General features: G+C 53.1%; 39 protein-coding genes. 26 read left to right on the forward strand and 13 right to left on the reverse strand.

Translation table 11 applies throughout. The features are described 5' to 3' along the window. Positions 1-672: 672 nt before the first annotated feature. The gene (gene gpmI, locus RC85_RS11070; protein ID WP_068262437.1) at positions 673-2,256 is read right to left on the reverse strand and encodes a 2,3-bisphosphoglycerate-independent phosphoglycerate mutase; all 1,584 of its coding nucleotides are present in this window, start codon (positions 2,254-2,256) and stop codon (positions 673-675) included. 275 nt (positions 2,257-2,531) lie between these two features. Here gpmI and RC85_RS11075 point away from each other — a divergent pair, with 275 nt between their 5' ends. The 3 genes from RC85_RS11075 to RC85_RS11085 all read left to right on the forward strand — a co-directional run bounded on the left by RC85_RS11075 (position 2,532) and on the right by RC85_RS11085 (position 5,443). Further along, positions 2,532-3,758 carry a hypothetical protein gene (locus RC85_RS11075; protein ID WP_068262440.1) on the forward strand — a complete coding sequence of 409 codons (1,227 nt, stop codon included), beginning with the start codon at positions 2,532-2,534 and terminating at the stop codon, positions 3,756-3,758. 11 nt (positions 3,759-3,769) lie between these two features. Continuing rightward, on the forward strand, positions 3,770-4,567 hold the full coding sequence (gene trpA, locus RC85_RS11080) for a tryptophan synthase subunit alpha (RefSeq protein WP_068262442.1): 798 nt from the start codon (positions 3,770-3,772) through the stop codon (positions 4,565-4,567). Positions 4,568-4,675: 108 nt separating this feature from the next. After that, entirely contained in the window at positions 4,676-5,443 is a 768-nt protein-coding gene (locus tag RC85_RS11085) for a DUF4058 family protein (RefSeq protein WP_068262445.1), read from the forward strand. 64 nt (positions 5,444-5,507) lie between these two features. Here the strand turns inward: RC85_RS11085 and RC85_RS11090 are convergent, their stop codons facing one another. Then, positions 5,508-6,845 (reverse strand): SAM-dependent methyltransferase, encoded by a 1,338-nt coding sequence (locus RC85_RS11090; RefSeq protein ID WP_068262447.1) that lies wholly within the window; start codon positions 6,843-6,845, stop codon positions 5,508-5,510. Between the two features lie 306 nt (positions 6,846-7,151). On the opposite strand from RC85_RS11090, the gene RC85_RS11095 reads away from it, so the two are divergent. The 9 genes from RC85_RS11095 (at position 7,152) to RC85_RS11135 (ending at position 15,635) form a co-directional block, all read left to right on the forward strand. Then, a complete protein-coding gene (locus RC85_RS11095) occupies positions 7,152-7,571 on the forward strand; it encodes a hypothetical protein (RefSeq protein WP_068262450.1) in 420 nt (139 codons plus the stop codon). Between the two features lie 177 nt (positions 7,572-7,748). Further along, a complete protein-coding gene (locus RC85_RS11100) occupies positions 7,749-8,138 on the forward strand; it encodes a hypothetical protein (protein WP_338060578.1) in 390 nt (129 codons plus the stop codon). A gap of 242 nt (positions 8,139-8,380) precedes the next feature. Next, on the forward strand, positions 8,381-9,772 hold the full coding sequence (locus RC85_RS11105) for an MFS transporter (protein WP_084422565.1): 1,392 nt from the start codon (positions 8,381-8,383) through the stop codon (positions 9,770-9,772). 14 nt (positions 9,773-9,786) lie between these two features. Further along, complete coding sequence (locus tag RC85_RS11110; RefSeq protein ID WP_068262453.1) at positions 9,787-10,854, forward strand: Gfo/Idh/MocA family protein; 1,068 nt, start codon at positions 9,787-9,789, stop codon at positions 10,852-10,854. Beyond that, entirely contained in the window at positions 10,854-11,510 is a 657-nt protein-coding gene (locus tag RC85_RS11115) for a cyclase family protein (RefSeq protein ID WP_068262456.1), read from the forward strand. Before RC85_RS11110 ends, RC85_RS11115 begins: the two co-directional genes overlap by 1 nt. Further along, complete coding sequence (otnK, locus tag RC85_RS11120; protein WP_068262459.1) at positions 11,507-12,817, forward strand: 3-oxo-tetronate kinase; 1,311 nt, start codon at positions 11,507-11,509, stop codon at positions 12,815-12,817. Before RC85_RS11115 ends, otnK begins: the two co-directional genes overlap by 4 nt. Next, the gene (gene otnC, locus RC85_RS11125; protein WP_068262462.1) at positions 12,814-13,446 is read left to right on the forward strand and encodes a 3-oxo-tetronate 4-phosphate decarboxylase; all 633 of its coding nucleotides are present in this window, start codon (positions 12,814-12,816) and stop codon (positions 13,444-13,446) included. The genes otnK and otnC overlap by 4 nt, the downstream gene beginning before the upstream one ends. A gap of 63 nt (positions 13,447-13,509) precedes the next feature. Further along, positions 13,510-14,613 (forward strand): isocitrate/isopropylmalate dehydrogenase family protein, encoded by a 1,104-nt coding sequence (locus RC85_RS11130; RefSeq protein ID WP_068262523.1) that lies wholly within the window; start codon positions 13,510-13,512, stop codon positions 14,611-14,613. After that, positions 14,610-15,635: a Kelch repeat-containing protein gene (locus RC85_RS11135; protein WP_068262465.1), complete on the forward strand. Its 1,026-nt coding sequence runs from the start codon at positions 14,610-14,612 to the stop codon at positions 15,633-15,635. Before RC85_RS11130 ends, RC85_RS11135 begins: the two co-directional genes overlap by 4 nt. 504 nt (positions 15,636-16,139) lie before the next feature. Here RC85_RS11135 and RC85_RS11140 read toward each other — a convergent pair. Both RC85_RS11140 and RC85_RS26805 read right to left on the reverse strand, forming a co-directional pair. Continuing rightward, positions 16,140-17,639: a glycosyltransferase family protein gene (locus RC85_RS11140; RefSeq protein WP_068262468.1), complete on the reverse strand. Its 1,500-nt coding sequence runs from the start codon at positions 17,637-17,639 to the stop codon at positions 16,140-16,142. Between the two features lie 130 nt (positions 17,640-17,769). Continuing rightward, on the reverse strand, positions 17,770-17,961 hold the full coding sequence (locus RC85_RS26805) for a hypothetical protein (protein ID WP_149752780.1): 192 nt from the start codon (positions 17,959-17,961) through the stop codon (positions 17,770-17,772). Positions 17,962-18,007: 46 nt separating this feature from the next. On the opposite strand from RC85_RS26805, the gene RC85_RS11145 reads away from it, so the two are divergent. Beyond that, positions 18,008-19,924 carry a hypothetical protein gene (locus tag RC85_RS11145; protein ID WP_068262471.1) on the forward strand — a complete coding sequence of 639 codons (1,917 nt, stop codon included), beginning with the start codon at positions 18,008-18,010 and terminating at the stop codon, positions 19,922-19,924. A 112-nt stretch (positions 19,925-20,036) separates the two neighbouring features. Here RC85_RS11145 and thpR read toward each other — a convergent pair whose 3' ends face one another. Beyond that, a complete protein-coding gene (gene thpR / locus RC85_RS11150) occupies positions 20,037-20,606 on the reverse strand; it encodes an RNA 2',3'-cyclic phosphodiesterase (RefSeq protein ID WP_068262473.1) in 570 nt (189 codons plus the stop codon). Between the two features lie 169 nt (positions 20,607-20,775). Here thpR and RC85_RS27450 point away from each other — a divergent pair, with 169 nt between their 5' ends. After that, positions 20,776-20,940 carry a hypothetical protein gene (locus tag RC85_RS27450; RefSeq protein ID WP_160148129.1) on the forward strand — a complete coding sequence of 55 codons (165 nt, stop codon included), beginning with the start codon at positions 20,776-20,778 and terminating at the stop codon, positions 20,938-20,940. Further along, on the forward strand, positions 20,931-21,749 hold the full coding sequence (locus RC85_RS11155; protein ID WP_160148128.1) for a YheT family hydrolase: 819 nt from the start codon (positions 20,931-20,933) through the stop codon (positions 21,747-21,749). The genes RC85_RS27450 and RC85_RS11155 overlap by 10 nt, the downstream gene beginning before the upstream one ends. Before the next feature lie 90 nt (positions 21,750-21,839). Here RC85_RS11155 and RC85_RS11160 read toward each other — a convergent pair whose 3' ends face one another. Further along, the gene (locus RC85_RS11160; protein WP_068262476.1) at positions 21,840-22,202 is read right to left on the reverse strand and encodes a 2Fe-2S iron-sulfur cluster-binding protein; all 363 of its coding nucleotides are present in this window, start codon (positions 22,200-22,202) and stop codon (positions 21,840-21,842) included. A 154-nt stretch (positions 22,203-22,356) separates the two neighbouring features. Here RC85_RS11160 and RC85_RS11165 point away from each other — a divergent pair, with 154 nt between their 5' ends. The 7 genes from RC85_RS11165 (at position 22,357) to RC85_RS11195 (ending at position 36,391) form a co-directional block, all read left to right on the forward strand. After that, a complete protein-coding gene (locus tag RC85_RS11165) occupies positions 22,357-25,752 on the forward strand; it encodes a DEAD/DEAH box helicase (RefSeq protein WP_068262479.1) in 3,396 nt (1,131 codons plus the stop codon). Positions 25,753-26,076: 324 nt separating this feature from the next. Continuing rightward, entirely contained in the window at positions 26,077-27,492 is a 1,416-nt protein-coding gene (locus RC85_RS11170) for a Gfo/Idh/MocA family oxidoreductase (RefSeq protein ID WP_068262482.1), read from the forward strand. Between the two features lie 9 nt (positions 27,493-27,501). Beyond that, on the forward strand, positions 27,502-28,944 hold the full coding sequence (locus tag RC85_RS11175; protein WP_068262484.1) for a tetratricopeptide repeat protein: 1,443 nt from the start codon (positions 27,502-27,504) through the stop codon (positions 28,942-28,944). After that, positions 28,941-30,104, forward strand: coding sequence for a HupE/UreJ family protein (locus RC85_RS11180; protein WP_068262487.1), 1,164 nt, complete (start codon positions 28,941-28,943; stop codon positions 30,102-30,104). The genes RC85_RS11175 and RC85_RS11180 overlap by 4 nt, the downstream gene beginning before the upstream one ends. Before the next feature lie 59 nt (positions 30,105-30,163). Then, positions 30,164-31,609, forward strand: coding sequence for a sulfatase (locus RC85_RS11185; protein ID WP_084422566.1), 1,446 nt, complete (start codon positions 30,164-30,166; stop codon positions 31,607-31,609). Positions 31,610-31,660: 51 nt separating this feature from the next. Then, a complete protein-coding gene (locus tag RC85_RS11190) occupies positions 31,661-34,840 on the forward strand; it encodes a family 78 glycoside hydrolase catalytic domain (protein WP_068262490.1) in 3,180 nt (1,059 codons plus the stop codon). 69 nt (positions 34,841-34,909) lie between these two features. Further along, on the forward strand, positions 34,910-36,391 hold the full coding sequence (locus RC85_RS11195) for a sulfatase (protein WP_200836766.1): 1,482 nt from the start codon (positions 34,910-34,912) through the stop codon (positions 36,389-36,391). A 25-nt stretch (positions 36,392-36,416) separates the two neighbouring features. On the opposite strand, the gene RC85_RS11200 is transcribed toward RC85_RS11195, so the two are convergent. Further along, positions 36,417-37,712, reverse strand: a complete 1,296-nt coding sequence (locus RC85_RS11200) for a sulfatase-like hydrolase/transferase (RefSeq protein WP_238383119.1) — start codon at positions 37,710-37,712, stop codon at positions 36,417-36,419. Between the two features lie 230 nt (positions 37,713-37,942). Here RC85_RS11200 and RC85_RS11205 point away from each other — a divergent pair, with 230 nt between their 5' ends. Beyond that, positions 37,943-40,999, forward strand: coding sequence for a glycoside hydrolase family 2 TIM barrel-domain containing protein (locus RC85_RS11205; RefSeq protein WP_068262496.1), 3,057 nt, complete (start codon positions 37,943-37,945; stop codon positions 40,997-40,999). 7 nt (positions 41,000-41,006) lie between these two features. Here the strand turns inward: RC85_RS11205 and RC85_RS11210 are convergent, their stop codons facing one another. Further along, a complete protein-coding gene (locus RC85_RS11210; RefSeq protein ID WP_068262499.1) occupies positions 41,007-42,554 on the reverse strand; it encodes a BNR-4 repeat-containing protein in 1,548 nt (515 codons plus the stop codon). A gap of 474 nt (positions 42,555-43,028) precedes the next feature. On the opposite strand from RC85_RS11210, the gene recA reads away from it, so the two are divergent. Beyond that, on the forward strand, positions 43,029-44,153 hold the full coding sequence (recA, locus tag RC85_RS11215; RefSeq protein ID WP_068262501.1) for a recombinase RecA: 1,125 nt from the start codon (positions 43,029-43,031) through the stop codon (positions 44,151-44,153). A gap of 134 nt (positions 44,154-44,287) precedes the next feature. Continuing rightward, on the forward strand, positions 44,288-44,932 hold the full coding sequence (locus RC85_RS11220) for a Uma2 family endonuclease (RefSeq protein ID WP_068262503.1): 645 nt from the start codon (positions 44,288-44,290) through the stop codon (positions 44,930-44,932). 15 nt (positions 44,933-44,947) lie between these two features. Here RC85_RS11220 and hemP read toward each other — a convergent pair whose 3' ends face one another. From hemP to RC85_RS11245, 5 genes are all read right to left on the reverse strand, one after another. Beyond that, positions 44,948-45,178, reverse strand: coding sequence for a hemin uptake protein HemP (hemP, locus tag RC85_RS11225; RefSeq protein WP_068262506.1), 231 nt, complete (start codon positions 45,176-45,178; stop codon positions 44,948-44,950). Beyond that, positions 45,178-46,917 carry a Kelch repeat-containing protein gene (locus tag RC85_RS11230; RefSeq protein WP_068262532.1) on the reverse strand — a complete coding sequence of 580 codons (1,740 nt, stop codon included), beginning with the start codon at positions 46,915-46,917 and terminating at the stop codon, positions 45,178-45,180. Before RC85_RS11230 ends, hemP begins: the two co-directional genes overlap by 1 nt. A 151-nt stretch (positions 46,918-47,068) precedes the next feature. Then, positions 47,069-47,494 carry a hypothetical protein gene (locus RC85_RS11235; RefSeq protein ID WP_149752777.1) on the reverse strand — a complete coding sequence of 142 codons (426 nt, stop codon included), beginning with the start codon at positions 47,492-47,494 and terminating at the stop codon, positions 47,069-47,071. Further along, on the reverse strand, positions 47,491-48,453 hold the full coding sequence (locus tag RC85_RS11240) for a DUF1559 domain-containing protein (protein ID WP_160148127.1): 963 nt from the start codon (positions 48,451-48,453) through the stop codon (positions 47,491-47,493). The genes RC85_RS11235 and RC85_RS11240 overlap by 4 nt, the downstream gene beginning before the upstream one ends. A gap of 51 nt (positions 48,454-48,504) precedes the next feature. Then, positions 48,505-49,305: a hypothetical protein gene (locus RC85_RS11245; RefSeq protein WP_068262514.1), complete on the reverse strand. Its 801-nt coding sequence runs from the start codon at positions 49,303-49,305 to the stop codon at positions 48,505-48,507. A 314-nt stretch (positions 49,306-49,619) separates the two neighbouring features. On the opposite strand from RC85_RS11245, the gene RC85_RS11250 reads away from it, so the two are divergent. Further along, the gene (locus RC85_RS11250) at positions 49,620-50,885 is read left to right on the forward strand and encodes an outer membrane protein assembly factor BamB family protein (protein WP_235033297.1); all 1,266 of its coding nucleotides are present in this window, start codon (positions 49,620-49,622) and stop codon (positions 50,883-50,885) included. The last annotated feature ends 233 nt before the right edge of the window (positions 50,886-51,118 follow it).

A 51,118-nucleotide genomic window follows, 5' to 3' on the forward strand; every position in this document is an offset into this window, starting at 1 on the left:
GAGGAGTTGCTGCTTGTAGGGTTTTTAAGCTGAAAATCAATCCCGATTCGGATGGAGATTTAGACAAAAAAATTAACGACAAAAAAATTTTAGAACAGCCAATTCGGTTTCAGACACCTTGGTTTCGACGGCGTTTTGCAGCCCTGCCGTAACTCGCTTTACTCGGGGCAGGGGACGCTTCGCGTGGGGTCAGACTCGGGTTTCGGGTTTCAGGGCACAGGTACAGAAAAACACTGCCATGGTCAAACTTGAAAAGGCTTATGAAATTGATGAATTACTCTTTCCCCTTTTCCGAGTCCTAATGAACAAAAGGGCCAAATGGGGACAGGTGTTACCGACTGAATTACGGTCGTAGTTTTTGCCGAATTATCACTGTAGGGATATCGGTGCTTTGAAAGGGCTTTTGCCGAATTGTTGAGGGTTTTGGAGAAGGGTTCGTGTGGGTGGTGCAACCACGCGGACTGAATGCGCCGACTGCGCATAATAAAAGTGTGTTCGCTGCGAATGAGCGATCACACTTTGGGGGTCAATCGTTGACGTGGGTTCGACGGCGCATGCGGATTAGCTTGGCACGCTCGCTCGCCTGAAGTTGCGGCGGTAGTCTTCCAACCATCTTTTGAGGATGTCGACCGTAGGCAAGAAGTCATGGCCCTGCAACAGGATCACGCAAAATTAGATCAACGATTCGCCCGTCATCTCCGACGGTTTTTCTAACCCCATTAGCGATAGCAGTGTGGGCGCGACGTCGGCCAGCCTTCCGCCGCCACGAAGCGTTTTGCCGTCCAGATCGGGTTCGACAACGATCAGTGGAACATCAAAAGTCGTATGGGCGGTGTGAGGACCGCCGCTGACCGGATCAATCATTTGTTCGCAATTGCCGTGGTCGGCGGTGACGACTAATGATCCACCTTTGGCTAGGGTTGCTTCGACGATTTTTCCAACGCACGCATCGACGGTTTCGACGGCGGAAACCGCGGCTGCCAACACGCCGGTGTGGCCGACCATGTCGCCGTTGGCAAAGTTGACGACGATCAAATCGGCTTCGCCCTTTTCAATTTCGGCTAACGTTTTTGCGGTGACATCAGCGGCGGACATTTCAGGCTTTTGATCGTAGGTCGATACGTCTCGCGGTGATTGCGCCATGCCACGTTCTTCTTCGCTGAACGGGTCGTCGCGATAGTCGTTAAAGAAGAAGGTGACGTGCGGGTACTTTTCGGTTTCCGCACAGCGGAATTGATGCAGACCAAGCGAGCTGATGTATTCGCCCAAGATGTTTGGCATCTTGGCTGGCTTTTCAAAGATCACGTGGACGGGCAAGCCGGTTTCGTAGCCCGCCATGGTGGCAAAGTACAAGTTGTCGATCTTGCCACCACGGTCAAAGCCGCCGCCCTGGATCGCTGACCATTCTGCATCGTCATAAACGAAGGCCTTGGTCAGTTCACGAGGCCGGTCGCCGCGGTAATTCATAAAGATGACCGCATCGCCCGCTTTGACCAACGATGGGTGAATCGTCGTCGGTTCCACAAACTCATCGCCAGTAACCGAGGGCGTGGTGGGGTTGTCGTAATAATCTTGGATCGCTGCCGTTGCCGATGCAGCTTTGCGTTCGGATCCTTTGGTCAGCAAGTCATAAGCCTTTTGCACTCGGTCCCAGCGAAAGTCGCGGTCCATGGCAAAGAAGCGGCCGATCACGCTGGCGACATGCCCGGCACCAATTTCTTCGCACTTCTTTTCGACGCGTCCGACAAAATCAACACCGCTGGTCGGCGAGGTATCGCGACCGTCGGTGATCGCGTGGATCGCCAACCCGTCACGACCCAGCCCAGCATCCTTGGCGACTTCGATAAAGGCGTAGGCGTGTTCGATGTCGCTGTGAACGCGACCATCCGACATCAATCCCAGCACGTGCAGCGTTCCACCGGTCTGTTTGACGTGGGCGACGGCTGCGGTGATTGTGGGGTTGGTGAAAAACGAACGATCACGGATTGCTCGGGTGATTCGCATCACCTCTTGATCGACGATACGCCCTGCACCGATATTTTGGTGACCGACTTCGCTGTTCCCCATCACGCCCGCTGGCAAGCCAACATCTTCGCCTGATGTCTTGATCAGCGTGTTGGGATAATCGCTCATTAGCTGATCTGAAACGGGCGTCTTGGCTTGAACGATCGCGTTGGAGGCGTCGGCATCGTGGTTGGGGTTTTCGCCCCAGCCATCACGGACGATCAAAACAACAGGTTTTCGGCGAACAGTCACGGCTTGGAGTCTCTGGATTTGTGGTCATGGGTGAATACCAACGCCGTGAAGAGTTTTGGTCCCGGAAAACACGGAATAGCTCGTTAAGCCGCGTGGGCATCGCCCCGCGCGTCGTGCTGGCCTCGAACGCGCGGGGCGATGCCCACGCGGTTAAACAATTTAGAATCCCTTCACGGCGTTGGGTGAATACGCCTGGAATTTACAGCGCAGGTGGCCGGTAGCGGAAGTCGTCAAGACTTTCGATGATAACGCCCCCTCGAATTCTCCTGAATTTAATGTCCTTGATAACGCTTGATACATCCGGCAGCATCGATCCTGATTTTGGCGTCTGCCAAGACCAGATGTCAGCCATTGCGCCGACGATGGATCGACTGCGCGATGATTTTCTTGCAGAGGTGCAGTCCAGCGAAAATCATTTCTTCGATCTGCCGATGCAGCAGTACGAGGCCTATCAAGCAGAACGAGAAGCATCGCCGCTGGGCCGCGTGTTTGATGTTGGCACGGGCTTGAACGACCACATCGACGCGGTGGTGGTGGTCGGTTCGGCGGAAGCGACGGCGGCGGCACGCGGGATTTTTCGATCTTGCTGCGATCCCTATCACAATGAATTGTCGCGAGCCGATCGTGGCAGTCGGCCTCGAATGTATTTTGCCGGCGACACGTTCGATAACGATGACTTGGCGGCGCTAATGCATCGACTCAGTCAACGCGATTTCCGCGACTCACCCGCCGAATCCCGCTGGGCACTGCTGGTGATGGATTCGGCGGGCGAAACGTCGGGGAAACTTAAGGAGGAATCTCGCTTGGCGTACCAAGTACTGCTAAGCGAGCTATCCGATCCAAAACGTTTTCTTTTCAGCGTTGTGACGCCGGGCGGCTGGTTGGATCAGCAAGCGAGATCGCTTGGTTGTGAAAACGTGTTTGAAATTCCGGCTGGATTTGGCTCAGCCAAGCGAACGCTTTCGGCGCTTTCGTTGTTGCCGTCGGCAATGTTGGGGCTGGACTGCATCAAGTTGCTTGAAGGTGCCGTGATGATGAACGAGCATTTCAAATCATCGTCGCTGGAAGAGAACGTGGTGCTGCAATTTGTGGCGATCCATCATTTACTGGCTAACCATCATTTACTAGCTAACGAGGGCATCGTTGGTCGCCGTTTTCAGGCTTGGCCATCGTCGCTGGATTGGTTGCCGGGTTGGTATCAATCCCTGCGTCCCCGCGTTAACAGTGGTGCGACGATTGATTCTGCGGTCGTCACGAATTGGGTTGCTTGGAATCCGAGATATGATCTGGTCGAATTGGGTGACGAGAGTCTTGTTGATAAGATGACCGCGTCGATCTGTTCGACCAATCAAGCTGACCGTCTCGCAAAGCAGCCGACCCTAACGATCGAGTTGCCAACGATTGATACTCGTGTTCTGGGTCAGATCTTCCAAATGTTGTTGATTGCGACCAAAATAGAAGCCCAACTAAAAGAATCCCCCGCCCTGCCCTCCTCTGTTTAGCCGCCGCCCTTATGTCATCGATTGACCAACTCTTTTCCGACCTGCGATCAAAGAACAAGAAAGCCTTGATGCCTTTCTTGACCGCTGGCGATCCCGACATCGCCACGACCGGTGCGATCATTCGAGCGATCGGTGACGCGGGAGCAGATTTGTGTGAGGTCGGTGTGCCCTACAGCGATCCCATTGCGGATGGGCCAGTGATTCAGGCTTCGTATCAGCGGGCGCTCGACCGCAAGTTCAAGCTGCAAGAGATTTTCGAGATGGGCAGCGAGCTGAAAAGCGAAGTAGCAACGCCGCTGGTCACGATGGTTAGCTACGCGATCATCTACCGAGTTGGCTTGGCCAAGTACATTGCTCAAGCGAAAGCCGCGGGTTACGCCGGCGCGATTGTGCCTGACTTGTTGGTCGAAGAAGCGGCGGAGATGTCCAAAATCTGTGCGGGCGAAGATTTCAGCTTGATCCAATTGGTCACGCCAACAACGACTCGAGATCGCCAAGTCCGTATCGCCGAATTGTCGTCTGGTTTTCTGTACTACGTTTCGGTTACCGGGATCACGGGCGAACGAACGGCGTTGCCAACGGACTTGGTCGATAACGTCGGCTGGCTTCGCGAACAAACCGAATTGCCAATCTGCATCGGCTTCGGAATCAGCAGTGCTGAAACGGCCAAGCAGTTGGCACCGGTCGCCGATGGGTTGATCGTCGGTTCGGCATTGGTCCGACGAATCGCAGCAGCCGAAACGCAGGACGCGAAAGTGCAAGCCGCAGCAACGTTTGTCAAAGAATTGCGAGTGGCGATTGACGAATGACTTAGTTCTGCCACGCACATCTCGATCGATGACGTCGAAGGGATCGATTTGCACTACAATTAGCTGGTGACAGATTCCCGCGTTTTCAGGTCAAGGATTTAGCCAGCGATGCAATGCCCCTTTCCCGGAATGGACCCGTATCTTGAACGACCGGCGATCTGGCCCGATTTCCATGACAGCCTGATCGCTTACATTCGTGAAGCTCTGCAACAACATCTTCGTCCCAGGTATGTCGCATTAACGCAGGATCGTCTGTTCGTTGTCGAGCATGATCGGCCGATACAACCTGATGTATCGATCATCGAAACAGGTTCCCCACAGAGCGGATCGGTCAGAACTGCCGTCGCCGACGCTCCGTTGGTCGTGGAGATGTTTCGCGAAGAGGTTCGCCAACCCTACCTGCAAATCATCGAACCGGCCGCTGGCAATCAAGTTGTCACAGCGATCGAAGTGCTGAGCCCGGATAACAAACGGCCGGGTGCCGGACGCACTTCCTACTTGAACAAGCAAGATGAATTGTGGATGGCGCAAACCAACCTTGTCGAAATTGATCTTTTGCGCGGTGGCGCTCCGGTCCCGAGGATTCCTGAGCATCGACTCGATGATCTGCCCAGCCGACGTTACTTAGTTAGTGTGACGCGGAACTTCCCAACACGCTGCGAGTTGTACGGCTTTGCACTTCAGCAACCGATCCCCAAAATCAGCGTTCCGTTGGCCAGCGATGACAAAGATATCGCACTAGATTTACAACAAGTCTTCCAGCGTTGCTGGTCGACGGGCCCCTACCCAGAACTTCTGCAGTACGACCAGACACCGCCAGGCGAATTGTCCGGCGACGAACTGGACTTTTGTCGTCGCCGTGTCACGTCCTCATAGCAGTCGATTCATCGCTCATCGAAAGGCAAAAACAGATGCGGATCTTATCAGGTGCTTTGGTTGCCTAGGCTGCCCGATACAGGTGTTCGCGTGTGGGTGGCATTCCTGAGAGGCCCTTGCCGGCTCGTTTGGTGGCGACGACTTGGAATAGTTTGATCGAGCCGGCGGTGAATCCGCCGGAGGCTCCGGCCAAGTACGCGGCCCACAAGTTGTATCGTTCGGGACCGACCAGCTCGATTGCCTTCTCTTTGTTGGCGTGCAGGTTTTGACACCAGAAACGTGTGGTATGAGCGTAGTGTTCACGCCATGATTCGACGTCGTGGACTTCGAAGCCGCTGTTTTCCATTTGGTCGGTTGTCGTGCCGACGGGCGTCAGTTCCGAGCCGGGGAAGATGTACTTCAAAATGAATTTGCGTTCAGGACGAATCCGGGCGGCGGCTCGCTTGGTCGCTTTGGATCGGCGAGCGATCGCGTGGTTCAGCATGATGCCGCGGTCACGCAGCATCGAATTGATCTTATTGAAGTAACGCGGGTAATTCGCCGCGCCAATGTGTTCGGACATGCCGATGCTGCTGATCTTGTCGTACGTTCCTTGATGGTCAGCGTAGTCACAAATTTCGACGCTGACTTGATCGGTTAAACCAAGTCGCTCGATCTTGGCTTTGGCAAAGTCATGTTGTTCTTGGGACAGCGTTACGCCGTGAGCCTTGACGCCATAGTTCTTTGCTGCGTGACAAATCAGTCCACCCCAACCGCAACCGATGTCTAGCATCCGTTCGCCAGGTTCGAGTCTAAGTTTGCGGCAGATCATGTCCAGCTTATCTTGCTGGGCCTGGGCCAATGAGTTGTTCCAATTGGTGAAGTAGCCGCAGGTGTATTGCATCTCTTCATCGAGGAACAACTTGTAGAAATCGTTTCCGACGTCGTAATGAAATTGGATGTAGTCGGTGTTGTTGCGATCTTTTTCGCTGCGGCCGATCATGTCGCCGGACTTCTCGGTGTCAAAGCCATGATTGACGTCGGCCATTTTTGTTTTCGCGAACATAAACGGCAGCGTCTTTTTGACCAGCATGCTCTTGCTGATCTTTTTGAGTTCTTGACGGTTGGATCGTTCGGTCCGAAACGCTTCGCTGAATTCGATCAGGTCGCCGCCATCAAAATCGATGTGTCCGGTCGCGTAGAGTCTGACCAAGGTTTCCAGCGACGGTTTTCGCATCAGCGATCCGATGACGCCGGGACCGGATAAACCGATGGTTAGTTTCCCGTCAGCGTTTTCGCCCAGTGGCACGACGCTGCCGTCCCAAAGGCGGACCGAGACGTTCATGTCCAGCGGTCCAGCAACGGTTTGCAGGACTTCGGTGATCGAGGCAAGCTGTGTTTTCGCTGAAAAAGGGATGCCCATTGTTGGGGACTCTCGTTTTTGGGGGGGAACGTCAGTCGATGCGATGTCCTGACATACCAAGATCCGGCCAGTAAATGTCAGGCCAATCCGCACAACCAGACTCACCGGCCGTTTTGCCCCACCCGCACGGGTTCTCTTACCAGGAAACTCGCCGAAATTGCTCAAGTTTGCCTAACCAGGGTGCTAAGTTTTTTTGCCACCCTTCCACACCTGAGTCTGTGACGCGGACTTGTTTTTCGTTAGCTCGGGGGGGCTCACCTCGCGTCACAGTCACTCTCCTACCGATCCACTAGGAACGATATTGCTATGGCAAAATTCACCAAAGAAGATTTCTCGACTGTTGATGCCCTGGTTAATGAAGAGGTTGTAACACTTGATCGCCGCGGAAGTTCTAGCGAACGACGCGACGGCAATCCCGAAGCTTTGGACACTGGCGTGATGAAGAACCCACGCCGCAAAAAGCAACGTCGTCGCCACATCGATCCAACGACCTGCGAACGTGATTACAACGACGCTGAAATTGAATTCATGCGAGCGATGGACGATTACAAGCAAGATTCGGGACGCATGTTCCCAACCTGCAGCGAAGTCTTGGAAGTCATTCGCGGTCTCGGCTACGTTCAACTGAGCGAAGACCAAGCAGATTCACTTGGTTTGGTGTGCGAAGAATTCGATGGTGCTGAAGAAGAAGTTTCAGAAGAATCGCACGAAGAAGAATTGGTCTAAATTGGTTGCGACCTGCTCGTAGCTGATCCCGCCAGGGTTCAGTCGAGCCAATGCCGGTCCAAGCAGGATCAGCTACATTTGACAAAGTCAGTAACAGCCTGGAAAGAAGCGTCGGGTCAACCTACGCTTCCGTCTAGGCTGTTCTCGGTTCGAACGGAGAGACGTGTTTTGATTCGAGTGATTTTACGATCGTTTTTTTACGTTTGGGTTTCGCCATGGACGCTGATGGCGATCGCGATCGGGTTGTTGTTGGGTGGCAAGTTTCGGCTGGTCGATGGCGTCGTTGAAATTCACGGCAAGCGAGTCGCCGGTGTTCTGCAGCGTTTGTATGTTCCCGCGATGGCGATCACTATCGGCCACGTCGTGCTAGGTCAAACTCAGGCCGCATTGGACATCACGCGCAAACACGAACGTGTTCATGTGCGTCAATACGAGCGATGGGGAATCGCGTTCGTTCCTGCGTATCTGCTTGCGTCGGTCTATCTTTATCTACGCGGCCGCGACGGGTACCGAGATAATCCTTTCGAGGTCGAAGCGTACTCGGTCGACGATCCGGGGCGTAGGTAGAACGGTTTGGGAACGCGGTCTTGTAGGCCGGAACAAGCGAAGCGCAGTTCCGGCAATTGCATGATCCTACGTTGGGATTGCCGGAACTGCGCTTCGCTTGTTCCGGCCTACATCAGCTTTTCATGCGGCACAGCTACTTGATTGGTCGTTGATCACCCGCCGGTGCTGGTTTTCGGTTAGTATCTACGCCATTGGATTTCGGCGAATGCCAGCCTAAGTACTCTTCCGCGATTATTCATTCAATGAATCACACCGCCGCCACCCGCCAGCGATTTTTGTTGGTGTTCCTGCTGTTCCTGCACACTGTGAACACCTACATGGATCGCGTTTGCATTTCGGCGGCCAAGGACGCGATGCAGGACGATATCGTTGGTTTGAATGACCAGATGATGGGGTATGTGTTTGGCATCTTTGCGATTGGCTATGCACTGTTTCAGATTCCCGCGGGGCTGTTCAGTGATCGTGCCGGGCCGCGACGGGCACTGACGATCGTGGTGATCATCTGGAGCATCTTTACGGCGATGACGGGCGCTGTTTTCACCGCCGTTGGTTTGCTGGTCGTACGTTTTTTGTTTGGCATGGGGGAAGCCGGCGCCTACCCGGGTGCCACGCGAGCTCTTTACAGTTGGTTGCCAGCGAAGGAACGCGGACTCGGCCAAGGCATCTTTCACTCAGGGGCTCGCGTCGGTGCCGCAGCTTCGTTGGTCGTGATGCCGTGGCTGATCGATTTGATCGGTTGGCGAATGACCTTCGTCGCCAACGCTGGCATCGGTTTGGTCTGGGGAGCGGTCTGGTGGGTTTGGTATCGCGACGATCCGGCGATGCACTCGGCCGTCAATGAATCCGAAGTCCAACTGATCCAACAAGGCATTGCCGAAGAAGCGGCGACCGAGTCTAAATTGCCGTACATTCAAATTGTGACATCAGCGAATGTGTTGTTGGCGATGTTCCAATACGCGGCCAGCAATATCACGTTCTTTATCAGCATCACTTGGTTGCGACCGTACTTGGTCAACACCTGGGGAGAACAGTACGGGTATCTGTCCGCGTTCCCGCTGCTTTGCGGCGCGGTCGCATTGTGGGTGTCGGGATACGCAGTCACGTTTTTGCATCGTCGCGGGATGCCGGTGATGTCGCGCCGTTTGCCGGCGATGATTGGATTTTTGTTGGGGGCGATCGGTCTGTTGCTTTGCACTCAGGTGACGGGCGAGACCTCGGTTTGGGTTTTCATTGCAAGTTTTGCATTGGCGACGTTTGGCGTTGAAATGACGCTGAGTCCCAGTTGGGCGTTTTGCATGGATATCGGCGGATCGCGTTCAGGCTCGGTTTCGGCGGCCATGAACATGGTTGGCAACATGGGTGCGGCCGTCAGTGCGGTCGCCTTCCCATTCTTCGTTGCCAATGTCACGATCCCAGTCATTGCACCAATCAGCGGAACCGCGAATTCATTCTTTTTGTTCGCAGCGATGATTAACATCCTGGCGATGTTGGCGTGGTTGATGATGAATCCTCAGCGGCAGTTAAAGGAAGCTTCACCGGCGGCGATGAAAGTACGCTTGGCGTTGTTTGTGTCGATGATCGTTACCGTCATCATGGTGTTGTTGTATGTCAATTTTGGAATGGACAAGGGATAGAGGAATCGATCGACGTGAGTAAGAAGAAAGGCGTCTTGGTCGGCGCGGGTTATTTCAGCCAATTCCATTTTGATGCCTGGTCGCGTTTAGACAACGTTGACTTGGTTGCCGTGTGTGATGCCAGCGAAGACGTCGCCGGACAGGCTGCCAAGCAATACGCGATCGCAAATCACTACACCGACTTTGCGGAAATGCTCGATCGCGAGCAGCCCGATTTTGTCGACATCGTGACTGGACCCGATTCACACTTGTCCTTGGTCACGCAAGCGGCCCAGCGTGGTATCGCGATCATTTGTCAAAAGGCTTTGGCACCAACGTTTGAAGAAGCAAAAGAAATTGTTGAGGTTGCCGAGGCGTCCGGCAGCCGTTTAATGGTCCACGAAAATTTTCGCTTTCAACGTTGGCACCGCGAGATCCGACGGCAAATCGATTGCGGTGCGATTGGTGATCGTTTGCATGGCATTTCGTTTCGCTGTCGCATGGGCGACGGTTGGCAACCGGATGCTTACTTGGGACGTCAGCCCTACTTTCGTACGATGCCTCGTTTGATGGTGTTTGAAACCGGCGTGCATTTTATTGATACGTTTCGGTATCTGGTGGGCGAGATCAACGGCGTTTACGCATCGCTGAATCGGTGGAATCCCGACATCGTGGGTGAAGATGCGGCGACGATCATGTTTGAATTTGAATCAGGTGCTTCGGGTGTTTGGGATGGCAACCGCTTCAACGAAACCAACGCGGAAAACCCAAGGCTGACGTTTGGGGAAGCTGTTGTCGAAGGCAACGGTGGCAGCATTCGTTTGGACGCAACTGGTCGGCTGACGTTGCAGCGGCTTGGTGAACCCGAACAGGCGATTGACTACGAATTCCAAGATCACGCGTTCGCTGGTGATTGTGTTTATCACACTCAAAAGCACTTCATCGACAGCTTGCAAGAAGAACGCGAATTTGAAACCAGCGGGCGGGAATACTTGAAATCGCTGGCGGTGGTGGAGGCGGTTTATCAATCGGCCCAGTCACGAGTTCCGGTTCGGGGGATCGGGATTGAAATCGCCAACACTGACGGGGAGGTCAACACCTAATGCGAGTGATTGATTTGAGTCTGCCGATCAACGGCGACATGCCCGGCGTGCAGGTGACGACTGCGAAACGATTGGAAGTCGAAGGCTGGAACGCGACGACGTTGTCGTTGTATTCGCACTGCGGCACTCACATGGATGCGCCCTTTCATTTCTTGAGCGACGGGCAAACTTTGGACCAGCAAGATTTAAGTGTTTGCGTGGGGCCAGCGATCGTCATTAATCTTGCTCCCGCATCGCCGCGTCAATTGATCACGGTGGATGACTTGGGCGACCTAGCGGATTCGATCAAGCCGGGATCTCGTTTGCTGTTTCGCACCGATTGGTACAAACGATTTGGCACGCCGGCGTATCGCGATCAGCTACCACGGATTTCGCTTGAACTGGCAGAGTGGTTGGTCGAACACAAGGTCGCCATGATCGGTGTCGAGCCGCCATCGGTTGCCGATGTCAACAACATGCAAGAATTGACGGACGTGCATCAGACTTTGTTCCGCGGCAACGTGCTGATCGTCGAAGGACTCGCAAACCTGGATCAGTTGCGAACGAGCGAAGTGGAATTTATTGCTTTGCCACTGAAGATAATGGGTGGCGATGGATCACCAGTTCGCGCGATTGCAATCGAACGAACATCGCAAGGGAGTGTTCAACACCGATGAGTGATCAACAGACTCAACTGGATAGACGACCTGTGCTTGGCTGCATTGCCGATGATGTGACCGGTGCAACCGACCTGGCGACGAATCTGACGCAAGGCGGCATGCGTGTAGTGCAAGTGATGGGCGTTCCGGCAAAGGAAGACGTTGCTGGATTAGAAGATGTTGACGCGGTCGTCGTCGCACTGAAATCTCGTTCAATCGACAAAGCGGACGCGATTGATCAATCGCTGGCGGCACTTCGTTGGCTTGCTGGACTGGGGGCGTCGCGGTTTTACTTTAAGTATTGTTCGACGTTTGACTCCACCGATCAGGGGAACATTGGTCCGGTGGCGGAAGCGTTGATGGATGAGTTGGGCGTCAAGCAAACGATCTTTTGTCCGGCGTTTCCCGGTGCGGGTCGGACGGTTTACCAGGGGCATTTGTTTGTTGGCGACAAACTGCTTAGTGAATCGGGTTTGCAAGATCATCCGCTGAATCCGATGACCGATTCCAATTTGCTGCGCGTGTTGGGCCGACAGTCAAAGCGTTCGGTTGGTTTGCTTTCGCACGAATCGATCGGTGAATCGTCTCAGGCGTGTCTGGAAAAGATGTCCGAACTGGCGGATGAAGGGGTGTCGTTTGTGGTGACAGATTGTTGCCATGACGATCACCTGGCAACGTTGGCCGAAGCCGTCGCCGCGATGCCATTGATCACCGGCGGTTCGGGGTTGGCACGCTACTTACCATCGGCGTATCGCAGTGCGGGTGTTTTGGCGGTCGGTGAATCGAAGACTTGCTTGCCAACTGCGAAGGGACGGAAATTGATTTTGGCGGGAAGCTGTTCGCCGGCGACTCAAGGCCAAGTCAAATGGATGCGAGGACGGTGCGAAATTTGGTCAGTGGATGTCGAGGCCCTGATGGAAAATCCCGCCGCAGAATTCGATCGTGTGATCGCTTGGGCGACCGCGACCAAGCCGGACGATACGTTGCTGGTGACGTCAACTTCCAGTCCGCAGCAGGTCGTAACGCTGCAGCAGCAATATGGCTCTGGACAGGTTGCGAACGCGATCGAAAAACTGCTCGCCTGCGTTGCCAAAACGCTTGTAAGTGATCTGGGATTTCGGCAACTGGTGTTGGCGGGCGGCGAGACCTCGGGCGCGATCGTGCGAGAGTTGGGAATTCAAAAACTGAGAATTGGACCAGAGATTTGTGCGGGGGTTCCTTGGACCGAAACGGTGGGCGTTGAACCCGGTCTGGCATTGGCACTGAAGTCAGGCAACTTTGGTGGCGAGAATTTCTTTGCAGTCGCTTTGGAGATGTTGGCGTGAACGAGCAAGAACTGCGAGAACGTATTGCCATGCACGGTCAGTCGATCTTTAATCGCGGACTGACGGCGGGCAGTTCTGGCAACATCAGTGTCCGCGTGCCCGATGGCATGCTGATTACGCCCACCAATTCATGCCTAGGGCGACTGGATCCGGAACGTATTTCAAAGATCAGCAACACGGGGCATTTGATTTCGGGCGACAAACCATCCAAGGAAGCATTCCTGCATCATTCGATGTACCAATCGCGGCCCGACGAACAATCGATCGTTCATCTGCATTCGACTCACAGTGTCGCGGTGTCTTGCTTGGAAAATGTCGATCGGTCCAATGCACTACCGCCGATCACGGCTTACTATGTGATGCGAGTCGGGACGTTGCCGGTGGTGCCCTACTTTGCACCGGGCGATGAGCGGTTGGCCGGTGCGGTTGAACAAGCCGCCAAAGCTTCGCGAGCCGTGTTGTTGTCCAACCACGGGCCGGTTGTCGCTGGCAAAAGTTTGGATGCGGCCGTGGCCTCCACGGAGGAACTGGAGGAAACAGCCAAACTGTTTTTGATGCTCCGCCAAGAAAAGACTCGCTACCTGACCGACGCAGACGTGACAGAACTGAATCAACGTTTTCCTGGTTGATGTTTGTTTCGTCTTTTTGCTTTTGTTTTAACTTTCAACTTTTCATTTTTAACGAACCTGATGATGACTTCCTACAAAATTGCTTTGCTTCCCGGTGATGGTATTGGCCCAGAGTGCATGGACGCGACTCGCATTGTTCTCGATGCGATGGTGAAAGCGATTGATGGCTTGGACTTGACCTTCACGTCACATCACGCCGGTGCACAGCTCTACCGCGAAACGGGTGAGACGTTGCCCGCCGCGGTGCTGGAAGATTGCTTGGCCGCTGACGCAGTCTTGTTATCTGCGATCGGGTTGCCCGATGTCCGTTCACCCGACGGTACCGAGGTGCAGCCGACCATGATGGTGGGGCTGAGGCGAGCGTTGAAAGTTCATTCGGCGATACGGCCAGTCAAGCTGTATCCGAACGCACCTTGCGTATTGAAAGACACCGGACCGGGAATCGATTTCATCGTCATTCGAGAAAACTTGGAAGGGCTGTTCGCGTCCTTTGGTGGCGGTAGCCGAGTCGCGGACGAAGTGGTGACCGACACGATGGTGATCACTCGCAAAGGGACGTCGCAAGTTTCCGATTTTGCATTTCGGCTTGCGCAGCGACGTAACGGGCGTCCGAGTGACGGGAAGAAGATGGTCACGTGTGTTGACAAAGCGAACGTGTTCCGCAGTATGGCATTTTTTCGTGATGTATTCATGGACGTCGCTGAAAAGTATCCCGACATCGATTCCAATGCGGTCTACGTGGACGCCATGAGTTTGTACATGGTCCAGAATCCTTGGGACTTTGATGTCTTGGTGATGGAGAATCAGTTTGGCGATATTTTGTCGGACTTGGGTGCTGGCTTGGTCGGTGGTTTGGGCTTGGGTCCGTCGGCGGAAATTGGTGAAGAGCATGGGCTTTTTCAACCATCACACGGAACCGCGCCGCAATTGGCTGGCAAAAATGTCGCTAATCCGCTGGCAACAATTTTGTCGGCATCCATGATGTTGGATTGGCTTGGTGATAAGCATGACAACAAAATCTGTTTAGACGCAGCGGTGACGCTTGAAAACGCGGTCGCAAAGCTGCTGGAACAGGGTGAAGTGCGAACACCCGATATCGGTGGATCTTCTTCCACGACCGACGTTGCCAATTCGGTTGCCAAACTTGTTCTTGAGAGTCTTTCATGATCGCGTTTTTGAGGAAGGTATTGCTCGGGTGCATTTCCCTGCTTTTCGCAGTGGTCATTTCCTGCAACAGCGATGGTGCTGAGCCTACGGGTGAAGGTGTGCAGAATTGGACGCCATTGGAAACAACCAACCTTCCTGATAAACGACACGAAGCAGCGTTTGTGGAATGCGGCGGTCGGTTTTATTTGCTGGGTGGACGCAAAGTGAAACCCGTTGACATCTTTGATCCGGCAACGGGTACTTGGACCAAAGGATCGCGGCCTCCGATGGAAATTCATCACTTCCAACCGGTCGTCTGGGATAACAAGATTCTGATCGCGGGCGCGATGACAGGTGCTTACCCTCGCGAGGTGTCATTGGATCGGATTTTGATTTACGAACCTGCGGCTGATCAGTGGACTTGGGGTGCCGAAATCCCTGAAAGCCGGCGACGTGGTGGCGCGGGATCCGTGATTCACGGTGGATACCTGTACTTGGTCAGCGGAATTCAGAATGGGCATTGGGATGGATGGGTGCCGTGGCTGGATCGCTTTGATTTGGAAAACCAAACTTGGGAAAAACTGCCCGATGCACCGCGTTCGAGAGACCATTTTCAGGCCGCGGTGATCGATGGTGAAATTTACGCAGCCGGAGGACGTCGGTCGTCCGCTTCCACCAAGCAAGTGTTTGATTTGACGATTCAAGAGGTGGACGTTTACGAGATCGAGACACAGAAGTGGCGGACGTTACCGGAGTCCAGTAATCTGCCGATTCCCCGAGCCGGTTGTTTTTCGTTTGTCCTTGGTTCAGATCTATTGGTGGCCGGTGGCGAAAGCATGCTTCAGCGAACCGCTCACAACGAAGTCCATGCACTGAACACTGAAACCGGGAAATGGAGTCTGATGTCGCGTTTTGATCGCGGCCGTCATGGCACCGGTATCGCCAGTTGGGAAAATCGACTGTACACCGTTGCCGGCAGCGGAGGACGTGGCGGTAGCCCTGAACTGGACACGACCGAGACGTTGTCGCTCGATGGTGACTGATCAAACGAATGTAGCTGCGTGGTCCTCACCATGCTCGGTCGTGGGCGCGATAAGCGGGGCGCTCGGTGGAGTCGAACGGAACACAAAACAAACCATCCAGCACCAATTGCTCTGCGTTTCCCGTGCAAAAGCCTTCACAAGAAATCGCCGCAAAACATCCGTGGTTCTGCGAAAGCCATCCGTGGTTATTTATGGCTCATCCGACGGAAGTGTGCGCGGGGTTTGTGTAGAATTACAACCGGCAACAAACCACCGAGACACGGAGATCCACAGAAGATGGATGCCCCATTGGTTGGACTCAGTGTGGATTGCCGGAACTGCGTCGAAGACTCCTTGTTCCGGCCTACTCAACTACTTAACACTCGAACATTTAGCAGACACGAAACACTAGTGGCTTGTCTCAGCTAAGAATTAGGGTGTGCCGTAGTGGATCTTGTTAAAGATCCTCTCGCGATAGGATCTTTAACAAGATCCACTACCCTAAAATTAAGCTGTGACAGACCACTAGGCCACGTTTCGCGTTTGGTGATCGGGTGCCAGGTGATCGGGGGCCAGGTGATCGGATGCCAGTCCCATGACTCGCAGCGTGTTGACGGCGTCGTGCTGTTGCTGCAGTTTTTTTGCGTACGCCGATGCCCGTTCCATCATTGCGGGGCGGTGCTTTTTGAATTGGCGCATCAAGTCGGGGATTTCGCTTCGGTCTTGGTAGATGAAGCCGATGCTGCGGTGACCGCCGGCTTTGCGGACTTGCTCGGCTAACCAACAATTGTCGGGAACGATCACCGGAACGCCGCGGCCGAGCATTTCTAATAGCACGCCGCTGCATCGAGCCTTGTAGCGTTGCGGTTCGTACAGAAACAGTCCCACGTCAGCGGTGTCGAGCCAGCGGTGATAGTCGTCCGTCGATAGATCCGATGTCATGACTTCAAGCGGCGAATTCGCCGACCCGTTCATTGCCTTGCGATAGCAACCATGCAACGTGGATGGGATCATCGATTCCCATTTTTGAGGTGGCATCTGCATCGACACTTGATAGTCGTGATTGTTCAAGTGCATTGCCTGCACGTCCAGCAAGAAATCATGAATCGATTCCCTGCCCTTCTCTGCTCTAGGAAGTCCGGCCAAGACAAGCTTCAGTGGTTTCTTGCAATTGGATTCCGGTTCAGCGGCAATTTGCTTTTCTAAGTGCGGGCGTGTCCGAGTCGGGTAGGGAATGACGCTGATGGGTGTTCCAACGTTAGATTGCCGCCACTGCTGTGCCAGCGAAGTCGTTGTTGCGTGCAGGTGGACGTCGTGAGGCCCCATCAATTTGATCGCTTGGCGAGTCTGACGCCCGATTTGTTTTAGGCGTTCTTGTTTGTCGGGCTGATCATCGGTCGTCAAAGCAAAGTGCAGAATGATGTCGATGCGCAGGCTTGGCAGTTTTGCTTGTTGAAGCGCTGACGCAAGTGCCAGCATCAAAAAGTCATCACCGGTGCTGATTAGCAACCGATCATTTGACGTCGGCTTGATTCGTTCGACGAGACTCAGGAAGTTGTCCTTCCAAGTTTCCAGCATCCGCGATGGACGCTTTGACGGTGGAACGCAGGAATCGCGAAAGGACTGGACGACTCGGTTCCAGGGACTCCGATCTGAAGGCATTCCAGTCAGCGAGCGAGCGACCGTTGACTCGCCATCAACGCCCATGGACCATCGAAGCAGACGACGGGTTTGAAAGATTGGCACAATCGGAAACGTCGTGCGAGCTTGTGCTGAATCAAATGTTTCGTGGGTTGCCAGCATGGGGTCGTACCCAACCTTTTTGGCACCCGTCATCAACAAGTTTGAAAGCTCGTAGAAGTGTCCACCGATGCAGCGCACATTATCATCCACGACAATCATTCGGGATGATCGCTTTTCCGGTTGACGCGGTGATGGCGTGCTTTGAGGCATGGTAAAGGCGACTTCAGAGTGCGGAACCGCGATGAAACGGATGTCGGTGCTAGCTGCACGTAATCCAGTCATCGGGCTTTCGGACTCTGTTGTTTAAGTAAAGTTTTCTGTGTGTCTGGGTTAGGTAGCGATCGAAGTTGCCGATTTCGATGAAGTGTCGGAAAAACACTGTTGCTGGCGATAGATCGTTTTGGTGTTGTGATCAGAACCGCTGATTTTGTACCGTCCCGGGAATATCACGCGGAGAATCAGAAACGCGATGGCCCGTTTCGACGGTCTCGCGTGCCATTTCGACGGTCTGGCGTACCATTTCGACGGTCTGGCGTACCATTTCGACGGTCTGGCGTACCATTTCGACGGTCTGGCGTACCATTTCGACGGTCTGGCGTACCATTTCGACGGTCTGGCGTAACTGTACGCTCAATAAAACAGAGGCAAGGATGCACTCTCAAAGTCAACGATGGACAACGATTTCAGCTTTAATCGCTGCGGCGTTCATCGTATCCGGATGTCGCGGTACCAAGCCGTTTGGACGTTTCGCCAAGGTGACACCGAAAGTGACGCAAGAAACGGATGGCGATCTTCTGAATGTTGATCCGCCGCAACAGCGTTTGGCAACGTCGCGTCCGAGGCCCTCGTCCGAGATCGGTGGTGCTCCATCAAAGACTAGTCTTGGTGGGACCGAAATAACGATGACCGCCGAACCGGTGGAAGCCGGCCCACGTCAGAACACCTCACCAAACAGCAGAACTGTTGCAGCCAATCGTCCGCCATCGACCAAGACTCGCAACACGTCTGTCTCCAAACGTAGGACGCTGCAGCAGGACATTGTTCGGCGTGATCCAGTGAGTCGGGAGAATCTGAGTCGAGACAGCAGCCGGACAGCAAAAACCGCTCGTCCCAGCCCGCAAGTCGAACGCTTAGCATCACAACGAACAAAGGTTCAGGATGACGCCGTCGATCCGCAACACAGTGATCTGTTGGACGCCTTTGCTGACTATCCACCTGAAGTTCAACGAGAAGCACTACGACGATTAGTAGCGGCCACATCAAAATCCGCGAAGAAAACTGAACAGCCGTCGGGTTTTGATTCGGAACTTCAGAAGCAAGCTCGAAACCTACCGAAGCTTCCCCCGGCAAAGAATGCTGCCGCCGACGTGCCGGCAACACGTTTGGGAACGCCACAAGAATCCAAACCTCGACGTTCTTCGTCCGTTGTCACGGTGGCCGACCAATCCCGTCCGCACCAGAAGAAGCAGGCCGACGAACCCGCAGTAGAAAAGTTGGCAGCAAAACAGCAGCCTTCGGGTCGCGACTTGTTGGTTCAACAACAAAAAGCGGCGCAGCAAAAGATTGCGGCCATGACCAACCGAGTCTCGAATCTTGCGACCGGTGTCCAGGAACCCAGCCGGGCCAACGACTACGACTTGCAAGCCGACGATTCAAGCGATCTTGCGACGTCAACGCCGCCGATCGTTACTTCGGTCGGAGATTTGGCTAGCGATCCAAATGAAAACAGCGTTCAGCCTGCATCGGCAAGTCGTCCTAGTGGAATGGCGGATGACATGATTGCCAGAGCGGCTCCCGAATCCGGCGTTTCGGCGTCGCCATCCGGTGCAACGCCAAGTCATACTATCTCGCCCGACGCCAATTCGCTTAGTGACGAACAACTCTATCAAGCTCTGGTCAAACAGCTTTCGACTGCCCCACAGGGTGAAAGTGAATCGCAGCGATCGAGCCGTTTGATCAAACTTCGGCACCTGATGGTTTTATCGGGTGACGTTGATTCAGCCGTCAAGAAGATCGAGGGAATGTCGGAATCCGAACAAGAATTTCTGCGACATCAACTGCTTGGATTGTGGACGATGGTTGACCCCAGTGGTCACCCCGTTGCCAGTCGTCGCATCACAACGGCGCTGCCGCAACTGCGACAAGCGACTCAGTTTGCCGCCGCGGCGACGGATTCGTTGGAAGTTCGATCGGTTTCTTTTTGCAGCGAAATCGAATCCTACGGACAGATCAAGCCATTCAAGTCGAATCGCTTTGACGCGGGCCAGCAGGTCATTTTGTACTGCGAGATCGAAAACTTTTCCGCCGAGAGGACCGGCGATGAGTACGTGACCGAGATGCAAGGTAGCTACGACATTTTTGATGCTAACAATCAAAAGGTTGTCAGTCAGTTGTTGCCCGCCGATCGTCAGGTGTCATCGAATTACCTTCGCGACTACTACATCGCCTATCAAATGCACTTGCCAAAACAGCTTCCCGCTGGGAAGTATCGATTGCAGTTGACGATGGAAGACGTCGGTGGCAAGAAGTACGGACAATCGAGTATTGATCTGCAGATTTCCAACTAGCTTGCGGTAACCCGTAGCTGATCCCGCCAGGGTTCAGTCCTGCGCCGGTTGCGGTAGAGTCCGCAGTGGACGAATCTGAACCGTGGCCGATCCAGCTACGTTTGTGCAGCCGTCAAAATTCGATGGTGTCCATCACGTGATAGCTGGGGCCCTGCTTGTCCAGGAAGCTGCCGATCATTTCGATTTCGTCGGCGATCATTTCGCCAAACACGGGGTCGGTCTTGTCTTGCATCTGCTCAATCACCGATTCGCTTGCCTTGCGACGACTGCCTTTGATCCGGCCGATGGCTAAGTGTGGACGGTAGTCGCGGGGTTCGCGCTTGAATCCCAATTCCGCTAATTCAATTTCCAGCGATTCGACCAACTGGCACAGTGAACCCGTTGGGTCTTGGATGCCGGCGTACAGAGTTCGTGGTTTATCCAGCGTGGGAAAACCGCCGACACCGCTAAAGATCAACTCGAATGGTTCCAGGTCATCGACGACGTCGCGCACGACCTTACAGATTTCTGGCACCTCCACATTTTCCACATCGCCCAGGTGTTTCAGCAACAAACTAAGCTGATCGCCCGGCACCCAGCGGATGCCATCGTCTTCCTGGGCCAGTTTGCGGATAAACTTTGCAACCGAATTTTTAATTTCGGCCGGTAACGGGATCGCGATGAAGGAGCGTATTCTTTGCATGGCACCATATTAAGATAAATTCCAATTAAGACAATTCGACACGCTTTGAGCCCAACCTTGTTTCAGCCGCCACCTTTCGTTCCCCATCGATTGATACGCGGCGGTCATCTGCAAACCCTTTGCGCGTCGATGGCGATTGACGCAAAAAGTCTTGGCCGGAAGGGGCGAGATGCAACTGAAGTATTTCGAGTTCCCGTTTCCGATGGGGATTTTATTGCTCTGCACTGTGACTCGCAGCATGGTGACTCGCAGCACTGTGACTCGCGGCATGGTGACTCGCAGCATGATGTTCCGAAAACCAACCAGCAGCCATCCATGGGATCGATGTTGCTGATTCACGGTTTGACGGGATGTCATGCCGCGCCCTACATGATTCGTCTGGCAAAGTGTTTCTTGGATCAGGGCTACCGGACTTATCGAATGGACATGCGTGGATTTGGCCAGGCTCGAAATTGGTCATCCAATCTGGCACATGCTGGCCGCAGCGATGATGTTATCGCTGCCCTGTCCGCGATCCATGACCAGAATCCTGGTCAGCCGATTTCCGCGACCGGAATTTCATTGGGTGCTGCCCAGTTGTTAAGAGGCATCGCAAGAATCGATGCAGGGCTTGATCCACAGCCCACTTGGCGAAACTCCTTGCGTGGGATTGCGGCAATCTCGCCGCCGATTGATTTGGTTCGTTGTAGCGAAAACATGCAGCGACGAACGCGAAAGCTTTACAATCGATACTTCATCCGCAACTTGATCAGTCGGCTGCCGCCTGGCGTGATCGAACGACCGGACTTTCAACAAATCAATGCCGGTCCGCGTTGCCGAACGTTATGGGAATTGGACGACCAATTTACTGCCCCGCTTAGCGGATTTGAAAACGCCAAACAGTATTATGAGCAATCGTCGGCGCGGACCGTGATCCATCACTTGCAAACGCCCACGCTGATTTTGGCGGCGGCCGATGACCCGATTGTCCCGATCGACTGTTTTGAGCAAATCCAATCCGCGTTAAGTGAATCGACTACTTTGTTGACGCCCAGCAGTGGAGGTCATGTGGGGTTCGTCGGTCCAGGTCGTCGGTGCTGGATCGACGATGTGGTTTCAGCTTGGTTCAGTGCCCATGCAAAACAGTCGCCACGAATCGTTTAGCCGCGTGCCCAGCGGGCCGCGCGTTTTGAGACGCGGCCAGGCATGCCTGTACGCGCGGCCCGCTGGGCACGCGGTTTAACCGGTTCGCGGTTACTTGGTCGTCCAAACTGCTTCGGGTTCGATTTCGTCAGCGACGGGGGATCCCTGGTCAGCCCGTCCGCTGCCTTCCAGTCGGCTGATCACTTCAACCGTCATGTCTTGATCGCACTTGATTTGGCAACTCAAACGAATGCCTTTCCCGTCTAATTCACGAGCTTTCAGCGTGTCGGATTCGGCTTGCGTGATCTGATCGGGTTCGCCATCGGTGAATTGAACGCGACAGGTTGTACACCGCGACTTTCCACCGCAGGCGTGTAATTGATCGGTCCCTGCGTCTTGAACCAAGGCTTGAACGAGTCTTTTTCCGGCGGGGACGTCGAACGTGCCAACGTCTTTGACAGTTAATTTGGGCATAAAGTTGCTCCACTAGTTTACGGGTAAGGTCGGTTTGTAAGGCGACAATGTAGTGTCTTGGCAAAACAGGCAAAGAGGCATCGAGAAACAGCGGCGTCGGTGTTAGGATGTCGGATTGGCCGGTACTTGACCTTCAGTTGATGGAATTCGCAGTATGGATTTAATGTCCGACGACGCAATTAGCGCGTTTGGGATTTTGGTGGGTGAGGCAATCGAGCGTGTGGTGGACCGTCATGACGGATCGCTGGACAAACGTGCGGCGATGATGACGGTCGATTCACCGACGTTTTCTCGAGCCGATGCGTCGATGGTGTTTGACTTTAAGGTCAAAGGCAATCGACAAAGCACGGTCGCTTGCAGCATCACGATCGGTGCTGCCGAAGGAATCGAAAAGGACGAAGACTTCGATTTCTCGCCTGACAGCGGATCGTTGGATGCAACGATCCAATGTGAATGCGATCCATTCAAAGAAGAGAAAGCTTGCCAGCACACCTTGGCCACCGTTTGGTGGCTGCAGGAACAATTGGCCCGTCGCGGGGCTGGGGACGTGTTCGAGTTTTTGAACGACTTGGAAGTCGATCATGTCGCCGCGGGCCGCGAACTGGTTGACGAACTGCTTAGCTTCTCAAAAGAAATGGCGGCCGAAACCGCCGATGCCGAACCGACTCGATTGCAATGGCGAATCGGGCTGCCCAATTCTCGTTACTACAGCCCGATTTCGATTTCCGCCTACGAACAGCGGATGCGAAAAAACAAAAAAGGTTGGACCAAGGGACGCGAAGTTCGCAGTTTTGATTTGCTCCGCCGCGACTTTTCAGATTGCCGCGCCGACGGTCGCATCGCTGCGATGGTGGCCAAGCCCAGCTATTCGTTTGACGAAGATCATTACAACGAATTTCAAGCTTTGCAGGCCATGGTCGGCCATGACAACGTTGCCTGGGATGATTCCGACGCCACGCAAGTCAGTATTTTTTCGTCCGAACTAACACTGACGCTCAACCCGGTCACTGTTGTCGATGAAGAGGGCGACGAGGAAAACGAAACAGCGCCACCCCAGCGCGGCGATCGCGATCTAAACAGCGACGCCAACGCGATGCTGCGGTTCCAACCCAGTTTGCAAGCGTCGGGAATGAAAATCGATCCGCATGATTGCGAAGTCATTCTTGGGCATGCCAGCCCGGTTGATCCGATCGTGATTTTGGTCGATGCCAAGGGGCACCGTGTCGTGGTTTGTACGCTGCGTGATCCCAAAGCGACTCGCATCATTCAGTATTTGATCCGCAACGATTTCTCTGACATTTTGCTCGATCACGAATCAGCGGCCCGGTTTAGCGTGGGCAGCGCGACGGTGGATTCGCTTATCCGAGTCGAGTTGCCGCCTGAATTGGCCGGTCCGATCGAACCGGTGGTTGCGGAACTGGTGATGGAATTATTGCCGCGTCCGGGTGCCGGAGTTTGCATTCGTTTGGGAATGCACGAACCACGGTTTCGCGAACTTCAAGTGCCTGGCGATCCGCCCGAAACGTTGTCGTGTTTGACCGAAGAAGGCCCCGTGCGTCTGCAGCGTGATTTGAAGTCTGAACAGGTGATCGCGTCGTCGATCATCGATCGGTTTGGCCTGAACTCGCTTTCGCCCGATGGTCATTTCCGCTGGGTCGCGACCTCGGACGAGATCGCACTGGACCTATTGGCGAGCCTGTATTCCGCGGGCGAAGAAGCGCCGCGATTGATCTGGCCCGAAGGTGAATCCATCCGCGTGCGTGGCGAGATCACGCCATCAAGCTTGCGAGTTCAGATTGATGACCGACGCGATTGGTTTGGGCTATCGGGCAGCGTTAATTTGGATGGCCAGGATGTACCACTGGAAGAATTGCTATTGGCGGTTCGCGACAATCGTTCGCTGGTACAAGTCGGCGACCGAGAGTTCGCGAAAATCTCGGACGCGTTCCGAAAACGTTTGCAGCAATTGGGTGACACGGTCGTTGCCGATCGCGGCAACCTGAAAATCGCCGACGCGGTGGTCCCAGCGATCCAAGATTTAATCGGCGAAGATGTTTCCATCGAAGCGACGGCAAGGTGGCACGAATCGCTCGCCAAGTTGGAATCGCTGAAAGATTGGACGCCTGAAAAGCCAAGTGGTTTGGACGCGACGCTGCGTGATTACCAATTGGAAGGTTACCAGTGGTTGGCTCGATTGGCCGCTTGGGGAGTCGGCGGCGTGCTGGCCGATGACATGGGTTTGGGTAAGACCGTACAAACACTGGGTGTGTTGCTTGATCGTGCCGAAGGCGGGCCTGCACTGATCGTGGCACCGACCAGCGTTGGTGATAACTGGGTTCGTGAATCTGAACGCTTTTCACCGTCACTCAATCCGCTGCTGTATCGTGAAAGCAATCGCGACGAATTGATCGAATCGGCCAAGGAAGGTGACTTGGTGATCGTCAGTTATCAATTGCTGCAGCGTGATGCTGAAAAGTTTGCTTCGCGGCCTTGGTATTCTTTGGTGCTCGATGAAGCACAGTTCATCAAGAACTCGCAAACCAAAACGTCGCGTGCGGTTCGCGCGATCGATGCTGATTGGCGAATTGGATTGTCCGGTACACCGCTGGAAAATCATCTGGGTGAATTGTGGAGCCTGTTCCGAACGCTCAGCCCTGGTTTGCTGGGATCGTGGGAACGTTTCCGCAGCCGTTTTGCGGATCCGATCGAGCGACACAAAGACGACGAGCGTCGGCAATCGCTTTCGCGTTTGGTGCGACCTTTCATCTTGCGACGTACCAAGAACGCGGTCTTGAAAGAGCTTCCGCCGAGAACTGAAATCACGTTGAAAGCTCAAATGAGCGATGGCGAACGCAAGTTGTACGAAGACGCACGCGTCGCCGCGCTGGCGGAGCTAAGCGGTGCCGCAGCCGCGGACAAAGAAGCGGGTGGAAAAGCCGGCCAGCAACGGATTCGAACGTTGGCTTGGTTGACCCGGCTTCGCCAGCTTTCCTGTCATCCTCGATTGGTCGATGCGTCGTGGACCAAGGGATCCGCCAAGTTGGATCTGTTTAATTCTTTGGTCGATGAACTTCGCGATGGCGACCACCGAGCACTCGTGTTCAGTCAGTTTGTCAAACACCTGACGCTCATCCGCGAAGCTCTCGACAAACGAGGCATCAAGTATCAATACTTGGATGGTGCGACGCCAGCCAAAGAACGGTCCAAACGAGTCGATGCATTCCAGGCCGGCGAAGGCGAACTGTTTTTGATCTCGCTGAAGGCGGGCGGTACCGGTTTGAATCTGACCGCCGCTGACTACGTGTTGCACCTGGACCCATGGTGGAACCCGGCGGTGGAAGATCAGGCAACCGACCGTGCGCATCGTATCGGCCAAGAACGTCCAGTGACGGTTTATCGCTTGGTTTCTGAGGGAACCATCGAAGAACAAATTCTGCAACTTCACGCTGACAAACGGGAACTCGTCGCAGGCGTCCTGGACGGAACCGATCACGCCGGCAAGATGGGTACCGCAGAATTGATTGACTTGATCAGGGAAAGTGCGACTTAGGAATTGTCGTTGAAATTGCTTTGGGTGCCGGTCCCGTTGTGGGGAGGTTTTTGACAAAAAAATTGTTGTCAAAAAAAAATTGGTGCTTGGTTTCTTGCTCGTGTAGGCCGGAACAAGCTTGGCGCAGTTCCGGCAATTGCATGGCGGTGCGTTGGATTGCCGGAACTGCGCCGAAGCGGCTTGTTCCGGCCTACGTCCTCACTTCCCAGTGTGAAGAAATGCGTTGCCCTGATCATACAACCCCCATGTTTGTGTCTTGCGGATGAACCGAGTAACCTAAAGGGTCGTTTTCTCGTCAACCGATTTCTGCAATCCATCAAGCACATGAACCAAAACACTCGCTCATCAAGACGCCGATTCATCCAGTCCACTGCAGCGTTTGGGGGTGCGGCCGTGCTGGCCAATCATTGGCAACCCTCGCACGCGGCTGCACCGACGGTTCCGCCAAGCGAACGGGTAAATTTGGCGGTCGTTGGGATCGGCAATCGTGGTCGCCAAGATCTTGAGCAAATGACGCGAACGAGACTTTGCAATGTTGTCGCTTTGTGCGATGTGGATCTAAAAGGGCAGCACACCCAAAGCTCTCAGAAAGCTCATCCAAAGGCGAAGCGGTTCACCGATTTTCGCAAGATGTTTGACAAGATGGCGGACAAGATCGACGCCGTCATGATCGCGACAACGGATCATTCCCATTTCGCGATTGCCATGTTGGCGATGTCGCTTGGCAAACATGTCTACGTGGAAAAACCACTTGCGCATACGTTTGGACAATGCGCTCGTTTGATCGACCTTGCTGATCGCAGCGGCGTGGTCACGCAAATGGGTAACCAAGGACATTCAGGCGGAAACTACTTTCAGTTCAAGGCGTGGACCGAAGCCGGCTTGATCAAGGATGTTACTCGCATTACTGCTTACATGAACAACCCGCGTCGCTGGCATGGATGGGGCCAGTCGGTGACCGAGTACCCCACGGATCCAATGCCTGCGGGTTTGGACTGGGACACTTGGATCGCGACCGCGCCGGTGCATCCCTTCAGCAAAAAACTGCATCCGGCGGAGTGGCGGTCTTGGTTCGACTATGGCTGTGGAGCGTTCGGTGATTGGGGGCCGCACATTCTTGACACATCGCACCGGTTTTTAAATCTAGGCTTGCCAGAGAAAGTTACTGCGGTCAAAAGAGACGGAGCAAACGAGTTGGTGTTCCCGCAAGCATCAACGATTCGGTTCGATTTTCCAGAGCGAGGCGACATGCCCGCCTGTAAAATCACTTGGTATGACGGAGTAAACAATAAGCCGGAAATCGAGGACGGATACATCGAGTCGGTCACTGATCCAAAGACCGGAAAGACGACTACAGGCCAAGCAGAAGCCACCAGACCCGGAAAAGTAATCTACGGGAAAGACTTGGCATTCAAGGGAGCCAGCCACGGTTCCACCTTGTCAGTGCTGAGCACCAAGGGCGAACCAGAGCTCGATCTTGCCTTGCCAGAATTTTCGCAAGACAACTCCAATCATTACGAGAACTTCTTGCTGGCATGCAAGGGACAGGAGGAGTCGCGATCGCCATTTAGTGTCAGTGGTGCCCTGACGCAAGTGTTCAATATCGGCGTGATTGCCCAGCGACTCGGTGGCGAGATCAAGTTCGATCGCGAGACAAACCGAATCACGAACAACGATCGTGCCCAATCGTTACTGGACCCATCGCCGCGCAAGGGCTGGGAAGAGTTCTACTCACTATAGCGGTCTGTTATGGCTGAGAGATTGTTTGAAAACTTAGCTGAGTTCAGTCAGTGGCGACCATCGATAAGGACCGTCGGAACAATTCGTGGCGGGAAAATTGGTAGCGAAAGTCGCCAAGACTTTCGGTTTGTCGAGTTGCCGAAACTCTTGGCGAGTTTCGCTACGCCACTTATTGATCCGACGGTCCTAAACGCAAGTTCCTCATTAGAATTGTTATCGGAAACCGGATTGAATAAACACCGAGTATGGCGAAATTTGAATGCGACGCTATTCTCGGCGTGGACTCAAGCGTTTGCTGTCTGTTTGGTGATCGCGGGTGCCGGGACAGGTGTTGCAGGTGAACCCTTCCTGCCCGCTGATGATTCGGTTGTTCTGGAGACCTTGCCGGATTTCTTGAAGGGTGGTCGCAAGAAGTTTGTCGAAATCCAAGAACAACTTCGCGAAAATCCTTCCGACGAATCGTTAGTCCAGCAGGCTGCGGCTTTGTTCATTGATGCCGGGGAAGCGAATTCAGATCCGCGGTTTTTCGGCATCGCACGCAAGATTCTTGATCCCTGGTGGAAACGCGAATCGGTCCCAGGGCCGATCTTATTGCTTCGAGCCAGGATCAAAGAGAGAGATCAACTTTACAATGATGCCATCGTTGATCTCATCAAGCTAAACAGTCAGCAACCTGATGATGGTCGTGCATTGATAAGTCTGGCTAGGTTGTACGCGATGCAGGGTCAGTATGGGCAAGCGAGAGATGCCGCTAAGCAGCTCGAAGAAATTGCTGGAACGGTTGCTTACCTGATCTGCTTGATTCCTATTGATGTAGTGACCGGGAATACCAAGGATGCGTTGGCTGCGATTGAGATGATTTCGCCTGATATCGAATCGCAGCATCAGTTCGCGATTACTTGGTTAAGTATCACTCGAGCTAACATTGCGGAGATCATTGGAAATACGGATCAGGCGGAGCGTTTCTATCAAGCGGGGCTGGTTAACGATCCCGATCATCTGGACTTGAAATTAGCTTACGCAGATTTCTTAATTAACCAGAAGCGTTGTGAAACCGTCGGCGACTTGTTGAAAGATCATGGCGATCGTAACGCCGTGTTGTTGCGAGTGGCAATTGCGGCGAAGGTTACTGGCGATGAAGTTGTTGCCAGTCAGTACACTGAGAAATTGACGGAGCGCTTAGAAGCTGTTCGCCAGCGTGGTGACCATCCGGATCGGCGAATCAGCGCAAGGTGCTATTTAGACCTGACGAACCAACCCGAATTGGCACTTCGGGAAGCACTTGCGAATTGGGAAGTCCGCAGAGAGCTTGAAGATTCTCGTTTGGTGCTTAGGGCCGCGGTTGCGGCGGAGAGTCCTGGCGACGTTCGAGAGGTCAAACGGTTTCTGCGTGTGGCGAGAACGGAAGATGTCATCTCTGAGCAATTGATTTCTCAACTGGAGTCGCAGTGATCGGGAAAGCGACAAACCTGCCGATTCGCTTGCTGCTTGGGTTCTGCTTTGCAGTCGTTCCGTCGGTATCCATGGCTTTTAAGCCAAGCGACAGTTATCTGAATGTGGACGTTAAGGACAAGCTGGAAATACGTTGGGACATTGCCCTTCGGGATCTTGAGATGCTAGTTGGTCTGGATTCCAACACTGATGGCCAGATCACTTGGGGGGAAGTTCGGCGACAGCAGGAAGGAATTCTTGGTGAAGCAGTTTCTCGCTTAAAGATAATGCTGGACGACACTGAAGTCCCGGTTCAGGCGAGCGGAATGAAGCTGGCGGAGCGATCAGATGGGATGTACGCTGTCCTTGAATTGAACTCCGATGCAATTGAACGTTTTACGTTGATGGAGATCAACTACGACTTCTTTTTCGACGTCGACAGGAATCATCGTTGTGTGGTCCGGTACAACGGAGGTTTTGGGAGCGGTTCTTACGTCATCGGTGCGGATGAGAAGACACTGATTATTCCCGAAGGCGGCACGCATTGGTTTTATTTGCTTCTGACTTATGTCCGAGTCGGGATTCAGCGTGTTTGGAGCAGTGTCGACACGCTTGTTTTTCTCGTTGCGCTGTTATTGCCTTCGGTTTGGCAGTTTGAAGAGAAGCGTTTGAAGTACGTTCCGGCAGATGGATTGAAGCCCTCGCTGATGGGCGTTTTTTGGGTTGTCACTTCCTTGACGGTTGCACAGGCAATCACGCTTTGGCATTCCGTGTACGGATTCGGTGGTCGAACAACTCAATGGATCTGGCCTTCGATGGCGATTCTGATTGTGCTGTCAGCCTTGCACAATATGTATCCGACAATTCGCTATTGGGTTTGGATCGCTGCGATTGCGTTTGGGCTGATGCTTGGGATTGAATTTGGCGAGTTTTTTTTGGGCACTGGGCTTCCATCGTCAATGCTTCCCGTCTCGCTTTTGGGTTTCAGTATTGGAGTTGAGTTTGCTTTGTTTTCAGTGGTCGCTGTTCTTTTTCCGATCGCTTTTTCTATTCGCAGAACCAATGCTTATGACCAATATGTTTTTCACGGGGGATCGACGTTGATCGTGATCCTTGGAACGGTGTGGGGGATTGAAAGATTAAGCGGTTCTACGATCCTTAGTTGGCCAGCCCAACTTTGATTAGCCGCCATACGAAAGAGAACGTCTGGCTTAGTTGGTATAAACAAACGGTGGATGATATGAAGTTGATGTTTAGCTTGCTTTTCTGCGTGGTCGCTTTGATGGCGAGCAGTGTTGCAGCCGATTCTCCAAAACCGAATTTTGTATTCTTGTTAGTCGATGATTTGGGGTGGGGAGATTTTGGCAGCTATGGCGCGGAGTTCTACGAAACTCCCAGCATCGACAAGTTGTCTGCTGAGGGCATGCGGTTCACAAACGGTTACGCTGCATGCACCGTCTGCTCACCCAGTCGTGCAGCTATTTTGACTGGTTGCTATCCTGCACGAATCCATTTGACCGATTGGATTGCCGGGCATCAGAGACCCTACGAGAAGCTATCGATTCCGGATTGGCAAATGTGGATCGATCATGAACGCGTGCTGCTGCCCGAAGCGTTGAAACAGCATGGGTACGACACGATGTTCTTGGGCAAATGGCATTTGATGCCCAACGGGAATGAGTCTTTCCGTCAGCACTATCCAACCAGTCACGGTTTTGACATCAACGTTGGTGGTCGTGAATGGGGGCAACCTAAAGGACCGGGCAAGTACTTTTCACCCTTTGGTATGCCTGGCCTGGACGACGGAAAACCGGGTGAATTCTTAACCGACAAGCTGACGGATGCCGCGATCGATTGGCTGTCTTCAAAAGACAACCGAAAACCTTTTTTGATGTACTTTTCATATTACTCGTTGCACGGGCCGATCATGGCACCACCGCATTTGGTGAAGAAGTACCAAGACAAATCGGTTGGTTTCGCGAACACGAAGAACGAATTTCTTGATCCCAGGCGTGCTGGCATGGTCGAATCGCTCGACACCAGTGTCGGGCGGATCATGGCCAAGTTGGAAAGTCTTGGCATCGCTGACAATACGGTCGTTATTTTGACTGGCGATAACGGCGGCGACTATGACGAAACCACTGCCGGGCTAAAGAACTTCAAAGGGTTTTCCCATGAAGGTGCAACACGCGAACCGCTGATCATCAAATGGCCAGGCAAAACGATGCCCGGTTCGACTTGCGACGTTCCCGTCGTTGGCACCGACTTCTACCCAACCATGATGCAGATGGCTGGTTTGCCGCTGAGGCCGGAAGAGCACATTGATGGGCTTAGTCTCGCTTCCATACTGAAAGGTGAATCCGAAGTGCTGCCCCGCGATTCAATCTATTGGCACTATCCGCATTACCACCGAACCAAACCTTACGGAGCGATCCGTTACCAGGATTGGAAGCTGATTGAATTCTTTGAGAATGGAGATTTAGAACTCTACAACCTACGCGATGACCCAAACGAAACCACGAATCTGGTGACGCAGCGTCCGGGTATGGCAGAAGAATTGTTAGGCAAACTAAAAGCGTGGAGGCATTCGGTCGGCGCGCAGATGCCGACCAACAATCCTGAACATGATCCTGCTCGAGAAGGCGAGCGGGCAAAACGCAAGAATCCAAAACCAAGAACTCGCTGAGAGACAATCTCTTTACCGCCCGATAGATAATCTAGAAAGTAGGAATTAGAAATGACGATAGGTTTTCGATACGAAATTGTTTTCAGGACAGTGGTGTTTGGATGGTGTCTGCCGCTGCTTTCAGGAGCGGTATTTGCACTGCAAGCACCGACGGATCTGAAGTGCGAATATCGCTCGAATCCGCTTGGCATCGACAACGAGCGTCCGCGATTTAGCTGGAAGCTGATTGATGCTGATCAAGAACGCGGGCAGAAGCAAACCAGCTATCAAGTACTGGTCGCCAGCAGCTTAAAGAATTTGGAAGCGAACCAAGGAGATTTGTGGGACAGCGGTTCGATCCAAGATTCCGAATCGCTAAACCGTGTTTATGCGGGCGCGCCGCTGGAATCAGATCAGGTGTGTTATTGGAAGGTTCGGGTCACGGATGTTTCAGGCGAATTGTCCGAATGGAGTCCGCATGCAATGTTTTCGGTCGGACTTCTAGAGCCAAAGGATTGGAGAGGTTCTTGGATTCACAAGAAGGATCAAGCGAAGACGGATCACAATTGGTTTCGCAAGAATTTTGAATTGTCGGAGGCCCCGTCTTCAGCATTGGCTCACGTCGCTTCGTTCGGCTACCACGAACTTTACGTCAATGGACAAAAGGTTGGCGACGGTGTGATGAATCCCGTTGCCTCGTTCATGAAGAAACGGATTCCTTATCTGACGTATGACATTCGCGAATTCTTGAAGCCGGGTGACAACGTCATCGCGGTTTGGCACGCGGCGGGTTGGGCCAGGTGGAAGCGAGTGGTTGAGTACCGGAAACCGCCGTTCGCATTTAAGGCTCAGGTTTTGATCCAGGATGGTAGCGATTCCAAAACATTGGTGACTGACAAGTCATGGAAGTGCAGCAAGAGCCATAGCGAATACATCGGCGACTGGGACATTCTGGACTTTGGTGGTGAACGAATTGACGCTCGCCAACAAGTGCCTGATTGGAATCAAGCCGACTTTGATGATTCCCAGTGGCAGCAAGCGGCGATCTGGAAGGGCCGAGTCCCGGCGACTTTGAGCGCTCAAATGGTGGAGCCCCAGGTCAAGTTTAAACAAGTCAATCCCATCGCTGTGACGAAGAACGACGACGGCACCTACCTGATCGATATGGGGCAGAACTATACCGGGTATTTTCAGATCAAGCTGCAGGGCGGGACTGCCGGGGAATCGGTCGTCTTTGAGATTTCTGATCAGATTAACAAGCGAATAAATTGGAAACAAAAAAGCGAGTATGTCTTTGATGATACTGGCGAAGGGATATTTACGAACCGCTTCAATATCGCTGGCGGACGCTGGGTTACGGTGACTGGGCTAGGTGATGCACCTGAGCTAGGTGACATCACGGGATACGTGATTACCAACGACCGCAAGCGTATCAGTCGCTTTGAGAGTTCCAGTGCTTTGCTAAATCGTATCTACGAGATGAACATTGACACTTACATCGCCAACACTCTGGATGGCATCTTGATGGATTGTCCTCACCGCGAACGCCGTGGTTGGGGCGAGGTCACCGTGGCGGCAATGTATGGCGATGCACTGACGAATTTTGAGAGCGGTGCGTACATGGATCAGTACACCCAGTTTATGCGAGACGCTCAGTTTCCTGATGGCCAGATCCGAGCGGTTATCAATGAACAGGATCGCCCTTTCTTTATGTGGAAGGCGAATAATCCGATCACGGTCTGGGCGACCTATCAAATGCTCGGTGACAAGAAGATGCTTCGTGACAACTATGAATCCATGCAGCGCTGGATGACTTGGTTGCTAGACCATTCCAACTATGCCAGCGGTGGTTCGCTGGTTATTGGGGAACAGGGCGAGCGGCAATTTCCCGGGCTGGGGGATTGGTGTACGCCGAAGGGAAATTTCTGGGACAGCAGTAATTCGCCCGAAGCGATTCACTTCAATAACTGTTTGTACGCTTTCATGCTGGACCGCGCAGTGAAAATATCAAAGGCGTTGGGGAAGGATGAAGAGGCGCAGAAGTATTCAGATCGGTTGGACGTGCAACGTAGAGCCACGCATGAATTGTATTACGACGCGACGACTGGTGATTATGGAAATGGACAACAAGTCAATCAGGCGTTTGCATTGATCGCGGGTGTGACGCCCGAATCAGAGCAGCAAAAAGTTTATGACCGGCTCGTTGACGAAGTGCTCTACCAGTTTCCGTATTACGATACTGGAAGTTCGGGGCAAGCTCTCTACACCCGCTATTTCACCGATTACGGCGAACGGATGGACTTGATTTACGAGTTGCTTCAGGACGAGGCGCATCCAAGTTATGGCTACTTCATTGCGCAAGATGAAACGGTTTGGCCTGAACGTTGGTCGTCGGTGGGCGGCAGCCGGATTCACACCTGTTACACCGGCATCGGCGGTTACTTTGTGAAGGGATTCGGTGGGATTCGGCCTGATCCCCAACATCCTGGTATGCGACGTTTCTTGGTCAAGCCAGCGCCCGTTGGTGACCTGACGTATACCAATACACAATTCGAGTCTGGGTATGGAACGATCACGGTCAACTGGAAACGATCCGATGATTCGGCCAGCTATCGAGTGGAGGTTCCCGTGAATTGTTCGGCCAAGGTATACATTCCGGCCGTCAGCAAAGACGACGTTAACGAAGGCAGTGCTTTGGCCGAACAAGCGGAGGGAGTTCGTTATCTGGGGAGCGAGAAAAGTGACGCGGTCGGAAACTATGTGATCTACGCCGTCGATTCTGGCGTTTACGAATTCACTGTTTCCGCTTTCTCGAAGGTAACCTACCCCGATCCGATTGATAAAGAATCAAACCTTGCCAAGTACGCTCGCATGAGTGCGACGTCGATGCACATTGAAAGCGATAAGAATCCCGGCTTTGAGGCTTTCAAGGCGAACGACGGTGACGCGGAAACATCTTGGCGGGCCGATTCAGCGAACGAACAATGGCTAGAAGCCGCCTGGGTAAAGCCGCAAACCTTTGATGCGGTGCAGGTCGATGAAGTCGGTGATCACATCCAAAACTATCGATTGCAAATTTGGCAGGACGATAGTTGGCAGGACGTTGCCACCGGTGATGCCTGTGGCGTCGGTAGGAAGCACTCTTTTGATGCCGTGACATCAGTAAAGCTCCGGTTGCTTATCACTGCGGCGTCCAAGTCACCGGAGATTTCAGAGATTACGATCGGCATGGAGAGTCCACCGATTGAGTAACTTTTTTTCAAAGTCATTCTCTAACGCTCTCCGACGAATACATTCAACACCCAAACAAACTGAATTTTAATGAAGCGATTTTCACCATTCTTGTCCTCCATTTTGCTCGCCTTCGCTGCAGCGATGTTGTTGACGTCGCCCAGCATCGCTGAGACCACCGAAAAGAAGAACGTTCTCATCTTCTTTATCGATGACTTGAGGCCCGAATTGGGATGCTACGGTGCGGACTACATTAAGAGTCCGTCGATCGACAGTTTGGCGAATGAAGGCGTGCTGTTTGAACGTGCCTATTGTCAGCAAGCACTCTGTGCTCCGTCTCGTATCAGCATGATGTCAGGTCAGTATCCTGATAGTACTGGAATCTGTGATCTATTCACGCCTCTGCGCCGGGTCAACAAGACCGCGATGACAATGCCGCTTTATTTTAAGCAGAACGGTTACACCACCGCATCGTTTGGAAAGGTGTATCACCATTTAAGAGACGACAAAGCGAATTGGTCTGAAGTTCCGCAGCCGCCGAGTGAAAATTACGCAAACCCGGAAACGCTGCAGGCTATTGCGCAAAGAACAAAGCAGGCAAAGGATCAAGGTGTATCCGTCAAGGAAATGCGTTTGGCAGCCAAGGGCCCCGCGACCGAGATTTATGAGGTGGACGATGAGGGGTATCGTGATGGTGTGGTTGCAAAGCAGGCAATCGAATCACTGCGGAATAATAAAGACAATCCATTTTTCATGTGCGTCGGCTTTGCGAAGCCTCACCTGCCCTTCGCTGCACCGAAACGTTATTGGGACCTTTATCAGCGAGATCAATTTACGGTTCCTAGTCGCGAACTGCCCAAGGATACACCCAGGGTTGCAATCACAATTTGGGGAGAACTACGCAGCTATTTAGGGATTCCAGATGAAGGAGAGCTGAGTGACGAAAAGACCAAAGAGTTGATGCACGGCTACGCGGCTTCGGTCAGTTTTGCCGATGCACAAGTCGGCAAGGTGATGGATGAACTCGACCGGCTAGGTCTTCGCGAAGATACGATTGTTGTTCTGTGGGGTGATCATGGATACAAGCTGGGTGACTATGGCCTGTGGTGCAAACACACCAACCTGGAATTGGACGCACGAGTGCCGATGATTATTTCGGCACCCGGTCATGCCGTGGGGCAACGCAGCCAAGCATTGGTGGAAGTCGTTGATCTTTTTCCGACGGTTGCATCGATGGCGACCGGCGAGGTTCCGGAATCCTGTGATGGGCGAAGCTTAGAGCCTGTCTTGGAAAATCCAAACAAAGAGTTTCGGCCCTTTGCCCTCAGCCAGTATCCACGTGGGGCCGTGATGGGCTACAGCATGCGAACCGATCGTTGGCGATACACTGAATGGATCAAAGCCAGCACGAAGGAAGTTACTGTCCGAGAATTGTACGATCACCAAGAAACCCAAACGCCAACCGTAAATCTTGCCAACGCACCGGAGTATGCTGGATTGGTGTCCCGTTTGTCAAAGCAGTTGAATGCGGCCGCAAAGATCGAAGCAAGTAAGGTGAAAATGCCGAAGTAGAGTCTGCGTTTTGGTGGGAATTTTACTACTGCGATGGGCCGATGTCGCAGAGTGATCGCAATTCGTTTACGAAGTCTTCGTCGGCGTGTTTAGCGATCAAATTGGTTTGTTCGAGCGGATCATTTTTTAGGTCGAAGAGTTGTTCGTGGATTGGCGACTGATCGGGGAAACGGACGTATTTCCAGCGTGTTCCGCGAATTCCTTCGTTGCGTGCAATGGGGTCGCGATTCTTGCTTTCGGGTGTGTAGACGTGTTCGTAGTAGAAGTGTGATCGTGGCGTCCATGAATCGCCCCGAACTAGCGGCGTCAAATCACGGCCTTGCATGGAATCGGGAATCGGTAGGCCTGCGATCGACAGGATGGTTGGTGCCAAATCGATGCTTAGGACCATTTCATCGCGTTGGCTCGAAAGCGAGTTGGCATGTTGCACGCGTGGATCATAGATGATCATTGGCACCCGAATTGAATTTTCGTACATCAGCCACTTGCCTGTTAGCCCATGGTCGCCAAGCAGGCTGCCATGATCGGAGGAATAGATCACGATGGTATTTTGATCGAGCCCGGATCGTTTCAACGCTTGCAGTATCTCGCCGACCGCTTGATCGGCCCGTGTGACCGTGCGGTAGAACGTTCGCAATTCTGCTTGATGGCGATTGGGGTGTTCAAGGTGCGATCGGCTTTTTGAACCGTTGAGTGAACCTCGGATAAAGTTCGGTTGACGATCAAAGTCTTCCTTGGTGAACGTCGGTGACGTTGGGATGACGATGTCTTGGTAGGGGTTCGCTACCTTTGGGTCAAAGTACTTAAATGGCCCGTGCGGTTCTTTGAATGCGACCGTCAAGCAGAAGGGACGATCGTCAGCGGACTGGAAAAATTCGGTCGCTTTTTCCGTCATGACGTCCGTAAGATACCGAGTCTTTCCGTCCTGGATTTGCTTGAAAGAAATGCTCTGCGGAAACCCGTACCATAAATCGAATTGGTCTGCGGGAAGTGCAAAGTTTGGAACTTCGGCGTTTGGATACCCGATACCAAATTTCCCGAGGTAGCCGGTTCGATAGCCCGAGCGTCGCAAGATCGCTGGATAGGTCTTGTTGAAAGCTGTTTCGGTCAGTGGGGTTTCAAAGTCAACGATCCCGTGCCGAAGCATCGTTTGGCCGGTCAAAATGCACGCGCGATTACTGCAACAGATGGCTGTTGTCACGAAGGCGTTATTGAAGACCGTTCCGCGTCTCGCTAGATCGTCTAAATTGGGAGTTTGGATCACATCGTTTCCGCTGTAGCCCGTGCATTGGCTCGGCTGATCATCTGAAAAAAGGAACACAATGTTGGGCTTCGTCTGCTCACCTGCTTCTGCGAACCAACAAAAGAGTCCAAGTACAATCGGGGCTACCAACGAGATGGAGATTAGTCGATTCATGATAAAAAATCTGGCGTTAGAAACAAATGAACGATAAAGAGACTGAGCTTATTACCATCGGTCAAAGTCCCCCGATCGTACCTGATCCGGAAAGGCGGCGGGGGATGGTGCGATGCGGTAGAGTATCGAGTGATATGAATCAATCAAAAAGCGAGAAAATCGAGATGTTGAAGCTTGTTCCAATGTTCCTATTGTTGTTTACAGGAATCTGTTCTGCTGAGCAGGTGATCTTTGATGATGATTGGAAATTTATCGAGGCGAACCCTAGTGGGGCTGAGGCGGTAGGTTTCTCGGATGACACGTGGCGTTCTTTGGATCTGCCGCATGACTGGAGCGTCGAGGGCAAGTTTGATCGTAAGAATCCCAGCACCGATCGAAGTGGCTATTTGCCGACCGGAATTGGCTGGTATCGCAAGGCGATCGACGTGCCGGATCAGTGGAAGGGCAAACGTGTTGCCATCGAGTTTGATGGAGTGTTTCGCAACAGCACCGTTTGGGCGAACGGTCAAATGCTGGGCAAGCGTCCCTACGGCTGGATCTCGTTTGGATACGACATCAGCGAGCTTGCCAATGATTCTGATCAAATCACCTTTGCCGTGCAGGTAGACAACAAGCTTCAACACGCAGCACGCTGGTACACCGGCAGCGGTATCTACGGGCACACCTGGATCAACGTGCGCGAACCGGTTCACGTTCCGACGTCCGGGGTTTGGATACGCACCGAAGGATCCAAGGTCTCGATCGATACAGATGTGGTCAACACGTCGGATAATGATGTTGAATGTTTGGTCAAGACCACGTTGATCGATGCGCAAGGAAAGACGGTGGCGACGCAGCAGACGCCGTTGGTTTTGAAGCAGGACGATGCTGATTCGGTATCGCAGGTGATGCAGATTTCTGATCCATCGCTTTGGTCGCCGGACAGTCCTTATCTGTATCGTGCAATCAGCGAGGTGCTGGTGAATTCGCAAGTGCTGGATCGCGTTGAGACTAGGTTCGGCGTACGAGACATTGAGTGGAAGCCAGGCACTGGTATGTGGCTAAATGGATCCGTCGTCAAGCTGCGCGGTGTTTGTCAGCACCAGCATGGTGGGGCATTGGGTGCCGCTGTGCCTAAGAAAATTATTCGCTACCGCGTCCAGCAAATGAAAGACATGGGATGCAATTCAATTCGCACCGCCCACAATCCTCACACGCCCGAATTCTATGACATCTGCGACGAACTTGGCATGATTGTGATGGATGAATTTGTTGACGGCTGGAATCGCAAGGCGAGAAACGACTACGGGGCGCATGATTTCGACCAGTGGTGGAAACGCGATTTGACGGATTGGATTAAACGCGATCGGAACCACGCTTGCGTTTTTCTATGGAGTGTTGGAAACGAAACTCATGGCGACGTCGGCAAAGAAATGGTCGCACAGTGTCACAAAATCGATCCGACGCGACCGGTGACCTCTGGAAGTTCTGGTTCTGAATTCATGGACATTTACGGCATGAATGGGGGCAGCGAAGGAAAAGGTTGGTTTGATACTCTGAAGAACGATCGCGTCTTCATCGGTACCGAGAATACTCACACTTGGCAGACCCGCGGTTACTACCGCACGCAAACCTGGTATCGCGACGGCAAGCTTGATGTGGCCGTTGATATTCCCAATCTGACCGACAAAGAAATTTTTACGATCGACTGGGCGACCAATGCGGATCGCAGCAACCGAAAACAGTTCTACAAATCCAGCTATGACAACGCGACGGTGCGTTCACCGGCTCGACGTGCGATCGCTCAGATTCGCGACGTGCCCAACAATGCGGGAATGTACCGTTGGACCGGACACGACTATCTCGGTGAGGCAGGGCTGGCTAGCGGAGCATGGCCATTCAAGCTTTTCTCCGGCGGCACATGCGACTTGGCGAACTTTGAAAAGGACCTTTACTACCTGTATCAGAGTCAGTGGACCAGCGAACCGATGGTGCATGTTTTGCCGCATTGGACCCATCCGGTGATGAAATCCGGGACGGAAATCCCTGTCTGGGTCTATTCCAACTGCGACGAGGTTGAGTTACTGCTAAACGGTAAATCACTGGGCAAGCAAAAGCCGGGTACGAAGTGGCAGGAAATGCAGTGCCAATGGATGGTCGGCTGGGAACCCGGTGAATTGATGGCGGTCGGTTCCAATGACGGGCAAAAGGTGGCTCAGCAAATGATCCGAACAGCGGATGAGCCAGCAAAGATTCGACTGTCGGTTGACGGAGAACCGTTGGCCAAGTCTGGAAAAGATATTGTTCAAGTGCGAACGACGTTTCTGGATGCCAAGGAAGAGTTTTATCCTTATGGCGAAAACCGAGTCTGGTTCGATTTGTCGGGTCCGGCTCGCATTAAGGCTCTCGATAACGGCAAGCCCAATGATGTCGAACCGTTTTACGGAATGACCGATCGTACTGGGTTCTTTGGATTGGCCAGGGCGTATGTTGAGTCAACGAAAGTTCCAGGCGATATCATGTTGACCGCCGGAGCAATTTTGGGTGACAAGAAATTGCGGGTGTCGAACAAGGTTCATATTGATGTTCAACAAATCGGACTTCGTGGCAATCCGTCGCCCGGTTCTATCGCGATCTATTACACCACCGATGGAACGCAGCCCTCTGACGCATCGACGCGTTATGAAAGTGGCTTTGAAATCCAGTTGGGGACAACGGTGAAAGCGATCGCAATCATTGACGACAAAGTTGTCCTGAAGATGGAGGAACGATTCGCGAAAGATGTCGGTCTGCTTTGGGAAGGCGGCGGAACGGACGCCGACTTTGGCGGTGACCAGGCAGAGGACGCTGAGTTTGCGGGGGCGAAGAGATCAACCCAAGGTAAGAATTACAACGGCAACGCGTTTTTGGACATGGGCAAGAAACCGGGGTCTTATGTCGAGTGGTACCAGGAGAATGATGGCGACACTCGCAACGTCAATGTGAAGTTACGTTACAGCGGCAGTTCAGCGGATAAGAAACCGTTGAAGGTCCGGTTGAACGTCAACGGAATGGCGAACCCCAAAGAGATCAAACTGACGCCCGCATTCAATTCGGGAAAGCATTGGAGAACGATGGACTTGCCAATCACTCTTAAACGGGGCGCAAACACGATTCGTTTGACCACCGTAGATGGACGAGGTCTGTTGATTGACGAAATCTTGATCAAATAACTCTGCATCAAATAGCTTTGCGGCGGCGTCGCATCGCGAGGCAGGATGCGGCGATCAACGCGGCCAATGAGCTTGGTTCTGGGATTGCCACGGACGGATTGATTTGGAATTCGACGACGCGCAGCGGACTTCCGCTAGCGATTTCGTCAAACCGTTCGGTTGCTTGCTCTTGGATGAAGACGGACAAAACTCCATCGTCGAACAAACGATCTTGGTCAAGTTGCGGCGTGCCTTGGAAATTGACGCTATTGTCCGAAAGCAATACCTCCCATTCCGACAAGCCGACCGCAGTACGCTCGGCACCTGCGATCACAAAGTCGCCATTGGGCGCGGTGTAGAGCGCGAAGACATTGCCGTTGCTGTCGACTCCGACGCGTGGTCGGCTGCCAACGGTTCGGCTGGGGTCATCGAGGTTTACCGGCAGTATGCTAACAGCCCATTCACCGGTCAGCGGATCGCGATAGTAATGATGGTACGCCGAGTCTTCGCGACTGAATCTAGCATCGCCTTCTTCCCACTCAAAACCGGGTTCTTGGCGTCTATGCCACATCACTGCGTGAACGCCACCTTGGCCATCAACCGCTTGGCCCTGTTGATTGATCAGTGCTTGACGAATATCGAGATCGACGACTTCGATACCATCGGAACCAATGGTGATGGGTGCCGCCTCGGTGCCGATGACTTGGTCATTGTTGTTTTGCCAAGTCCGGCCTCCGTCATTGCTGTAAGCATAATTGATGTCGTGGTTGTTTTGTTGCCGTTCACGCCATGTCCAAGTTGCGTGCAAGCGTCCGCTGCTATCGGTATCGATACCGTTAAAATATGCGTTGCGGGTTGTGTTGATGTCGCCGTTTAGGTCGGTGTAGCTGCCGCCTCCGGCACGCCCCTGGATCATCGTTCTTGGGCTGGACCACTGGCCGGTCGCGGGGTTGTAGTTGGCGATCAACGAATCGCCATTGTTGCTGGAACCGACACGGTAGTTGAAAATCAATTCATCGCCGACGTTGGTAAAGCGAGGGTAGGTGACTTGCGGAAGCGTGGTTTGATTGAGTCCATTCAAATTTAAAGCATCGCGTTCTGGTTTAAAGATTGCGGCATTCCAGACGCCGCCGGAACTGGTTGCGACACCCGGATCCGTCGTCAGGTATCGCAGTCGATCGACGTGGTGATCGTACGCCAAATGAATTCGTCCGTCGTTAGAAATCCCCATGGAGATCGTGTTGTGAGAATCCCATGCGCGGCCTGACGAAGTGGAATTTGGTGTCGCGTCGCCATTGTCCAAGCCGTAACCCGTGTCGATTGTTTCCCAAGAGTTACCGGTCAGCTTGCGGCGGGAGATGAAGATGTTTTCGTCACTGGAACCGTTGTGATACCAAGCTGCGTATTGGTATCCCTGGTGTGTTACGATGGTGTCTTGTTGGTAAGGCATCCCGTTAATGGTGCGACCAAATGATCCGTTGCCAGCCAACTGCAAGGCGTTGGAATCCAGCGTCATGTCCGCTGTTTTGGTGAGCGAGAATTGTGCTGCAACGGGTTGGCTAGAAACAGCAAACATGACAGCGAACGTTAACGCCCAAAGACGCACGTTTTGCCAAGGCCGTTTTGTGATGGAAACGGAGGACTGTTGATGTATTGGAGAGTCGGTAGTGCGTCGTTCCATTTTGGCCTACGTCAGTTTTCAGCGTTTAGACAATCTGCATGCGTTTTATCCCGCCCGCTACGCCTGTTTTTGCAGTGATTCCTGCCCGCAAGCGTAATTCAAACCAGAGGATTGGCTGGAAAGTACTCAGAAAACGCTTCGTCAAACGTGCGAAGCCATGCAATTGACCAGACGTGTCAATGACAGCGCGGATACTCTAAGTGTCAGAGGGAAACGCGGTGGACAGCGGGGGAAAATGACTCGTGGAAAACTTGTCAAAATCGCTTGTGTCAACTTCGCGACACCGATACTATATGGGCGTTCACTGATCGTAATTCATTGTTCGCATTGAATTTAGAAACAGCACTTAGGGAAAGTTAGGAACTGAACATGGCCAAGAAAAAAGCACCTGCATCGTCATCCAAGAGCAAAGTTGACCCAGGTTTGAAAGAGGTTTTTGCTCGTGAGCCTGGTCTGAAAACGACTTTGGAGCAGATTGAAAAAGCGTTTGGTGACGGAGCGATCATGCCGCTTGGCGGATCTCAGTCGCTAAAGATTGACGGCATTCCAACCGGCAGCTTGTCGTTGGACATGGCGCTGGGTGGACAAGGGATTCCGCGTGGACGAATGATCGAAGTCTACGGGCCGGAATCCAGTGGTAAGACAACATTGGCACTGCACATTGGTGCGGAAGCTCAAAAAATGGGCGGCATCGCGGCGATCATCGATGCCGAACACGCCTTTGATCCAAGTTGGGCCAAGAAGTTGGGCGTCGATTTGGACACGTTGTTGGTCAGCCAACCCAGCAGCGGCGAAGAAGCGATGCAGATTTGCGAAATGTTGGTCAAGAGTAACGCGGTCGATATCATTATCGTCGACTCGGTCGCTGCACTGGTACCCAAGAAGGAATTGGAAGGTGAGATCGGTGATAGCCACGTCGGTTTGCAGGCTCGATTGATGAGCCAATCCATGCGTAAGCTGACCGGTGCGATTTCCAAATCAAAATGTGCCGTCATCTTCATCAACCAGATCCGTGAAAAGATCGGCGTGATGTTTGGCAGTCCCGAAACCACACCCGGTGGCCGCGCACTTAAGTTCTATTGTTCTTGCCGAATTGATGTTCGCCGAATTGGCGCACTGAAGGATGGCGAAGAGCAAGTCGGCCAGCGTGTTAAAGCGAAGATCGTCAAGAACAAGGTCGCACCTCCGTTCCGCATCGCCGAATTTGACATGATGCACAGCAATGGCATCAGCTTTGAAGGTGACTTGTTGGATCTTGGAGTCGTTCACAAGATCGTGAACCGCAGCGGTTCGTGGTTCAAGTACGGCGAAACTTATCTTGGTCAAGGCAAAGAGAAGGCTCGTAATTTCCTGATCGAAAATCCCGACGTCGCCGAAGTCATCAAGGACCAAGTTTTGGCGGCTGGCGGTTACGCTGACCCGGTCGAAGTCGAGGCGGAGGATAGCGAGTCCGATTCCAAAGAAGCAAGCGAAGCTGAATTGAGTAACAGCTAGGCCGTTGCCAACCAGCTAACAGAATCCTTTAGCCTCATTCATGTCATTGACTGAATGAGGTTTTTTGATGGTATGGCATCGTTGGATCGACTATCATCAACGACGTTGTCAAAGACCAACGACTGGAACCAATCATGAATCCCTCAGTCTCTACCTCCTTGGCTGATCGTCTCACTGACCTTGGGAACGTTCCGCTTGATCGAGTTCGATGTGATCCGCCGCCTGGAAAAGCAACGGTGGAAGATGTTCATCGCTTGCGCCAGTTGGAAGGGAAACTCTATGAGCTCATTGACAACACCTTGGTGGAGAAAGCGATGGGTTGGCAGGAATCAATGTTGGCCGGCCTGATTTTGCACTGGCTGCATGACTACTTGGAAGGTCATCCATTGGGTTTAGCGACGGGGGCCGACGGTATGACTCGTTTGTTTGGCGATACAGTCCGCGGGCCAGACGTTGCGTTTGTGAGTTGGGCACGTCTGCCAGATGGTCGTGTACCGGAACAGCCGATTCCGGATATGGTTCCTGACTTTGTGGTCGAGGTACTGAGTGTCAGCAACACGCGAGGAGAGATGTCACGTAAACGCCGCGAGTATTTTCATGCGGGCGTTCAATTGGCGTGGATGGTGGATCCACGTGGTCGCAGCGTTGCAGTTTTTGAAAGTGCCGAGCAGTTCACAATCCTAAACGAATCTGATGTTCTCGATGGTGGCAAAGTGCTTCCAGGATGGAAGGTCAGTTTGGCCGAGTTGTTTGCCGCTCTCGATCGCAAGGCACCCTAAGTCAAATCGTTTGGATTACTTCGACAGCACCAGTTTCTGATGCCGTGTCTTTCGTAGTCGGTAGAGTTGCCCGGCATGCTCGATCCAAACTTCGTCTCCGCATTTGGCAAGGTCATCAAAGCGGATGACCTTGCTGCCGGCATGCTTGGCTACCGGGCCGATTGCTAGGTTGCAATCAGTCGCCGGGATTACCGGTTTGGTTTCGTGACCCGAAACGTCTAGTGCGTCATTGGGACGGACTTGCATCAGTGTGTCTTTGGCAACGAGATAGCATCGATTTGAGTGAACTTGCCAATTTCCATGTTGGCTCCGCCGATCATCAACAGGGTTGAATTTTGGGCTGGAAGCATTCGATGAAAGAACCTCGCCGGATCCGACTTTGCGACCGTCCGCCAATCTTTAGCGGACCTATCTAACGCATGAACAAATCCGTCCATGGTGCTGACGTATAGCACGCCGCCAACGTCAAACGCGGACGATCCGAAACCAGACATTCCCGAACCCGGAATTGCTGGGCCCTCGGTCCAGGTGTCGGTGGCGGGATCGTAGATGTCGACGCGAGTGGTCGGTCCACCAACGGCCTGCATTCCACCAATGACGTAGAGTTTTTCGTCATGGGCAGCGACGCTGATCGCGCGTCGTTGGAAAGGCGGTGTTGCGATGGCTTGCCAATCTGCATCGCCGGTTGAAAGGTCCAACGACCACGCGGTGTCATGCCAACTGGCGTCATCGCCTTCCCCCTGCATTTGCCAACCGCCAAACACGTAGACGCGATTGTTTAAGACCGCGGCATCAAGTGAGGAACGTGGTTCAGGCAAATCGGGCAAACGGGTCCATTGTTTAGTCGCCGGGCTGTATTTGGCAACGATTGATTGTGAATGCAGGTCGTGGTCGTCACCGATCTCGTTCATGGCAGTGAAGCCGCCGATGCGAATCAGGTCATCGCCATTGGCGACCAAAGCTAGACCTTGCAGGCGAGGTCCGCCGTCGAGTTCTTTCCACTCACCGCTTCCGCCAGCAGAAAGATCCAAGCACCAGAAACGGTCGGATTGTTCGGCGGTGGAATAGGAATGAGCGTCGCCCGTGTGGCCTCCGTAGGCATACAGTTTGTCACCGGCAATCGCGGCACCGAAACTGGTTAGATCTTCGGGCAGGTCTGGCAGGCCGGATTCACTGATGGAAACGCCACTGTTGGGATCCACTTTGGCACCTGTTTTCTTTTTTGGCTTGGTTGATTCGCCGCTGTCAGGATCGCTGTCTGGATCATGATTCGCCGAATCGTGGAAGAAAGTTGCGGTCAGGTAGTTTGCAGCGCTGGTATAGGCTTCGCCATCCAGTTCACCCTTCGCATTTTTGTCCGTCAAGCCAACCATGATTGCGTTGAGTCCGCCTTCCACCACGTCTTTGCCGAACGTGACCATCCCGGCGGAATCGGTGGTCTGCGAATCTTCTTCGTGGCCCTCTTCGCAGTACAGTTTTACCTCCACGTCTTTCGCTGGTTTGCCGTTATCCAAAATCGAAACCAACACGCCGCCTTGAGGGGCGGGAGTGATCACTGATTGTAGCGCCACGTTCTGGCGAGCCGTCGTCGGCCAGGTCGATGAGTCGCGGCTGGGCAGGTGTTCGACGTGATAGGTCAGCTTCATCCCGTGATACAGTCCGTAGGTCACTGAACCAGAGATTTCAGCATCCGAATCGAATTTCGTTTTGCTGCGCAGGCCGACTAGTTCGTCTTCTTCTACTGCAGCAGTCACGATCGCTTGATCGTTTTGGTCAGCGTGCAATTGAATTGCTGCAACTTTGGCTGGCATGTGGTAGGTACGGTCGCTTGGTGAATCACCAAACCAAAATTCGACCTGCTGTTCATCATTGCTGCCAAGCCACGCCATGTGTGCGTGGGCTGTTTGTGTGGTGGCCAGTATCACCAAGTGCAGTGCGAGCAGGGACAAGGCTGCAAATTGGAACGGATGGGAGGCAATTTTCATGTTCATGTCCGTAGAGAATTCAGTTTGTGTAAGTGGAATCTAGTTGGTTGAGTTAAGCGAGCGATAATTCATAGTCGCCATTCGCTCCGCGAAAGTACGTCAGAGCACACTTTCGCGGAGCGAAAGGCGACACTTATCTTTCGCTCAGTTGTTAACGGTGGAATTCGATCTCGAATTTCAATTCGTTTTTGGTGTTGGGGGTGAGTTCACAAAACAGTCGGCTGTTCGCGTCAAATTCGGGGCCGATCATTGCGTTGTCAGGCGGTAGCTTTGCGGCTTGTTCAGGTGGAAGTATTTTTCTCATTTCTGGCGGCAACATTGAAAAACGCGCCACGTACTTTCCACCATGCAAACCTGCGTCTGCACCAATGTTGAATTCGCCATCGAAAACAGCGGTGTTCGCAATCGGACCGGAAGTTCCGGACATCGGATCCAGCGTAACGATGGCCCCGGAAAGTGGTTTGCCGTTGCAGGTCACTTTTCCATGGACGGTCAAACCACTTGCCACGTCTTCTTGGCAACCACTCAGTGCGGCGAATTGCAGTGCGAGCACCGCTGGAAACATTAAGCGAATCACCATGGATCCTTTTCAATCACAGTGCCATCGTTGCGTGCGGCCAGTTGGCGGAGCACAAAGGCATCGACTGAATCTGTTAAAAAGCGGACGCCTCCATCGCTGATCGCGACTTCGACACCACCGGCATGCGGTCCACGAAACGACTCGAATGATGCGGTGTCGAATGGGGCGACTCGTCGGGCATTAAATTTCCCAAACACGGTGGCCGTCGAATTGTAGGGGTAGCTCGCCGTCCATTGACCGAAGCTTTCGCCGCCACTGCCGGGCCATGGGAACGAGCCCAACGATTCGTCCTGCAGTTGGCTACCGAATTCACCCACCAGCAGCGTATTGCTGGTTCCATCTGCCCCGGCAATGTCATCCACGCTAATCCAAGACATCCATGACTCGGCGTCGGGTATTTTGCCGAAGAACACTCGGCTGCTGCGGAACACGTTCATCGCATCGACGAATGCTCCGTCATGCATTTGGTCGCGATACTTCATCGTTCCAGTTGAAACCGCGTAGCTGGAATATCCTAGTGAATCCTCCGTTACGGTCGGCAGTGACATCGATGGACAAAGGTAAACCGTGGGTGTCTTGCGGGACGCTTCTTCGTTGAACGGAGATGAAGCGTCTTCGTTAAAATCGAATTGCTCAAACAAGCTGTCCTGTTCAAGAAACGGCAGAATAGAAACCCACGGTGTAAGACCAGGCTTATAGACAGCACGACCATTGGCGACACCGTCCTGAATCCCCAGCACCGCAGGTGGCAATCGCCGATGTACATCGTTGTACATGTGAATCGCCAAACCAATTTGCTTCAAATTGTTGCTGCAAGACATTTTGCGAGCAGCCTCGCGAGCAGCCTGGACGCCTGGCAGCAACAAGCCAATCAGAATGCCGATAATGGCAATCACGACTAGCAATTCAACGAGCGTGAAAGCTGATGTATGTTTGCGTTTTGTTCTTTTGATCATTTGGATCTCCATGCAGTGAAAAAGCATCAAATGCAAATCGGTTTGTCGAATTCAGCTTGTTTTTGTGGCAGTTCGGCGACGGCGGCAAAACGCAATTCCAGTCAATGTTGCCATGATTGAAAAACTTGCAGGTTCCGGGATAGCCGTGACTGCGACGAACGGCGTCGATTGAGTGAACGTGTCAAACCGAACTCGGTCCAGCGAGACATGGTTCGATGCAGCGTTGAAATCCAATTCATACGAAGCCTGGGATTCAGTCAAATCCCAGATCGCCAAGCGACTGACAAGTTCTCCGCCAAAACCACCCAGCGTCATTCGCTCCGTTTCAATGCTTAGGTATGGCGAAACGCCTGCCGGATCGGCACTGGTTTTCAGCAAGAATGAGCTGTAATCCAATTCAGCACCCTGCGTCGTCCATTGCGCGACGATCCGAGTGTTGTTTCCACCGGACGTTCCAGAACGAACATTGGCAGTCACATCGGTGATGAAGTCAGGTTGAAATTCAGGAAGGCCCGGGGCGAAGTTAAACCCGTAGGCGTTGCCGCCGCTCGTGATCGTTGAAAACGAGTCAAATCGGATATTGCTCGGTGTGGTATTATCGTCGAATGACTCGCTTGCACCGACGACCGTTCCCGGAAGAATTCCTCCGGGAGTCGTTGCCCCGGCGAATCCGGTGAAGTCATTCCATTGGGCAAAGGTGCTGTTCCCTGCTTCAGTTCCCCATGTAAACACCTGGCCAGTGGTGCCAGGGACTGCTTCACCAGGGGTGAAGATTGCCGCAGAAACAGATTGCGTAAGTAGCGAACCAAACAAAAAGACGCACAGCAGTGTGCGGTTGAAGATGCGAAGCATCAAGAGTCTCCAGGCAGTGAAAAAATGAACGACGACTGCGGATCGTTCCGCAGGCGTGTTGCTTCGTTTTCGCTGGCTGGATGGTCAACAACGGAAAATCGACGTTAGCCGAGTTGCCGGTGACTCACCTTGCTTGCTACCTTTAAAAGCTAGTTGAGAATTGTTCTCAGGAAGAAAAATATACGCTTCGGACTCACGTGTAAAGTCGCTATCGCATGAATTTTGGAAAATATACTCGCGCCGTTTGTTTCAGCACTTTTGCCGCTAACGCTCTTGTTTTAGCTCGGTTTTGTTCACCTTTGTTGGCGATTGCCTTGATTTTCAGCATCGCGGATCGATCGGTTGTTTCCGCCGATGAGGCTGTCTGGGGGCAGTTTCAAAATGGTGGCTTGGCGGTTGCGGATGAAGATTGGTTGCCGACATCTTGGTCTCCCGAATCCAATATCGCCTGGACTGCCGAGATCCAAGGATACGGTCAATCGACGCCCATCGTTGCTCATGATCAGATCGTCGTGACCTCGACCAGCGGTGCTGAAAAAGACGACTATCACGTTGCGTCTTTTGCAATGGATGGAACCAAGAAATGGCAAGTCGATCGGACGAACCCGTCGCCGTTCAAGAATTCGCCGATGGTCAGTCGTGCGGCACCGTCGGCCGTCGCAACGCAGGATGGCTTTGTTGCTTTCTTTGAGGGCGGCGTTTTGGTGGGGCTGTCAACGAGCGGCGACGTTTTGTGGGAACGTGATTTGGTCGATCAGTTTGGCAAGATCGAAGCACGTCACGGTTTGTCAGCTTCGTTGGAATACGACAACACAAACGTCTTCGTTTGGATCGAACGCCAAACTGATCCCTACGTGATGGCGATCGATCCTGCGACGGGCGAAGAAGTGTGGAAGGTTCCCGGACTGGGGTCCACGTCCTGGAGTTCTCCTCGATTGATTTCCGTTGGCGAAGAATCGCACTTGGTTTGCAGTGCCAGCGGAAAAATTGTCGGGTTTGATCCGTCCACCGGCGATCGACTTTGGGAGTTCACTGACATCAGCGGCAACACATCCTGTACGCCCATGCCAGCGGGCGACGGAAGGTTTTTGATGGGGGCGTCGGGCGGCAGAGAAGAACGAAACGCGGGTTCAGCACCTCAGAACAATACACTCATCAAGATCGAAAAATCCGACGACAACACGTTTCAAGCAACAGCGGTTTGGCGTGCCGACAAGGCCACATCAACCTTCGGCAGCCCCGTTGCTGCTGGGGACACCGCCGCGTTTGTCAGTCGCGCCGGTGTACTCTTTCGGCTCGACCTGGAAACCGGCGAAAGGGTTTCAAACACTCGCATCAAAGCGGGCAGCGTTTGGGCCACACCGATCGTTGCCGGCGGCCAGATCTACCTGTTCGGCAGCAAGGGAACCACCAGTGTTGTTTCAATGGATGTCGGCAAAGAAATTGCAACCAATCGTTGTTGGGAAATCGAAAGCGAAGCTCCTGCCTTCGGCGGCGGACACAAGATTTATGCGGGAGCATTTGTAAAGCCGTACTTGCTGATCCGAAGAGGCGATCAGTTGTTTGCAGTGAAGCAATAACAGCGTTAAGCCCACGCGGCGCAACGAGCTAATGCGTGTTTCCCAGGACCAAAATTCTCCACGGCGTTGGATAAAAAGTTCTTTGCCGTGAAGGGTTTCTAAATCGTTTAACCGCGTGGGCATCGCCCCGCGCGTCCACGCGGAACGAAACGCGCGGGGCGATGCCTGGCCTGATGAAAATGTGTCGCTGTCAACTTGTCACGCCCCTTGAAAGTAGGCCGTAGCGAGCCATA

The organism is Rubripirellula obstinata (assembly GCF_001642955.1).
GTDB classification, from domain to species: domain Bacteria; phylum Planctomycetota; class Planctomycetia; order Pirellulales; family Pirellulaceae; genus Rubripirellula; species Rubripirellula obstinata.

What these genes read in the sequence shown, in the direction of transcription:
- RC85_RS11075 (WP_068262440.1), top strand. Translation starts at nt 2,532, where the DNA reads ATGTCCTTGATAACGCTTGATACATCCGGCAGCATCGATCCTGATTTT.
- trpA (WP_068262442.1), top strand. Translation starts at nt 3,770, where the DNA reads ATGTCATCGATTGACCAACTCTTTTCCGACCTGCGATCAAAGAACAAG.
- RC85_RS11085 (WP_068262445.1), top strand. Translation starts at nt 4,676, where the DNA reads ATGCAATGCCCCTTTCCCGGAATGGACCCGTATCTTGAACGACCGGCG.
- RC85_RS11090 (WP_068262447.1), bottom strand. Translation starts at nt 6,845, where the DNA reads ATGGGCATCCCTTTTTCAGCGAAAACACAGCTTGCCTCGATCACCGAA.
- RC85_RS11095 (WP_068262450.1), top strand. Translation starts at nt 7,152, where the DNA reads ATGGCAAAATTCACCAAAGAAGATTTCTCGACTGTTGATGCCCTGGTT.
- RC85_RS11105 (WP_084422565.1), top strand. Translation starts at nt 8,381, where the DNA reads ATGAATCACACCGCCGCCACCCGCCAGCGATTTTTGTTGGTGTTCCTG.
- RC85_RS11115 (WP_068262456.1), top strand. Translation starts at nt 10,854, where the DNA reads ATGCGAGTGATTGATTTGAGTCTGCCGATCAACGGCGACATGCCCGGC.
- otnK (WP_068262459.1), top strand. Translation starts at nt 11,507, where the DNA reads ATGAGTGATCAACAGACTCAACTGGATAGACGACCTGTGCTTGGCTGC.
- RC85_RS11130 (WP_068262523.1), top strand. Translation starts at nt 13,510, where the DNA reads ATGACTTCCTACAAAATTGCTTTGCTTCCCGGTGATGGTATTGGCCCA.
- RC85_RS11135 (WP_068262465.1), top strand. Translation starts at nt 14,610, where the DNA reads ATGATCGCGTTTTTGAGGAAGGTATTGCTCGGGTGCATTTCCCTGCTT.
- RC85_RS11140 (WP_068262468.1), bottom strand. Translation starts at nt 17,639, where the DNA reads ATGACTGGATTACGTGCAGCTAGCACCGACATCCGTTTCATCGCGGTT.
- RC85_RS26805 (WP_149752780.1), bottom strand. Translation starts at nt 17,961, where the DNA reads ATGGTACGCCAGACCGTCGAAATGGTACGCCAGACCGTCGAAATGGTA.
- RC85_RS11145 (WP_068262471.1), top strand. Translation starts at nt 18,008, where the DNA reads ATGCACTCTCAAAGTCAACGATGGACAACGATTTCAGCTTTAATCGCT.
- thpR (WP_068262473.1), bottom strand. Translation starts at nt 20,606, where the DNA reads ATGCAAAGAATACGCTCCTTCATCGCGATCCCGTTACCGGCCGAAATT.
- RC85_RS27450 (WP_160148129.1), top strand. Translation starts at nt 20,776, where the DNA reads ATGCAACTGAAGTATTTCGAGTTCCCGTTTCCGATGGGGATTTTATTG.
- RC85_RS11155 (WP_160148128.1), top strand. Translation starts at nt 20,931, where the DNA reads ATGTTGCTGATTCACGGTTTGACGGGATGTCATGCCGCGCCCTACATG.
- RC85_RS11160 (WP_068262476.1), bottom strand. Translation starts at nt 22,202, where the DNA reads ATGCCCAAATTAACTGTCAAAGACGTTGGCACGTTCGACGTCCCCGCC.
- RC85_RS11165 (WP_068262479.1), top strand. Translation starts at nt 22,357, where the DNA reads ATGGATTTAATGTCCGACGACGCAATTAGCGCGTTTGGGATTTTGGTG.
- RC85_RS11170 (WP_068262482.1), top strand. Translation starts at nt 26,077, where the DNA reads ATGAACCAAAACACTCGCTCATCAAGACGCCGATTCATCCAGTCCACT.
- RC85_RS11175 (WP_068262484.1), top strand. Translation starts at nt 27,502, where the DNA reads ATGGCTGAGAGATTGTTTGAAAACTTAGCTGAGTTCAGTCAGTGGCGA.
- RC85_RS11185 (WP_084422566.1), top strand. Translation starts at nt 30,164, where the DNA reads ATGAAGTTGATGTTTAGCTTGCTTTTCTGCGTGGTCGCTTTGATGGCG.
- RC85_RS11190 (WP_068262490.1), top strand. Translation starts at nt 31,661, where the DNA reads ATGACGATAGGTTTTCGATACGAAATTGTTTTCAGGACAGTGGTGTTT.
- RC85_RS11195 (WP_200836766.1), top strand. Translation starts at nt 34,910, where the DNA reads ATGAAGCGATTTTCACCATTCTTGTCCTCCATTTTGCTCGCCTTCGCT.
- RC85_RS11205 (WP_068262496.1), top strand. Translation starts at nt 37,943, where the DNA reads ATGAATCAATCAAAAAGCGAGAAAATCGAGATGTTGAAGCTTGTTCCA.
- RC85_RS11210 (WP_068262499.1), bottom strand. Translation starts at nt 42,554, where the DNA reads ATGTTTGCTGTTTCTAGCCAACCCGTTGCAGCACAATTCTCGCTCACC.
- recA (WP_068262501.1), top strand. Translation starts at nt 43,029, where the DNA reads ATGGCCAAGAAAAAAGCACCTGCATCGTCATCCAAGAGCAAAGTTGAC.
- RC85_RS11220 (WP_068262503.1), top strand. Translation starts at nt 44,288, where the DNA reads ATGAATCCCTCAGTCTCTACCTCCTTGGCTGATCGTCTCACTGACCTT.
- hemP (WP_068262506.1), bottom strand. Translation starts at nt 45,178, where the DNA reads ATGCAAGTCCGTCCCAATGACGCACTAGACGTTTCGGGTCACGAAACC.
- RC85_RS11230 (WP_068262532.1), bottom strand. Translation starts at nt 46,917, where the DNA reads ATGAAAATTGCCTCCCATCCGTTCCAATTTGCAGCCTTGTCCCTGCTC.
- RC85_RS11240 (WP_160148127.1), bottom strand. Translation starts at nt 48,453, where the DNA reads ATGATCAAAAGAACAAAACGCAAACATACATCAGCTTTCACGCTCGTT.
- RC85_RS11245 (WP_068262514.1), bottom strand. Translation starts at nt 49,305, where the DNA reads ATGCTTCGCATCTTCAACCGCACACTGCTGTGCGTCTTTTTGTTTGGT.